The organism is Streptomyces sp. bgisy027 (assembly GCF_057710365.1).
Window position 1 is genome coordinate 1 of record NZ_JBYIVZ010000030.1, and the last position, 57,671, is coordinate 57,671.

Genomic DNA, 57,671 nt, shown 5'->3' on the forward strand with positions numbered 1-57,671 from the left:
TGGCCTCGAGCTGCTGGAGGAGGCCCGCCCGACCAACGACAAGGCGCTGCGCGAGGCCCTGGACGAGGCCGCGAAGAACCCCGAGCTCGTTCCACTGGTCCGGGTCATCGAGTCGCTCCCGGCGCCCGCATAGGGTGCGGACATGGGAGATCTTGAGATACGGCCCGCCGCCACCGACGACATCCCCGCGATCGTCGGCATGCTCGCGGACGATCCGCTCGGCGCCCGGCGCGAGTCGCTCGACGACCTGACGCCCTACCTCGCCGCGTTCGAGCGGCTCACCAGCGACCGGAACCAGCACCTGGTCGTCGCCGTACGCGAGGGCCGTGTCATCGGCACGCTCCAGCTCACGGTCATTCCCGGGCTGTCCCGGCGCGGAGCGACCAGGTCGATCATCGAAGCCGTACGCATCCACGCCGACGAGCGCGGCAGCGGTCTGGGCACGCGGCTCATCGAGTGGGCGATCGACGAATCCCGCCGTCAGGAATGCCAGTTGGTGCAGCTGACCTCCGACAAGAGCCGTACGGACGCCCACCGCTTCTACGAGCGGCTCGGCTTCACGGCCTCGCACGCGGGCTTCAAGCTCGAGCTGTGAAACGGCGAGGTGCTTGTTTCACGTGAAACAAGCACCTCGCCGGTCCCCGCACGGTGGCGGGGGCGCACTCTCGGCCGAAGGTCAGAGCCGGTCGATTCCCCGCCACCCCTCGGGATCCACTCCACCGGGCACAGCAGCCCCCTCGTCGTACGGCTGACGCGTGAACACGAACGACCCTAGGTCCAGATGATCCACGACCCCGTCAGGGCGCCGTACGGCCTTCAGGAGCTCTCCGGCGTAATAGCCCTCCAGTCCCTTCCAGGTGCCGTCACCGTTGGGCCGGAACCGCGATCCGCGGCCCTTGCCGGACAGCGGCTCCAGGGAGACCAGTCCGCCGGCCGTCAGCCGCAGCGCGAAGGCATGCGTGCCCCAGTACCACTGTCCGGCCAGCTCCAGGACCGCCGGATCGACGTCCCGCATCGGGCGCCACGGCTCGGGAATCCGCGGCTCGGCCTCGGCGACGATCCGCACGAGGTCGGCGGCGACCGTGAACAGCAGCGGTCCGGAGGTGCAGTTGGTCAGGACGACAGCGGCGAGATCGTCCTCCACACTGACGGTGAGACAGGCGAGGAAGCCCGGCAGCGAACCCGCGTGCCCGAGGAGGACCCTGCCGTCCTGGCGCCGGAGCTCCAAGCCCAGGCAGTAGGCATAGCCGCTCTCCACATCCGCGGCCTCCATCGGAGCCGCCGGCGTCCTCATCTCGCGCAACGACTCGGCGCCGAGCACCCGGTCGTCGCCCTGGATCAGAAAGGCCGCGAACCGTGCCAAGTCAGCTGTGGTTGACCAGAGTTGACCTGCGGACGCCATGCGGCCGAGGTCCTCGACCGGTTCGGGGAGCATGACGTCGGCCCAGGGATGCACGGCCCAGCCCCCGGCGTGCGGGGCCTGCGGTTGCACACTCGTGCGGCTCAGCCCCAGGGGTTCGAGCACTTCCCGCCGGAGCACTTCCTCCCACCGGGCTCCGCGCAGCTTCTCGACCAGAGCGCCCAGCAGCGTGTAGCCGGGGTTGGAGTAGTGGAACCGGCGGCCGGGCTGATGCAGGAAGGGCTGTTCGCCGAGGACGTCGGACAGCTCGGGCCGCAGGGATCCGGAGGTCCGCTCCCACCAGGGCGCCGGCGACTCGGCCGCCAGCCCGCTCGCATGCGCGAGCAGTTCGGCGATGGTCGCCTCCCCCGCACCCGTGCCCGGCAGATGCTTCTCCAGCGGGTCTCCGAGGGCGAGCAGGCCCTCGTCGCGCAGGCGCAGGACGAGAACGGCGGTGAAGGTCTTGGTGATCGAGCCGATGCGGTACTGCACATGCTCGTCCGGGCCGTGCCCGTCCATCGACGTACGCGAGCCGTGCCACACCGCCCGGCCGCCCCGCACGACCGCGGCCACCATCGAGGGCGCACGCCCTTCGGCCTGGGCCGTGGCGACGCGGTGCAGCAGCGCGCGGCGGGTGGTGGGAAGCAACTCGTCCTGAAAAGTCGTCATGCCCCCAGTCCACCCCGCCGTCAGCTCTGGAGTCGAGCGCATTCCGGCGGAGGCGCGGATCAGGTCTGCGCCATGTCCACGAACCGCGAGTAGTGACCCTGGAAGGCGACCGTGATCGTCGCCGTCGGACCGTTACGGTGCTTGCCGACGATGATGTCGGCCTCGCCGGCGCGCGGCGACTCCTTCTCGTAGGCGTCCTCGCGGTGCAGCAGGATCACCATGTCGGCGTCCTGCTCGATGGAGCCGGACTCACGCAGGTCGGACACCATCGGCTTCTTGTCCGTGCGCTGCTCGGGACCACGGTTCAGCTGCGACAGCGCGATCACCGGAACTTCCAGTTCCTTCGCCAGGAGCTTGAGGTTACGGGACATGTCCGAGACCTCCTGCTGACGGCTCTCGGAGCGCTTGGAACCACCGGCCTGCATCAGCTGGAGGTAGTCGATGATCACGAGCTTGATGTCGTTGCGCTGCTTCAGCCGGCGGCACTTCGCGCGGATCTCCATCATCGACAGGTTCGGGGAGTCGTCGATGTAGAGCGGTGCCGCCGAGACCTCGGGCATCCGTCGTGCCAGCCGGGTCCAGTCCTCGTCCGTCATGGTCCCGGAGCGCATGTGATGCAGGGCCACGCGCGCCTCGGCCGACAGCAGACGCATGGCGATCTCGTTGCGCCCCATTTCCAGGGAGAAGATGACGCTCGCCAGGTTGTGCTTGATCGACGCCGCGCGCGCGAAGTCGAGGGCGAGCGTGGACTTGCCCATGGCGGGGCGGGCCGCGATGACGATCATCTGGCCCGGGTGCAGACCGTTGGTGAGCGAGTCGAGGTCCGTGAACCCGGTGGGCACACCGGTCATCTCGCCTGAGCGCGAGCCGATGGCCTCGATCTCGTCGAGCGCGCCCTCCATGATGTCCCCGAGCGGGAGGTAGTCCTCGCTGGTGCGCTGTTCGGTGACCGCGTAGACCTCGGCCTGGGCGCGGTTGACGATCTCGTCGACGTCGTCGTCGGCCGCGTATCCCATCTGTGTGATGCGGGTGCCGGCCTCGACCAGGCGGCGCAGTACGGCCCGCTCGTGGACGATCTCCGCGTAGTACTCGGCGTTCGCGGCCGTCGGCACGGTCTGGACGAGGGTGTGCAGATACGAGGCGCCGCCGACCTTGTTGATCTCACCGCGCTTGGTGAGTTCGGCGGCGATCGTGATGGGGTCGGCCGGCTCGCCCTTGGCGTAGACGTCGAGGATCGCCTGGAAGATCGTCTCGTGCGCCGGCTTGTAGAAGTCGTGGCCCTTGATGACCTCGACCACGTCGGCGATGGCGTCCTTGGACAGGAGCATGCCGCCGAGGACGGACTGTTCGGCGTCGAGGTCCTGCGGCGGGACTCGCTCGAAGGTCGAACCGCCGCCGTCCCATTCGCCGTTGTCCCGGCCGCGATCGTGCTGTTCGTCGCGTCCTCGGCCGCCTTCGCCGCGTCGGCGGGAGGCGGGCAGACGATCACTGGGACCGCTGTCGGCCCACGGGTCGTCCAAGGGCTCGGAAATGCTCACCGAGCCACCTCCTCCCGTCCGCCGAGCGGACCTCGCCGTGCCTCTCTGTTCTACGGCACGCCACTGACAAATAAGAGGCCCAACTCCGGTTCAGGCACGTCGGTTTTGTGACGCTTTCACGGCCGAAGGACGGAGCGGGCGCCGGACCACGGTAGGCCCGCGGGCACCGTCAGCCAATCTGGTTATCCACAGGCCATGTGGACGACGGCCCCGATGCTGTGGAGAACTCCTCAAAACCTGTGCACGACCCGGTGGACAGGCCTGTGAACAAGCTCCGAGCGATTCTCCACAACCAGCTCTGACCTGCACGTTTACCATCCACCGGCTGTGCAGAAGAAAAACTTCCCCAGTCGGACCAAGATCGCTTCGAACGGTGCGCGAAAGCATACGACGAGAGAGGGCGAGTAAGAGTCACTACTCAATTGCATCTCTTACCTGTGGACGATTAGATTGGTGGCCATGACACAGGCCCCCGCGAGACCCAAGGCTGCCCGGCGACAGCACGATCGAGAGATCGTCGCACTGGCCGTCCCGGCCTTCGGCGCACTCGTCGCCGAGCCCCTCTTCGTCATGGCCGACAGCGCGATCGTCGGCCATCTCGGTACGTCCCAGCTCGCCGGACTCGGGGTCGCCTCGGCCCTCCTCATGACGGCCGTCAGTGTCTTCGTCTTCCTCGCCTACGCCACCACAGCAGCCGTCGCGCGACGCGTCGGCTCCGGCGACCTTCAGGCCGCGATACGCCAGGGCATGGACGGCATCTGGCTCGCCATCCTCCTGGGTGTCGCCGTCATCGCGGTCGTCCTGCCCACAGCACCGTTTCTAGTGGAACTCTTCGGCGCCTCGGACACCGCGGCTCCGTACGCCACCACCTATCTACGGATCTCGGCACTCGGCATACCGGCCATGCTCGTCGTCCTCGCCGCCACCGGCGTCCTGCGCGGACTCCAGGACACTCGGACTCCGCTGTACGTCGCCGTGGCGGGCTTCGTCGCCAACGCCGTCCTCAACGCGGGCCTCGTCTACGGCGTCGGCCTCGGCATCGCCGGCTCCGCGTGGGGCACGGTCATCGCCCAGTTCGGCATGGCCGCGATCTATCTGGTGGTCGTCGTCCGCGGAGCCCACAGGCACGGTGCCTCCCTGCGCCCCGACGCGGCCGGGATCAGGGCCTCCGCACAGGCCGGGGTGCCTCTGCTGGTCCGCACGCTCTCGCTGAGGGCGATCCTCATGATCGCGACGGCCGTCGCGGCCCGGCTCGGGGACGCCGACATCGCAGCCCACCAGATCATCCTCTCGCTGTGGAGCCTGCTCGCCTTCGCCCTGGACGCGATCGCCATCGCCGGACAGGCCATCATCGGCAGGTACCTCGGCGCCGGTGACGCCGAGGGTGCCAGAGCTGCGTGTCGCCGCATGGTGGAGTGGGGCATCGCAGCAGGCGTGGTCCTGGGCCTTCTCGTGGTGATCTCCCGGTCGCTCTTCCTGCCGTTGTTCACCAGCGATTCGGTCGTCAAGGACGCCGCCCTGCCCGCCCTTCTCGTGGTGGCGCTCTCCCAGCCGATCTGCGGCGTCGTCTTCGTCCTGGACGGCGTCCTAATGGGAGCGGGGGACGGCCCCTATCTAGCCTGGGCCATGGTGCTCACACTGGCCGTGTTTGCTCCGGTCGCACTGCTCGTCCCGGCGCTGGGCGGCGGCCTCACGGCGGTCTGGGCGGCCATGACGCTGATGATGACGGTCCGCATGCTGACGCTCTGGCTGCGCGCCCGCTCGGGTCGCTGGATCGTGACGGGCGCGACGCGCTGAGGCGCAGGATCGCCACGGGCTCGGCATGCCGAGGCGCAGGTCGCCACCGACGCCGCGCTGAATGTTTCACGTGAAACACGCTGTTTCACGTGAAACGGACGCGTCCCATGAAGGCCCGCCGCCCCTTCCCGAGACCCACGCCCAACTTCCTCCATAGTGAAGGGGCGCATTCTGCACAGTGAAGGGGCCGTACCTCAGCAGGTACGGCCCCTTCATTCAGCTGTTCAAGCCGAGCGCAGCGATCAGGCCGCGATGACCTCGATGTTGACCTTGGCGGCAACCTCGGGGTGCAGACGCACGGACGTCTCGTGGGCGCCCAGGGTCTTGATCGGGGAGCCCAGCTCGATGCGGCGCTTGTCGACCTCGGGGCCACCGGCAGCCTTGATCGCGGAAGCGATGTCGGCCGGCGTGACGGAACCGAAGAGACGACCGGCGTCGCCGGAGCGGACGGCCAGACGGACCTTCACACCCTCGAGCTGGGCCTTGACAGCGTTGGCCTGCTCGATGGTCTGGATCTCGTGGATCTTGCGAGCACGACGGATCTGCTCGACGTCCTTCTCGCCACCCTTGGTCCAGCGGATAGCGAACTTCCGCGGGATGAGGTAGTTGCGAGCGTAACCGTCCTTGACGTCGACGACGTCGCCCGCGGCGCCGAGGCCGGAGACCTCGTGGGTGAGGATGATCTTCATGTTTCGGTCACCCTTCCCTTATCGCGCGGTGGAGGTGTAGGGCAGCAGCGCCATCTCACGGCTGTTCTTGACGGCCGTGGCGACGTCACGCTGGTGCTGCGTGCAGTTGCCGGTCACGCGGCGGGCACGGATCTTGCCGCGGTCGGAAATGAACTTCCGCAGCATGTTCGTGTCCTTGTAGTCCACGTACGTGACCTTGTCCTTGCAGAAAGCGCAGACCTTCTTCTTCGGCTTGCGCACAGGCGGCTTCGCCATGGTGTTTCTCCTGTGTGATCAAGAAGTTTGGGTACGGCCCGCCCCGGACCCGAGGGTCTAGAAGGGGGGCTCGTCCGAGTAGCCGCCGCCGCTGCCGCCGGAGTTTCCACCCCAGCCGCCGCCACCGCCGCCGCCCTGGTTGCCACCGGCGGGAGCGCCGGTCGCCCACGGGTCGTCGGCAGGAGCACCGCCGCCGCCCTGCTGGCCGCCGCCGGAGTTACCACCCCAGCCGCCGCCACCCTGGCCGCCACCGCCGCCGTAACCGCCCTGGCCACCACGGGCGCCACCGGAGGTCTTGGTGACCTTCGCCGTGGCGTTCCGCAGGCTGGCGCCGACTTCCTCGACGTCCAGCTCGTAGACCGTGCGCTTGACGCCCTCACGGTCCTCGTAGGACCGCTGCTTCAGCCGGCCCTGCACGATGACGCGCATGCCTCGCTGGAGCGACTCGGCGACGTTCTCCGCCGCCTGACGCCAGACCGAGCAGGTCAGGAACAGGCTCTCGCCGTCCTTCCACTCGTTGGTCTGACGGTCGAAGGTGCGGGGGGTGGACGCGACACGGAACTTCGCGACCGCCGCACCGGAAGGGGTGAAGCGCAGCTCGGGGTCGTCGACAAGATTGCCGACGACCGTGATGACGGTCTCGCCTGCCATGGGGAACCTCTCGGCGGGTTTGCTGCTCTGGCTGCTTGGTTGCTGCTACTCGAATCCCGAGATCAGCTGAGCGGGAGAGCTCAGTGGGTCTCGGGGCGGAGGACCTTGGTCCGGAGGACCGACTCGTTCAGGTTCATCTGGCGGTCGAGCTCCTTGACGACCGCAGGCTCGGCCTGCAGGTCGATGACCGAGTAGATGCCCTCGGGCTTCTTCTTGATCTCGTACGAGAGACGACGACGGCCCCAGGTGTCGACCTTCTCGACCTTGCCGTTGCCCTCACGGACGACGGAGAGGAAGTTCTCGATCAGGGGGGCGACAGCGCGCTCCTCCAGATCGGGGTCGAGGATGACCATCACCTCGTAGTGACGCATGTGGAACCCACCTCCTTTGGACTCAGCGGCCACGGTCGTTCCGTGGCAGGAGGGTTGTGATGCGTACGCAACGGTATCGGCGGGCACTGACAATCGGGGTGACCTCGCGGTTTCCCCGAGCTGGCCCGGGCAGACATCGGTGCAGACGGTACACAGTACCCGCACACCTGCTTCCGGTTGAAATCCGGCCGCCGTCGCCCACAATCTGTACACATCGGGTGTGTATGGCGCTACGATGCGCCGCCTTCCGCAGGAGGTGCCCTATGGCACAGGCATTGCGACCCAACACCGTCGGAGGCCTCTTCGCCACGGACGGAAAGCCCCATCCCATCCAGGACACCCTGCTCGTGGTGACCCTGGTGCTCGGTATCACTTCGTTCATCACGGCACAGTTCGACTTCCTGCACCTGCTCAGCTCCTGGACGGGTCTGGTGGGCATCATCGCCGGGGCGTACGGTCAGTGGATCTCGGAGACGACGCGTGAGCGCTTCGGCCTGATCGTGGGTCTCGGCGCCTCCGGAGTCGGCTTCTTCCTCGGCATGGCGCACGGCGGGCTCTTCGGCGGCTTCTGACGTCGGGGGCAATGCCCTTCCCGCGCCGGCCGGGGAGACCCTCTCCCGAACACCGGTAGAACATCGCAGAGAACACTCTCGAACGCCTCGGCGACGCGGAAGCCGGGGCGAAGCTGCCGTACGCCCAGTCGGGGCGCTCCACAGGCGCAGTAGGCTTCGGCGCGAGAGCCGGAGCCCCTGTACCCATGGGGACACACCAGCCCGAGGAGCGCCCCGAATGAGCCTGACCCTGAGGACGATCAGTCGCGAGCAGCATCTGGCCTACATCCAGAGCCTGCCCGCGGCCAGCCACATGCAGGTCCCGGCCTGGGCTGACGTCAAGGCTGAGTGGCGTTCGGAGAGCCTCGGCTGGTTCGACAGGAGCGGCGAGCTGGTCGGCGCGGGCCTCGTCCTCTACCGCCAGCTGCCCAAGATCAAGCGCTACCTCGCCTATCTGCCCGAGGGCCCGGTCATCAACTGGTTCACGCCGAATCTGACCGAGTGGCTGGAACCGATGCTCGCGCACCTCAAGCAGCAGGGCGCCTTCTCCGTGAAGATGGGCCCGCCGGTGATCATCCGGCGCTGGGAGGCCACCTCCATCAAGGCGGGCATCCAGAACCCCGACGTGAAGCGGCTGCGCGACATCGAGGCCGACTTCATCGAGCCGCGCGCCTTCGAGGTCGCCGACAAGCTGCGTCGTATGGGCTGGCAGCAGGGCGAGGACGGCGGGGCCGGCTTCGGCGACGTGCAGCCCCGCTACGTCTACCAGGTGCCGCTGGCCAACCGGTCCCTGGAAGAGGTCCACAAGAACTTCAACCAGCTGTGGCGACGCAACATCAAGAAGGCCGAGAAGGCCGGCGTCGAGGTCGTCCAGGGCGGTTACCAGGACCTCGAGGAATGGCAGCGCCTGTACGAGATCACGGCCGTGCGCGACCACTTCCGGCCGCGTCCGCTGTCGTACTTCCAGCGCATGTGGACGGCCCTCAACACCGAGGACCCCAACCGCATGCGGCTGTACTTCGCCCGCCACAACGGTGTGAACCTGTCGGCGGCGACGATGCTGATCGTCGGCGGGCACGTCTGGTACTCCTACGGTGCCTCCGACAACATCGGCCGTGAGGTCCGGCCCTCGAACGCGATGCAGTGGCGGATGCTGCGCGACGCCTATGCCCTCGGCGCCACCGTCTACGACCTGCGCGGCATCTCCGACTCGCTGGACGAGACCGACCACCTCTTCGGCCTGATCCAGTTCAAGGTGGGCACGGGCGGCCAGGCCGCCGAGTACCTCGGCGAGTGGGACTTCCCGCTGAACAAGCTGCTTCACAAGGCGCTCGACATCTACATGTCGCGTCGCTGACCTTGAGTTCTCTGCTTCGATACCGTCAACAGCTGCACCGTCGATAGCTTCCATATCTCTGATACACCGCAGCCACCAGAAAGGTTCCAGGTCCGGCCATGGCGCTCACGCTCTACGTCGACACCGCGCGCTGGCGGGCGCACCACAAGCACGTGCAAGAGCAGTTCCCGGGTCTCGTCCCGGTCTGCAAGGGCAACGGCTACGGGTTCGGGCACGAGCGGCTGGCGGAGGAGGCCACACGGCTGGGCTCGGACATACTCGCCGTCGGCACGACGTACGAGGCCGCACGCATCAAGGACTACTTCGGCGGTGACCTGCTGGTGCTGACGCCGTACCGGCGCGGCGAGGAGCCCGTCCCGCTGCCGGACCGGGTCATCCGCTCGGTGTCCTCGGTGGACGGCGTGTACGGCCTGGTGGGCGCCCGCGTCGTCATCGAGGTAATGTCCTCGATGAAGCGGCACGGCGTGAACGAGCAAGACCTGCCGCAGTTGCACGCCGCCATAGAGAACGTCCGGCTGGAGGGCTTCGCCATCCACCTGCCGCTGGACCGCACCGACGGCTCCGACGCCGTCGAGGAGGTCATCGGCTGGATGGACCGGCTGCGCGCGGCCCGGCTGCCACTGCACACGATGTTCGTCAGCCACCTCAAGGCCGAGGAACTCGCCCGTCTCCAGCAGCAGTTCCCGCAGACCCGCTTCCGCGCCCGCATCGGCACCCGGCTGTGGCTGGGGGACCACGACGCCACCGAGTACCGCGGCGCCGTCCTGGACGTCACACGCGTCTCCAAGGGCGACCGCTTCGGTTACCGGCAGCAGAAGGCGGCTTCTGACGGCTTCCTGGTGGTCGTGGCGGGCGGTACGTCGCACGGGGTGGGTCTGGAGGCCCCGAAGGCCCTCCACGGCGTCATGCCGCGTGCCAAGGGCGTCGCACGCGCCGGCCTCGCCACGGTCAACCGGAACCTTGCTCCCTTCGTGTGGGGAGGCAAGCAGCGCTGGTTCGCCGAACCGCCGCACATGCAGGTCTCGATCCTGTTCGTCCCGTCGGACGCACCGGAGCCGAAGGTCGGTGACGAACTGGTCGCCCATCTGCGGCACACCACCACGCAGTTCGACCGCCTCGTCGACCGCTGATCCGGTGCCGCTCAGCGGCTGAACCACCGCCGGCCGCCAACGCCGCAGCCACGAAAGGCCGTACCCGGACTCCTCCGCGTACGGCCTTTTCGATGTCGGTCCCGCTCCGCGCAGGGCCTTTGGCGTGGCTCCACGAGCCCTGTTCGCTCAGAGCGAACTGCCGGTGGCCCCGCGGTTGCCCCACTCCACCTGAGGCCCCTCGAAGTGGACCGCATGCCGCGGTGGATGCGTCGCGGCGCCGAGCACGAACACGTCCTCCGCCCTGTCCAGGACGCCGCCCGAGGGGTCGTCCTCACCGCCACGGCGCACCGGATCGCGCTCGGGCATGAGGATGTCCCGGACGATGACGGCGCACAGGTACAGGGTGCCGAGCAGGTGGGCGCCGATGGCCCAGTGGTAGCCGTCCGGCGGCAGGCCCTTGTGAGCGTCTCCGCTGGTCGTGTACGCGAGGTACAGCCAGATCCCGAGGAAGTAGGCGACCTCGCAGGCCTGCCAGATGAGGATGTCGCGCCACCTCGGCCGGGCCAGGACGGCCAGCGGCACCAGCCAGAGGACGTACTGCGGCGAGTAGACCTTGTTGGTGAGGATGAACGCGGCGACGATCAGGAAGGCCAGTTGGGCGAAGCGCGGGCGCCTGGGCGCGGTGAGCGTGAGCACGGCGACGCCGGCGCAGCACAGCAGCATCAGCAGCGTGGCCAGCGTGTTGACGGACTCGGTGCTCAGCGGGTCGTCGGAGTTCTGGGCCAGGATGAGCCAGAAGGATCCGAAGTCGACGCCGCGCTCCTGGCTGAACCGGTAGAACTGCGACCACCCGTCCCAGGCGAGCAGCATCACCGGAAGGTTCACGACCAGCCAGGCGACCACGGTGCCGCCGAGCGCCTTGCCGAAGTCCCGCCACTTGCCCGCGCGCCAGCACAGGATGAACAACGGGCCCAGCAGGAAGACGGGATAGAGCTTCGCGGCCGTGGCGAGGCCCAGGAGGACCCCGAAGGCGAGGGAGCGGCCTCGGGACCACATCAGCATCGCCGCGGCTGTCAGAGCGACGGCCAGCAGGTCCCAGTTAATGGTCGCGGTCAGCGCGAAGGCGGGCGCCAGGGCGACCATCAGGCCGTCCCAGGGTCGCCGAGTGTGCGTGCGGCTCACGCAGACGGCGATGACAGCCGCGCATGCCATCAGCATCCCGGCGTTGACCATCCAGTACCACTGCTCCTGGTCCTGGATGCTGCCGCTGCCCGGCGTGAGCCAGGAGGCAACCTCCATGAAGACTCCGGTCAGCACCGGGTACTCCAGGTACTCCATGTCGCCGGGGAGCTTGTCGAAGTACGGCACGAGCCCGTCGGCGAAGCCGCGCCCCTGGTAGAGGTGCGGGATGTCCGAGTAGCAGGCGTGCGTGTACTGCGAGCTGGCGCCGAAGAACCAGGCGCCGTTGTAGCACGGCGCCTTCTGGACCAGCCCGAGGGCGAACATGCCGATCGCCAGGAGCGCGACGATCCGCACGGGAGTCCACCAGGACGTCCCGAGCAGGGCACGCCGTCCGATGGGGCCACCGATCAGCTCGCTCCCGTTCGCGGCGACCTCGTCTTCCTTGGTCGGCCGCACCACGGGGTCGGGCTCGTGCACGCTCGTGGGCGTCGTCTCTGCACTGGGCATGGGGGACATCCTGCCGTACCAGTCTGAGAACGGCGCGAGGGCCAAGACGGCGGGGCGGTCGAGTGTTTCACGTGAAACCGACGTTTCACGTGAAACAGCACGCCGGCCTACCGCCCACGAGGCCCCGCACGAGCGACAAAGGCCGGTGGCCGGCACCCACCTCATGGGTACCGGCCACCGGCCTTCTCGCGTCAGATGAGCCCTCGGTCAGCCTGACGACCCACCGAAGATGCCTCCGTTGCCGTTGCCATTACCCCCGCTGCTGTCCGTCGCTGTTTCCGTCGGAGTCGGTGACAAGGTCGTCCCCCCGTCCGAGCCGCCGTTCTGTCCACCGTTGCTGTTGCCGCACTGCCAGTCGAACTCGCTACAGGTGTCGGTGGGCGTCGGCGTCGGCGAAGTCTCCGTCTGCGTCGGCGTCGGCGTCGGTGTCGGGCTCTCCTCGACGGTCTCGGTGGGCGACGGCGCCACAGTGGGCGTGGGCGTCTCCTCGATGATCTCCCCGAGGGGCTCCGCCGGCGGGAACTCCTCGTAGTCCACGCCCTTCATGGCCTCGGCCATGTAGTCCTTCCAGACCTGCGCCGGAATGTCACCACCATGGATGGAGGGCACGCCGCCGGTGCCGTTCATGGACAGCAGCTTGCCCTTGTCAGGGTCCGTCCGGAACAGCGTGACGGCTGTGGACAGCTCCCTGGTGTAGCCGACGAACCACGCCGACTTGTTCTCGTCGGTGGTACCCGTCTTGCCGGCCACCGGGAACCCGATGTCCGCGACCTTCTTGCCGGTGCCGTTCTTGACCACGTTCTGCAGGACGTCCGTCACGTTGTTCGCGACGTTCTCGTCCATGGCGGTCGTGCCTTCCGGCTTCTCGAATCCTTCGAGCGGCCCGCCGTCCTTGAGGACCTTGGTGACCGAGTACGGCTCGAAGTGCTCGCCCGACGCGGCGAAGGAGCCGTACGCGTCGGCCATGCGGATGGCGCTGGGGGTCGAGGTACCGAGCGAGAAGGAGACGTTCCTGATGTTGCCCTTGTCGAAGAAGGCGGACGAGATACCCATCTTGTTCGCCATCTTCTGGGTGTTGGACAGGCCGACGTCGATACCCAGCTGAGCGAACGGGCTGTTGATCGACTGCTCCATGGCCTTCGTGAGGGTCACGTCACCCCAGGCCGTGGTGCCTTCGTTCTTCTGCCGGAACGGCTTGCCGTTGTTGCCCATGATCGGGTCGCCGTTCTGGTCCTTGATCACGAGAAGGTCGTCGCCGTTGTACTTCGTCAGCGGCGAGAGCGGCTCTCCGTCGGTCTCATAGGTCCCGTACTGCATGGCGGAAGCCAGCACGATGGGCTTCCAGGTCGAGCCGACCGGCACACCCAGAGTGTTGGCGTTGTTGGAGTAGTGCCCCTTGTCGTAGCCCGCGCCGCCGTACAGCGCGACGATCGCTCCGGTCTTGGGATCGACCGACGCCCCGCCGAACTGGACGTGCTTGTCCTTCTCCCGCTTCTTGGTGTTGAGGAAGCTCTTGCGCGTCTTCTCGACGGCCGCCGCCATCTGGTTGACCTTCTCCTTGTCGAAGGTCGTGTAGATCCGGTAGCCGCCCTTCTCCAGGTCCTCAGGGGAGAGACCCGCCTTCTTGGCGACGTACTCCTTGGCGATGTCGATCAGATAGCCGGATTGCCCGGAGAGGTTCGAGCTCTGCTTCTTCAGCGTGGGGAACTTGCCGACCTCGGCCCGGTCCGCCGGCGTCATACGGCCGACCTCGACCATGCGGTCCAGGATCCACGACCAGCGGTCCTTGGCCCGCTTGGTGTTCTTGTCCGAAGTAGCGTTCGCTCCCACACCACCGTCGGGGTTGTAGAAGTTCGGGCCCTTGAGGACGGAGGCCAGGAAGGCGCACTGCGTAGTGGTGAGCTTCGTGGCGTCCACGCCGAAGTAGGCCTGCGCCGCCGCCTGGATGCCGTAGGCGTTACGGCCGTAGTAGGCAGTGTTGAGATAGCCGGCAAGGATCTCGTCCTTGGAGAGCTTCTGGCCGACCTTGATGGAGATGAAGAGTTCCTTGAACTTACGGGTGAGCGTCTGCTCCTGGCTCAGATAGGTGTTCTTGACGAACTGCTGGGTGATCGTCGAACCACCCTGCGTCTCGCCGCCCTTCGCCATGTTGAGCAAGGCACGCCCGATACCCGCCGGGTCGATGCCCTTGTCGTCGTAGAAGGACGCGTTCTCGGCGGAGACCACCGCATCCTTCATCTCCCGCGGGATCTCGGCATCGCTCACGAGCTGGCGGTTCGTCTGACCGCCGGTCGCGGCCATCTGCTTGCCGTTGGACCAGTAGAAGACGTTGTTCTGCGCCAGGGCGGTGTCCTGGGCCTTCGGGATCCCGACCATGGCGTAGCCGATGCCCGCAGCGGCGATCAGGCCACCCATCAACGCGAGAAAGGCCCCCGTGACGAGCCGCCACGACGGCGTCCAGCGCGCGAGGCCGTCCTTGCCGGCGCGGGGATAGTCGATGAACCGCTTGTTGGGCGGCGGCGCGGCCCGTCCTCTGCCGCGCCCGGGCCCGCTCGGCCCACCGGGAGCGCCGCGGCGGCCGCCTCTGCCCGGTTCGGGCGCCTTGCGCCGGCCACCGGCGCTCCTCTGGGCCGCGCGTCGTGCTTCGGCGCGGCCGCCGTACTGACGTTCCTCGCTCACCGCACCGGTGGGACCCGACCCGTACGAGTCGGAGGGAGATCCGGTGGCGCCTCGCGGTGCCGCTCGGCGGCCGGCGGACGAGCCGGCCTGGCCGCGTCGGGCCGCGGCACGTCCGCCTCCCTGCGGCTGCGGCGGTTTGCGACGGTGCTCGCTCATCGAACGACTACTCCTTGGACAGGCGCACCCCTGGGCGCCTGGCAACGGCGGCGGTTTTCCGGTCCCCCCGGAGTACGGATGTGGCCGGTTCCTCATTCACCCGTACTGCACCAAGGATGACGACGCCCTCAGGTGTCACTCGGTTCCCGGTGCTGTGCATGGCGCACAGACTACGCACCGTCAAAGTCCTCCTAGCCCCGAACTTCACCCCAAATCAGGCAACTCGCTCCACATGAATCGTTGATGTGATCCCGTTCACCGTTCCCCCACTTGTCGTGCCCGGAAGGCCGTTCTATCGTCTTGATGTATCGAGTCGATACATCAGCGCGAGATAAGGACGAGGAGGCGAGGGGTGAGCCGACGTTCCGGGATCCTCGAGTTCGCCGTACTCGGACTACTTCGCGAGTCCCCGATGCACGGCTATGAGCTGCGCAAACGACTCAATACATCGCTGGGCGTGTTCCGTGCGTTCAGCTACGGCACGCTCTATCCCTGCCTCAAGACGCTGGTCGCCAACGGCTGGTTGATCGAGGAACCGGGGAACACCACGGAGGACGCGCTCGCCGCACCCCTCGCGGGCCGTCGCGCCAAGATCGTCTATCGATTGACGGCGGAAGGTAAGGAGCACTTCGAGGAGCTGCTCTCCCAGACCGGACCCGATGCGTACGAGGACGAGCACTTCGCTGCCCGATTTGCCTTCTTCGGACGCACACCCCAGGACGTGCGCATGCGCGTGCTGGAGGGCCGTCGCAGTCGGCTGGAGGAGCGCCTGGAAAAGATGAGCGCCTCTCTGGCGCGCACCCGGGAACGCCTCGACGACTACACGCTCGAGCTCCAGCGCCACGGGATGGAGTCCGTGGAGCGCGAAGTGCGCTGGCTGAACGAGCTCATCGAGAGCGAGCGGGCCGGACGGGACCTGAGGGGTTCCGCCTCCGGGGGGCCCGACTCGCAGGACAACACCACTGGAGCGCCGGGCGGCCTGCCCCGGCCGGGGGACGACCCCCGGCCGGATACGCCCGGCGACACCGCCACGTGAGATCCACTCAGGACCTCACTCGTACACACAGGGAGCAACCGGAATGGGTTCGGTTCGCGTAGCCATCGTCGGCGTGGGCAACTGTGCCGCGTCGCTGGTTCAGGGAGTCGAGTACTACAAGGACGCCGACGCGGCGTCGAAGGTCCCCGGCCTCATGCACGTGCAGTTCGGCGACTACCACGTCAGCGACGTCGAGTTCGTCGCCGCGTTCGATGTCGACGCGAAGAAGGTCGGCCTCGACCTCGCAGACGCCATCGGCGCGAGCGAGAACAACACGATCAAGATCTGCGACGTGCCCCGTTCCGGCGTGACCGTCCAGCGCGGTCACACCCTCGACGGTCTCGGCAAGTACTACCGCGAGACCATCGAGGAGTCCGCCGAGGCCCCGGTCGACGTCGTCCAGGTCCTCAAGGACAGGCAGGTCGACGTCCTCGTCTGCTACCTGCCCGTCGGTTCCGAGGACGCGGCGAAGTTCTACGCCCAGTGCGCCATCGACGCCAAGGTCGCCTTCGTCAACGCCCTGCCGGTCTTCATCGCCGGTACCAAGGAGTGGGCCGACAAGTTCACCGAGGCCGGCGTCCCGATCGTCGGCGACGACATCAAGTCCCAGGTCGGTGCCACCATCACGCACCGCGTCATGGCGAAGCTGTTCGAGGACCGGGGCGTGATCCTGGACCGCACGATGCAGCTGAACGTCGGCGGCAACATGGACTTCAAGAACATGCTCGAGCGCGACCGCCTCGAGTCCAAGAAGATCTCCAAGACGCAGGCCGTCACCTCGCAGATCCCCGACCGGGAGCTCGGCGAGAAGAACGTCCACATCGGCCCGTCCGACTACGTCGCCTGGCTCGACGACCGCAAGTGGGCCTACGTCCGCCTCGAGGGCCGTGCCTTCGGTGACGTCCCGCTGAACCTGGAGTACAAGCTGGAGGTCTGGGACTCCCCGAACTCCGCCGGCGTCATCATCGACGCGCTCCGCGCCGCGAAGATCGCCAAGGACCGCGGCATCGGCGGCCCGATCCTGTCGGCGTCCAGCTACTTCATGAAGTCCCCGCCGGTCCAGTACTTCGACGACGAGGCCCGCGAGAACGTCGAGAAGTTCATCAAGGGCGAGGTCGAGCGCTAAGCAGACGGAGCCGCACCAGAACGCTCCTGCCAGGGCTGTGGAGGGTCCCCGGGTTGTACCGCCCGGGGACCCTCCCGTATGTGAGGCTGTGCCCCATGTCCGTCGTACGCGATCTGCGGGTCCTGCTGCGCTTCCGCGACTTCCGGCGCCTGCTCGTCGTACGCCTGCTCTCACAGGGCGCCGACGGCGTCTACCAGACCGCGCTCGCCACGTACGTCGTCTTCTCCCCGGAGAAACAGACCTCGGCCACCGCGATCGCCTCCGCCATGGCGGTGCTGCTCCTGCCGTACTCCCTGGTGGGCCCGTTCTCCGGCGTCCTGCTGGACCGCTGGCGCCGCCGCCAGGTCCTGCTGTACGGCAGCCTGCTGCGCACCCTGCTGGCCTCGGCGACGGCCGCCCTGATCGTCACCGAGGTCCCGGACTGGCTGTTCTACGTCTCCGCGCTGTGTGTCACCGCCGTCAACCGATTCGTCCTGTCGGGTCTGTCCGCCGCGCTGCCACGCGTGGTCGACGAAGAACGGCTCGTGATCGCCAACTCCCTTTCCCCGACCGCCGGAACGCTCGCCGCGACCACGGGAGCGGGCCTGGCCTTCGTCGTACGGCTGGTGGTCTGGGACTCCGATGCCGCCGTGGTGCTGCTGGGAGCGGCGCTGTATCTGTGCGCCGGGCTGGCCGCGCTGCGCATGGCGCCGGAACTGCTCGGTCCCGATCGCGAGTTGGTGCGGCCACGTCTTGCGACGGCCCTCTCCGGCACCACACACGACCTGGCGGCAGCCGTACGTCACCTCTCCGCTCCGCCGCGCCGAGAGGCCGCCTGGGCGCTGTTCACGATGACGCTGATGCGCTTCTGCTATGGCGCTCTGCTCGTCATGGTGCTGATGCTGTGCCGGTACGCCTTCTCCTCCACCACCGATGACGGACTCGCCCTGCTGGGGCTGGCGTTGGCCCTCTCGGGCGCCGGCTTCTTCGCGGCGGCCGTGGTGACCCCCTGGGCCGCCGCGCGGCTCGGCCCCGGCTGCTGGATCGCCACGTGCGCAGGCGCCGCCGCCGTGCTGGTGTCCGCGCTCGGACTGCCCTTCGCCGCAACTCCCATGCTGGTCGCGGCATTCGTGCTGGGGCTGACGACACAGGGCGCGAAGATCTCGACGGACACGATCGTGCAGTCCTCGGTCGAGGACGGCTTCCGTGGCCGGACCTTTTCGGTCTACGACGTGCTGTTCAACGTCGCGTTCGTCGGAGCGGCCGGAGTTGCCGCGCTGATACTGCCGCCGGACGGCCGTTCCGCCGCTCTCGTGGTCACAGTCGCCGTTATCTACGCGGCAGTTGCGGTGGCTATGGCCCGCTTTGAGTACCGGTCTGTGTCACATCAATGACACAGAGCCATTCCTGAGTACTGAGTTGTCAGTGCGGCCCGGTAACTTACGTCCGTCTTATATCGCGCCATTGTTCGCGATCACGCACCCATGTTCTAGGGGGACCCCCAAGTGACAACTCCGCCGCCGCAGGGCAATCCATTCGCGCAGGGCCAGAACCCGTACGCCCAGGGCCAGCCGCCCCAGGGCCAGGCCCCGTACCCGCAGCAGCCGGGCCAGCCGGGCTTCCCGCAGGGCGGGGCGCCCTATGCGCCGGTCCCCCCGGAGCAGCCGCGCCGCAAGGTCAGCTTCAAGACGATCAAGAACGTGCTCATCGGCGTGGGTGTCGTGACGGCGATCGTCGTCGGCTACATAGCCAGCCTGGACGACGCGGACCAGGCGAAGGTGGGCGACTGCCTGAAGTCGGCCTCCTCCTCATCCTCGAGCGATGAGATGGAGGTCGTGGACTGCTCTTCCTCGGAGGCGGAAGCCAAGGTCCTCAAGAAGGTCGATGGCACCTTCACCTCCTTCACCGCCGAGACGGAGTGCCGCAAGGTCAGCGGCGCCACGAGCTTCTACGCCCAGACCGGCGACGGCGACAACTTCGTGCTGTGCCTCTCGGACGTCTGATCTGAGCTCTCTGCACGCCTAGGGGCGATGTTTCACGTGAAACATCGCCCCTAGGCGTATCCAGGCGGGCACGTTTCACGTGAAACATGCCCCGCTCCCAAAGCTCAGCCCTGCGCGGCCCACCACTCCTTGAGCGCCGCCACCGCATCGTCATGCTCCATCGGCCCATGCTCCAGCCGAAGCTCCAGCATGTGCTTGTACGCGTTGCCGATCACCGGCCCCGGGCCGACGCCGAGGATCTCCATGATCTGGTTACCGTCGAGGTCGGGGCGGATGGAGTCGAGTTCCTCCTGCTCCTGGAGTTGAGCGATGCGCTCCTCCAGGCCGTCGTAGGCGCGGGACAGCGCCGCCGCCTTGCGCTTGTTGCGGGTCGTGCAGTCCGAGCGTGTCAGCTTGTGCAGGCGGTCCAGAAGCGGGCCGGCGTCGCGGACGTAGCGGCGGACGGCGGAGTCCGTCCATTCACCGGTGCCGTAGCCGTGGAAGCGCAGGTGGAGCTCGACCAGACGTGAGACGTCCTTCACCAGCTCGTTGGAGTACTTGAGCGCCGTCATGCGCTTCTTCGTCATCTTCGCGCCGACCACCTCGTGGTGGTGGAACGAGACCCGACCGTCCTTCTCGAAGCGACGCGTGCGCGGCTTGCCGATGTCGTGCAGCAGGGCGGCCAGCCGGAGAGTCAGGTCGGGACCGTTCTCCTCCAGCGCCATCGCCTGCTCCAGGACGATCAGCGTGTGCTCGTAGACGTCCTTGTGACGGTGATGCTCGTCGCTCTCCAGCCGCAGCGCCGGCAGCTCCGGGAACACCCGCTCGGCGAGCCCGGTGTCGACCAGCAGTGTCAGGCCCTTGCGCGGGTGGGCGGAGAGGATCAGCTTGTTCAGCTCGTCCCGCACCCGCTCCGCCGAGACGATCTCGATCCGCTCGCTCATCTCCTTCATGGCCGTCACCACCTCGGGGTCCACCTCGAAGTCGAGCTGGGCCGCGAAGCGCGCAGCACGCATCATGCGCAGCGGGTCGTCAGAGAAGGAGGCCTCCGGCGTACCCGGGGTCCGCAGGACGCGCGCCGCGAGATCCTCCAGCCCGCCGTGCGGGTCGACGAACCCCTTCTCCGGCAGCGCGACCGCCATCGCGTTGACCGTGAAGTCACGCCGGACGAGGTCCTCCTCGATCGAGTCGCCGTACGACACCTCCGGCTTGCGGGACGTCCGGTCGTACGCCTCCGATCGGTAGGTCGTCACCTCGATCTGGTAGCCGTCCTTCTGCGCACCGACCGTGCCGAAGGCGATCCCGACCTCCCACACCGCGTCCGCCCAGGGCCGCACGATCTTCAGCACGTCCTGAGGACGGGCGTCGGTCGTGAAGTCCAGATCGTTGCCGAGCCGGCCGAGGAGCGCGTCCCTGACCGAGCCGCCGACCAGGGCGAGTGAGAACCCGGCGTCCTTGAAACGGCGGGCGAGGTCGTCGGCAACAGGCGCGACCCGCAGCAGTTCACTCACCGCGCGATGCTGCACCTGACTCAGGACACTGGACTTGTCTTCGTTGGCGTTCGGCACAACAGGAGAGGGTACGTGGCCACGGCGCGCCCGAGCGCCTCCATTAAACGTGCACGAGGCGCGCACAGACACCTCCGCGGATGTGCCCCGGCGTCTGCCGTCGCTACCTTTACGACTTGGTGACGGCCCTCCCTCTATAAACGCACATACGGGACAGGCCGACGCCTCGGACCGATCTTGTGGGGCGGTCCGCGGCACTTCCCCTCAGCGCACATCGTTACCATGCGTGGACGCACATTCCGACGACCACTGACGACGACGAGGGACGGGCGAGCGCGTGGCCGAGGCGGCAGACTTCCAGGGGATGAGTCCCTCACCTGCCCGCCGCTGGGTGCGGCGCACCGGAGCACTGATCGCCGGGGCACCACTGCTGGCCGGTCTGCTCACGCTGTCTGCCGCGGCGCCCTCGCACGCCGCCGCACAGGACTCCCTGAAGGCCGCTTCCGGCTCGGAAACCGTCGATGTCGCTGTGGACTCGCTCACTCCGACCGTTCCCGGCGAGGACGACACCATCACCGTGTCCGGCACGGTGACGAACAAGGGCAAGGAGGCCGTCACCGACGCACAGGTGGACCTGCGGCTCGGAGGCGTCCTGAACACCCGATCGGCCATCGACACGGTCGCCGGCCGCACCGACTACCAGCAGGGGCTCGACGGCTCCCCGGTCGGCGAGAAGTACGTCAAGGAGTTCGCGAAGCTCGCCCCGGGCATCTCCCAGAACTTCAGCATCTCGGTGCCGGTCGACAAGCTCGATCTCGGCGGCGAGGGCGTGTACCAGTTCTCCGTCTCCCTGTCCGGCGAGACGTCCTCGCAGGCCTGGAACCACGTGCTGGGCATCGAGCGGACGTTCCTGCCGTGGCAGCCGGACGGCGCCGACACGAAGACGAAGACGACGGTTCTGTGGCCGCTCATCTCCACGTCCCAAATGACGGCGCAGACGGGATCCGACGAGGCCCAGACGCCGGTCTTCCGTGACGACGACCTCGCCAAGGAGATCGCCCCGGGCGGCCGCCTCCAGCAGCTGGTGTCGCTCGGCAAGGATCTCGACGTCACCTGGGTGATCGACCCGGACCTGCTGGCCTCCGTGGACGCGATGACGGAGAGCTACCGCGTCCAGGGCGAAGGGGACACGACCACGGCGGGCACCCATCAGGGAGCCGCCAATCGGTGGCTGTCCGAGCTCCAGGACGCGGTGCAGGACAAGGAGATCGTCGCCCTGCCCTTCGCCGACCCGGACCTGGCCTCCCTCGCCCACAACGGCACGAACGTCACCGGCTCCCTGAGCCACCTCAAGGAGGCCACCGACGTCGCCGCGGACACCGTCGAGTCCGTGCTCCATGTCGTACCCGCCAGGGACTTCGCCTGGCCCGTGAACGGCGCCGTCGACCCGTCCATCGTCAAGGTCGCCACCTCCGCCGGCGCGGACAAGGTGATCGCCCGCAGCGACAGCCTGATCGAGACCGGCGGTCTGCCCTACACACCCTCCGCTTCCCGCCCCATCGGCGGCGGCACGACGGCGGTCGTCGCGGACGCCCGGATGTCGACGGTGTTCCAGGGCAACCTGACACGGGCGTCGAGTTCGACGCTCGCCGTGCAGCGGTTCCTCGCCCAGAGCCTGGCGCTGAACCTCCAGTCGGACCGGCAGCGCAGCATCGTCGTCGCCCCGCAGCGGATGCCGTCGGCGAGCCAGGCCCAGGCGATGGCCGCGGCCGTGACGGCGCTCCAGGGCGGCTCCTGGTCCCAGTCCCAGGAGCTCACGGCCGCGGCCACGGCCAAGCCGGACGCCGGAGCCACCACGAAGGTGCCGTCGGCGTCCCGGTACCCCTCCTCGCTGCGCAAGCAGGAGCTGCCGCGCGAGGCCTTCGAGCAGATCGCGTCCACGCGGAACAAGCTCGACAACTTCCAGGTCATCCTCAGCGACCCGTCCCGCGTGGTGACCCCCTTCGGCCGGGCCTTGAACCGCGAGATGTCCTCGTCGTGGCGCGGCCGCTCGGCGGAGGCGGCCGACTACCGCAACGGTGTCGAGGCGTACATCAACTCCCTGGCCGGCCAGGTCACGCTGATCGAGAAGTCCGAGACCAAGCTCTCCGGACGCAGCGCCACGATCCCGGTGACCGTGCAGAACAACCTGGTCCAGGGTGTCGAGCATCTGGTGCTGCGGCTCACCTCCACGAGCCCGAGGCGTCTGGAGATCGGCGGCGAGGCCTACTACGAGCAGCCCGTCTCGGTCTCCGGCGGACACAGCCAGACCGTGAAGTTCCCCACCTCGGCGCAGGCCAACGGCCAGGCCTCGGTGATCGCCCAGCTGTACACGGAGGACGGGCAGGCGTACGGCCAGCCCGTCAGGTTCGATGTGAAGGTCACCGAGTTCACGGCCACCGTGATGCTGGTCATCGGCGGCGGTTTCCTGCTGCTGGTCCTCGCCGGGTTCCGGATGTACACGCAGCGCAAGCGCGCCGCGGCCCGTGAAGCGGAGGAGGACGACTCCCGGAAGACGGGCGCGGAAGAAGGCGGTCCGGAGAACCCGGAAGGGCCCTCCGACCGTCTCACACCCGAGGATGTTCTCAAGGAGGAGTCCCGCCACGAGGACGGGGCAGACGCCCCGGAGCAGGCGAGTGACCCTTCACCGGACACCGCAGCGGAAAGCGCCGACCCGTCCGGCACGGGTGAGAGAGTGGACCGTTGAGCGAAGTCGTGGCCGGTGGGCCAGGGACGATGAGGTGGGGTAGCCATGAACGCGCCGTACGACGGTGACCGCGGCCAGGCCGCGGGCAGCTCGGGGCACCCCGAGGGCCCGCCGCCCGAGCCCGGCCAGGTGCCGCCGCAGCAGCCCGCGGACATGTACCTCCAGGACGCCTACGACCAGGACCCCTACCGGGGCCAGGAGCTCTCCGCCCAGGACCCGGTCGCCGAGGCGCTGTACGACCGTGCCGCGCACCCGCCGCCCCCGCCGGGCACGTACCAGCCTCAGCAGCCCCTCTACTCCCAGCCGCCCCAGTCGCCGTACGCCCCCGACCCCAATGTGTGGGCCCAGACCCCGGCGCCCGAGCCGGAGGGCCCCACCCAGTACCTGCCGTACGGTGACGACCCTCGTACGACCCAGTACGTGGGCGTCGACGACCTCGTCTCGCACTCCGCCGGGGAACAGCAGGAGCACGACGCCTTCGCGCACCTCTTCCGCGACCAGCAGCAGGGCGGCCACCCGCAGTACCAGGCACAGCCCACGGTCCCGGCACCGTCCCCCGCGCCCGCCGCGGGGGCCACGCCGCCCGCGGGAGCCGAGACGGCCCCGCCTGCACCCGCCCCTGCCCCCGCTCCCACCGGGAAGCAGGGCGGCCGGGCCGGCGGTCTGCTGAAGTCGAGCGCCGTGATGGCCGCGGGGACGATGGTCTCCCGGCTCACCGGGTTCGTCCGGTCCATGCTGATCGTCTCGGCACTGGGCCTCGGCCTGCTCGGCGACTCCTTCCAGGTCGCCTACCAGCTGCCGACGATGATCTACATCCTGACCGTCGGCGGCGGCCTCAACTCCGTCTTCGTGCCGCAGCTCGTGCGTGCCATGAAGGACGACGAGGACGGCGGCGAGGCCTACGCCAACCGTCTGCTGACGCTGGTGATGGTGGCGCTCGCTGCCCTGACCGCGCTCGCGATGTACGCCGCCCCGCTGCTCGTCAGCGCACTGTCCACCAAGGTCGCAGGGGATCCCGCCGCCAACGACGTCGCGGTCACCTTCACCCGTTACTTCCTGCCCTCGGTCTTCTTCATGGGCGTCCACGTGGTGATGGGCCAGATCCTCAACGCGCGCGGCCGCTTCGGCGCGATGATGTGGACCCCGGTCCTGAACAACATCGTCATCATCGTGACGCTCGGCATGTTCCTGTGGGTGTACGGCACCGCCGAGCACTCCGGCATGTCGGTCACGAGCATCCCGCCGGAGGGCCAGCGGCTCCTCGGCATCGGTGTCCTGCTCGGTCTGGTCGTCCAGTCCCTGGCGATGATCCCGTATCTGCGCGAGACCGGCTTCCGGCTGCGGCTGCGCTTCGACTGGCGCGGCCACGGCCTCGGCAAGGCCGCCGTGCTCGCCAAGTGGACCATCCTGTTCGTCCTCGCCAACCAGGCAGGCGCGCTCGTGGTCACCCAGCTGTCCACGGCCTCCGGAATCGCCTCCGGCGTCGTCGGCACCGGCTTCGCCGCCTACGCCAACGCACAGCTGATCTGGGGCCTGCCGCAGGCCATCATCACCGTGTCGCTGATGGCCGCCCTGCTGCCCCGTATCTCCCGCTCGGCCGCCGAGGACGACCCCGGCGCCGTACGCGACGACATCTCCCAGGGCCTGCGCACGACGGCCGTGGCGATCGTGCCGCTCGCCTTCGGGTTCGTGGCCCTCGGCATCCCGATGTGCACCCTGATGTTCGGCTCCTCGGGCACCAGCGCAGCCACCAACATGGGCTACATGCTGATGGCCTTCGGCCTCGGCCTGATCCCCTACTCGGTGCAGTACGTCGTGCTGCGCGCCTTCTACGCCTACGAGGACACCCGCACCCCCTTCTACAACACGGTCATCGTGGCCGCGGGCAACGCGGGTGCCTCGATGCTCTGCTTCCTCGTGCTGCCGGCCCGCTGGGCCGTGGTCGGCATGGCCGCCTCGTACGGCGTGGCCTACGCGATCGGCGTCGGTGTCGCCTGGAGCAGGCTGCGCAAGCGGCTCGGCGGCGACCTCGACGGCACCCGGGTGATGCGGACGTACACCAGGCTCTGCATCGCCTCGGTGCCGGCGGCGCTGCTGAGCGGCGTGGCCTGTTACGGAGTCACCCTGACGCTCGGCCAGGGCGCCCTCGGCTCTCTGGCCGCCCTGCTGGCCGGTGGAGCGGTACTGCTGGGCACCTTCTTCGTCGCCGCGCGCAGGATGCGCATCGACGAGCTCAACTCATTGGTCGGCATGGTTCGCGGGCGTCTGGGTCGCTGAACCGGGGTACGCGCACAACCATCGTCCGCCACCGTGTGTCGTGCATAGCGGCGGACTGTGGGCACAATTGGTTCGGCGTCGGACGGCGCGCACGGGGTCCAACGGCGCGCAATGGATGGGGAGGCAGGAACGACGGTGGCGGAACGGAGCACGGCTGCCGTCGACGTGGCAGACAACAGCGGCGACGAGCCGCTGACCGCTCAGGCGGACCAGTCCACGGCCGACGGGGTGGCCAAGAATCGGGAGCGGGTCACGGACATCGACGAGGCACAGGGGAGTGGCGGGACCGAGGGTCCCGGGAAGGCCTCACCGCCCGAACTGCACAGCGGCCACAAACTCGCCAGACGCTACCGCCTTGAGGAGTGCGTCACCCGTCTGGACGGTTTCAGCAGCTGGCGGGCGGTCGACGAGAAACTCCGTCGCGCGGTCGGCGTGCACATCCTGCCCGCGGACCACGCGCGGGCGCGTTCCGTTCTGGCCGCGGCCCGTTCCTCCGCATTGCTCGGCGACCCGCGCTTCGTCCAGGTCCTCGACGCCGTGGAGGAGAACGACGTCGTCTACGTCGTCCACGAATGGCTCCCCGACGCCACGGAACTGACGACCCTTCTCGCCTCCGGCCCGCTGGAGGTGTACGACGCCTACCAGATGGTCACCCAGGTGTCCGCGGCCATGGCTGCGGCCCACCGCGAGGGTCTGGCCCATCTGCGGCTCAACCCGAACGCCGTGTTGCGCACCTCCAGCGGGCAGTGGCGCATCCGCGGCCTCGCCGTGAACGCCGCGCTGCGGGGCATCAGCTCCGACACCCCGCAGCGCACCGACACGGAGGCCATCGGCGCCCTGCTGTACGCCGCGCTCACCCAGCGCTGGCCGTACGAGAGCGACGCCTACGGGCTGTCCGGGTTGCCGAAGGACGTCGGTCTGATCGCGCCCGACCAGGTGCGTGCCGGTGTCCACCGTGGGCTGTCCGAGCTCGCCATGCGCGCGCTGGCCAACGACGGCGCGACCGCCTCCCGGCACGAGTCCGCGTGCACCACGCCGGAGGAACTGGTGAAGGCGATCGGCGAGATGCCGCGCATCCGCCCGCCGGAGCCCTCGTTCACGGCCCCGCCGGACTATCAGCGCACCACGTACCAGCAGGGCACGTACGGCCGCCAGACGCGTCCCGGCGTAGCCCAGCAGATGCCGACTCCGCCGCCCCCGCTCCAGAGCCGCACGGGCAAGGCCCTGAAGTGGGCCGTCTCGGCCCTCCTCATCGCAGCTCTGGGCCTGGGCAGCTGGCAGTTGGCGGACGCGCTCATGGACCGGGGCGGCAAGTCCGAGGACTCCAACCAGACGCAGACGACCGAGGACAACGACAAGAGCCCGACGAAGCCGGCCAGCAAACCGATCGCCATCGAAGGCGTCCAGGACTTCGACCCGTTCGGCTCGGACCCCACGGAGAACCCGAGGGACATAAACAAGATCTACGACTCCGCGTCGGGCACGTATTGGCAGACGAACTACTACGCCAGCTCCGACTTCGGTCGGTTGAAGTCGGGCGTCGGAGTCATCCTGGATCTCGGCAAGGTCCAGCCCGTCGGCAAGGTCACCGTCAGCTTCATGGGCGACACCTCCGTCGAGCTCCGTGCCGCCTCGGGCGACCCCGGCGCCACACCGACGTCCTTCGACAGCTACCCCAAGGTGGCTTCCGGTTCCGGCACCACGGTGACGCTCAAGCCCGGCGACTCCCTCAAGTCCCGCTACCTTCTGGTCTGGCTGACCAATCTGCCGAAGCAGGTCGACGACGGCCAGTTCCGTGGCAGGGTCGTGGACGTCAAGGTGAGCAGCTGAGAAAGGGAGGGAGGTCCGATGGCGGATGGCGGCGCATTCGGTGACACAAGCGATCAGGACCTCCTCGCCCTGCATGTAGAGGGCGACCCCGACGCCTTCGGGGAGATCGTGCGGCGTCACCGTGACCGCCTCTGGGCGGTGGCGCTGCGGACGCTGGGCGACCGCGAGGAGGCCGCTGACGCCGTCCAGGACGCCCTCGTCTCCGCCTACCGGGCGGCTCACACCTTCAGGGGCCAGTCGGCCGTCACAACATGGCTGCACCGCATCACGGTGAACGCCTGCCTGGACCGTGCCCGCAAGGCGGCCTCCCGCAAGACCTCCCCGGTCGACGACACCGAGCGCCTGGAGCAGCTCCTGGAGCCGCACGAGTCCGCCTCGGCGCCCGCGGAGCGCAATGATCTCCATCGCCAGCTGCTGGAAGCGCTCGGCACTCTCCCGCCGGACCAGCGGGCGGCCCTCGTCCTCGTGGACATGCAGGGCTACCCCGTCGCGGAGGCCGCCCGGGTTCTCGATGTCCCGACGGGCACGATCAAGAGTCGGTGTGCACGCGGCAGAGCCAGACTCCTGCCGCTCCTCACCCATCTCCGCCCGGAAAGCGGCGGCGGCAAGGATCCCGGCGAAAGGCGGAACCGGACGCAGGGGGCATCCGTCCCACCGGCAGCGGGTCCGGAGGCCAGGAAGCCGAAGGAGACGGATCCGCGCGATACAGGGCCGAGTGATTCAGCCGCAGTGAAGGGCGGAGGTGGGCGAGCGTGACATCCACGACAGACACGGCCGGGCACCCGGACGTCGCCGAGATCTCCGACCTCGCCGAGGGCCTCCTCCCCCCGTCCAGGACCGCCGATCTACGCCGGCATCTGGACGAGTGCGAGCTGTGCGCGGACGTCCACGCCTCGCTGGAGGAGATCAGGGGACTGCTCGGCACCCTGCCCGGCCCGGCCCGGATGCCCTCCGATGTCGCGGAGCGCATCGATGCCGCGCTCGCCGCGGAGGCGCTGCTGAGCGCGACGGCACCACAGAACGCCGGCGCACCTACGCATACCGGCGGCGCCCATGCGGTCTCCGCTGCCGACGACGGCAGGTCCGCCGAGGACGACGGTGCTCATGTTTCACGTGAAACATCGACAGCATCGGACCGTCCGGCAGGTCACGCCCGCTCCTCCACCACCGGCCCCGGCCGCAAGGACCGCAAGAGGGCGGGGCGCCGCAAGGTCGCCGTCCTGGGTGCCGCCTTCACGGCCGCCGCCCTGGGCCTCGGCACCGTACTGCTGACCTCATTGATGGGCGGCGGAGGATCCGGTCCCACGGCCGAGGGCGGACAGACCACCACCGACACCTTCTCGGCGGCGAAGCTGGAGAAGCAGGTAGACCACCTCCTCGCCACGAGCGGCAGCAACATCGACAAGTCCCGCGGCCCGGACGAGAGCATGGGCGTGAGGGGCGGAGCCGACACCGAGAGCCCGAAGATCCTGCGCGAGATCACCGTGCCGGAGTGCATCCAGAAGGGCATCGGTCGCGATGAGGCCGCGCTCGCCGCTCAGGAAGGCACTTTCCAGGGCAAGGAAGTGCTGCTCGTCGTCCTCACCGACGCCTCTGACGCCGGCAAGGTCACCGCTTATCTCGTCGACGCGAGCTGTGTGACACACCCGTCGACCACCAGTGCCAAGGTCCTTCTGACGAAGTCCTACGCACGTAACTGAGAGCCCCGTGGTTCGTCTTCGTCAGGCGCGGCAACCCCTACGGTGAGGCCTCACCGTGTGCCCGGACACAGTGGGAATGCACGCCCCTTAGGATCCGTTGGGTGGGGTGAGAGTTCTGAAAGGGGCTCCACCGGTCCGACGACGTATTCCAGAGACGAGGAATCAAGCCGTGAGCGACGTCCGAAACGTGATCATCATCGGCTCCGGGCCCGCCGGCTACACGGCGGCGCTCTACACCGCGCGCGCGTCGCTGAAGCCGCTGGTGTTCGAAGGTGCCGTCACCGCCGGTGGTGCGCTCATGAACACGACCGACGTGGAGAACTTCCCGGGCTTCCAGGACGGCATCATGGGTCCCGAGCTCATGGACAACATGCGCTCCCAGGCCGAGCGCTTCGGCGCCGAGCTCGTCCCGGACGACATCGTCAACGTCGACCTGAGCGGTGAGATCAAGACTGTCACCGACACCGCGGGCACGGTCCACCGCGCGAAGGCCGTCATCGTCGCGACCGGCTCGCAGCACCGCAAGCTCGGTCTGCCGAACGAGGACGCCCTCTCCGGCCGTGGCGTCTCGTGGTGTGCCACCTGTGACGGCTTCTTCTTCAAGGACCAGGACATCGCCGTGATCGGCGGCGGCGACACCGCGATGGAGGAGGCGACCTTCCTCTCGCGCTTCGCCAAGTCCGTGACGATCGTCCACCGCCGGGACACCCTGCGCGCCTCGAAGGCGATGCAGGAGCGCGCCTTCGCCGACCCGAAGATCAAGTTCGTCTGGGACAGCGAGGTTGCGGAGGTCCAGGGCGAGCAGAAGCTCTCCGGGCTGAAGCTGCGCAACATCAAGACCGGCGAGTTCTCGGACCTGGCGGTCACCGGCCTGTTCATCGCGATCGGCCACGACCCGCGTACCGAGCTGTTCAAGGGGCAGCTGGAGCTGGACGAGGAGGGCTACCTCAAGGTCAGCGCTCCCTCGACCCGCACCAACCTCACTGGTGTCTTCGGTGCCGGCGATGTGGTTGACCACACCTACCGCCAGGCGATCACCGCGGCCGGTACCGGCTGTTCCGCCGCTCTCGACGCCGAGCGCTTCCTCTCCGCCCTCGCGGACGAGGAGAAGGCTGAGCCCGAGAAGACCTCTGTCTGACCCCCATCCTCCCCACGCACCGATCAGTTAAGGAGCCCGCCGTGGCCGGCACCCTGAAGAATGTGACCGACGATTCCTTCGACCAGGACGTCCTCAAGAACGACAAGCCCGTCCTGGTGGACTTCTGGGCCGCCTGGTGCGGTCCGTGCCGTCAGATTGCGCCGTCCCTCGAGGCAATCGCCGCCGAGCACGGCGACAAGATCGAGATCGTCAAGCTCAACATCGACGAGAACCCGGGTACGGCCGCCAAGTACGGCGTCATGTCCATCCCGACGCTGAACGTCTACCAGAACGGCGAGGTCGCCAAGACCATCGTCGGCGCGAAGCCGAAGGCCGCCATCCTCCGCGACCTCGAGGACTTCATCGCCGAGTGATGTTTCACGTGAAACACGAATGGGCCAACCCGAGGGGGTTGGCCCATTCGTTTTAGAGAGGTCGCAGCACCGGTTCCTTCTGGACCGCGCCCAGAAGCCGGTCGATCGCCATCTCCACGTCTTCCTTCCACGACAGCGTGGTCCGCAGCTCCAGCCGCAGGCGCGGGGAGGTGGGGTGCGGACGGACCGTCTTGAAGCCCACGGCCAGGAGATGGTCGGCGGGCAGAACACACGCCGGCTCTTTCCATCGAGCGTCCCCGAAAGCCTCGATCGCCTTGAACCCCCGGCGCAGGAGATCCTTGGCGACCGTCTGGACCATCACTCTGCCCAGCCCCTGCCCCTGATAGCCCGGCATGATGAAGGCGGTCATCAGCTGCACCGCGTCCGGTGAGACAGGGCTCGTGGGAAACGCCGTCGCGCGAGGAACGTAAGCCGGAGGCGCGTACAGCACAAAGCCGACCGGCACTTCATCGACGTACACGACCCGCCCGCAGGAGCCCCAGTCCAACAGGACGGCGGAGATCCAGGCTTCCTTCTCCAGTGCGGCGGTGCCGGCCTTTACCGCTGCCTCACCGCTGACCGGGTCCAACTCCCAGAAGACACACGAGCGGCAGCGCTTGGGAAGGTCCGGAAGGTTGTCCAGCGTGAGCGGTACGAGCCGACGCCCCATGAAGGCTGTTCCTCGCTTCCTTCGCCCGCGGCATCGCGAGCGGCTGTCAGGGCGCTTCGTTCCCTGAGCAGGCTGCCGACGAATCCGCCGACCGCGCCCAGCCCAAGACCCGCGCTCACCAGTCCGGTGCGGCTCACCGTTCGCATGGACCCCGCCTCCCCTAAGAGGTCTGCCAGGTGGATGCGCCATACCCGATCGCATCGTATCCACGATGCGATTCCATCGATACCGCCAGAAAGCAAAGTGCGGGCCGTGTTCCGGTACACACCGGACACGGCCCGCATGAACGAGTCGGACAGCCGACCCGGCCGGGCATCAGCCCTCGTTGTCCTCGTCGTCCTCAGCAAGCAGGCTCTTCTGCAGGGCGAGCTTCTCGCCCGGAGCAAAGGTGCTGAGGATCCGCTCGAGGTCCTCCGGGGAGGCGAACTCGACGGTGATCTTGCCCTTCTTCTGACCGAGTTCGACCTTCACGCGCGTCTCGAAGCGATCCGAGAGCCGCGTCGCGAGGTCGGACAGCGCCGGCGACGGAACCGAGCCGGCCCGGGGACCCCTGGACCGCGGAGTCTTCTGCGGACGGGAGCCCATCAAGGTCACGATCTCTTCGACGGACCGTACGGACAGCCCTTCGGCCACCACCCGGTAGGCCAGCCGCTCCTGCTCCTCCGCGTCCTCCACGGACAGGAGAGCCCGTGCATGGCCCGCGGAGAGCACTCCGGCCGCCACCCGGTTCTGAACCTTGGGCGAGAGCTTCAGCAGACGCAGGGTGTTGGAGACCTGGGGCCGGGAACGGCCGATGCGGTCAGCCAGCTGGTCATGCGTGCAGCTGAAGTCCTTCAGCAGCTGATCGTAGGCAGCCGCTTCTTCGATCGGGTTCAGCTGAGCGCGGTGCAGGTTCTCCAGCAGCGCGTCCAGGAGAAGCTTCTCGTCATCCGTGGCCCGCACGATCGCCGGGATCGCCTCAAGACCGGCCTCCCGGCAGGCCCGCCAGCGGCGCTCACCCATGATGAGTTCGTAGCGCGAGGGGGCGATCTGACGCACGACGATCGGCTGGAGGAGACCGACCTCCTGGATGGAGGTGACGAGCTCCTGGAGCGCGTCCTCGTCGAAGATCTCACGCGGCTGCCGCGGGTTCGGCGTGATCTCGTCGAGGGGAATCTCCGCGAAGTGAGCACCCATGGGAGCGGCGGGCGTCTCCACGGCGCCGTTCGACGACGGCTCCTCGGTTTCATGTGAAACAGGCGGCAGCGTAGCCACCTTGGCCGCGGCAACCCCACGGTCGGTCAGCGCCGGCATCGCGGCCGGGGAGGCGGAAGCAGCTCCCCCTACCGCAGCCGGGGGTACCGTCTTCTCCGTCGGTGCAGCAGGGATCAGTGCGCCGAGTCCACGACCCAAACCCCTCCGTCGCTCGCTCACTGGATCCCCTCCACCATGCTCGGGTTGCTCTGGGCGCCGAAGTGGCCGTTCGTCGGGTCGTAGCTGACACCGACGCCCTTCAGCGCGATTTCTCGTGCGGCCTCAAGGTAGGACAGGGCGCCGCTCGAACCTGGATCGTAAGTCAGAACCGTCTGCCCATAGCTCGGCGCCTCGGAGATACGGACCGAGCGGGGAATGCTCGTCCGCAGCACCTCGTCGCCGAAGTGGTTGCGTACCTCGTCCGCGACCTGGGACGCGAGCCGCGTCCGGCCGTCGTACATGGTGAGCAGGATCGTCGAGACGTGCAGAGCGGGGTTGAGGTGCCCCCGCACCAGGTCGACGTTGCGCAGCAGCTGCCCGAGGCCCTCCAGCGCGTAGTACTCGCACTGGATCGGGATCAGGACCTCCTGCCCGGCCACGAGCGCGTTGACCGTCAGCAGGCCGAGCGAGGGAGGGCAGTCGATGAGGACGTAGTCCAGCGGCTGTTCGTAAGCCTGGATCGCCCGCTCAAGCCGGCTCTCGCGTGCCACCAGAGACACCAGCTCGATCTCCGCACCGGCGAGATCGATCGTGGCGGGGGCACAGAAGAGACCCTCGACATCGGGGACCGGCTGGACGACTTCAGCGAGCGGCTTGCTCTCGACCAACACGTCATAGATCGAAGGAACTTCGGCGTGGTGGTCGATCCCCAGGGCTGTGGATGCGTTGCCCTGAGGGTCGAGGTCGATGACCAGTACACGGCCGCCATGCAGGGCGAGCGACGCGGCAAGGTTCACAGTCGTCGTCGTCTTGCCCACGCCCCCCTTCTGGTTGGCGACCACAATGACACGCGTCTGCTCGGGCCGTGGCAGGCCCTCACCGGCGCGGCCCAGAGCCTCGACCGCCAGTTGGGCAGCACGACCGATGGGAGTGTCGTCCATCGGGGGCGGTGTTTCACGTGAAACATCGTCCCCCATCGACTCGGTACGGGGACCGGGGACCGGATCGGTCATCGGTCCCGCGATGTTGGCGTCGGACCGCAAGGATTCACTCTCCTCGACTTCAGGCTCGCAATGAACAGAGCCTCCCATGTCTTCGGGGTCGTGAACCAGTGAGGCCTGTTGTTCTGTGGAGAAATCCACCTCTGTGGAAACCTCCGTGCCCCTCCAGGGGGACGGAGGTTCGTCGGAAGCACCCTCCTTGAGGGACCCGAGGGGCTTTCGGTCACGCGGTTCGGCAGCGCGGCCACGACTAATGATGCCGTGCAGCAGTGAGCGACGTTTCACGTGAAACACGATGCACAGCAGCTGCGGCCGAACTGTCGCGACACTCCGGCATGGGTGGGTTTGCCAGCTTGTGTGGAGTACGTCTCGTCGTCAGGACGGATCAGCGCCGTCGACGGACCCGTCCCGTCCTGGCCGCCTTCGCCCGCTTCGCGGCGAAGCGCACACCGCCCGGGCTCTCCCCGACCTCGACGCGCACAACCGTGGACATCGGGTCCACCACGCCCTCGCCCACATGGAGGATCGACGTCTCCACCGCGCCCAGCTTGCTCAGAGCCGTCGCCGCGCTCTTCAGCTCCTCCTCCGCGGTGTCGCCCTTGAGCGCCAGCATCTCGCCGTAGGGGCGCAGCAGCGGGATACCCCAGGTGGCCAGGCGGTCCAGCGGAGCCACAGCACGGGCGGTCACCACATGTACGGGCGGCAGCTTCCCCATGACCTCCTCGGCACGACCGCGCACGACCGTCACATGGTCGAGCCCGAGCAGCTCCACGACCTCCGTCAGGAAGTTCGTCCGCCGCAGCAAGGGCTCCAGGAGAGTGATCTTCAGGTCCTCCCGGACCAGCGCCAGAGGGATGCCCGGCAGGCCGGCCCCCGAGCCGACGTCGCACACCGTCACGCCCTCGGGAACGACCTCCGAGAGCACCGCGCAGTTCAGCAGATGGCGCTCCCACAGACGGGGCACCTCTCGTGGGCCGATCAGGCCGCGCTGCACACCCGCCTCGGCGAGCAGTTCGGCGTAGCGGACCGCATCAGCGTAGCGATCGCCGAACACCTCACGTGCCTGTTCGGGCACAGGGGGAAGCTCCGCTGCCTCCGTCACGGGGGGACCGTCCTTCCGTACCGCGCCGGCGCTTCGGGCGCCGACCACCAGAACCACCAGAACTAACAGGCTGACAAACTTCGGCCCCGCCTGCGCACAGACGGGGCCGGAGGAAACGTAGGGACCGATCAGGCGGGAAGGACGACGACGAACCGCTGCGGCTCCTCGCCCTCGGACTCGCTCCGCAGGCCCGCCGACTTCACCGCATCGTGCACGACCTTGCGCTCGAACGGCGTCATCGGCTTCATCTTCACGGGCTCGCCGGTGCTCTTGACCTCGGCGGCGGCCTTGGCGCCCAGCTCGGAGAGCTCGGCGCGCTTCTTGGCCCGGAAGCCCGCGATGTCCAGCATCAGCCGGCTGCGGTCCCCGGTCTCCCGGTGCACGGCCAGGCGCGTGAGCTCCTGAAGCGCCTCCAGCACCTCGCCCTCACGCCCGACCAGCTTTTGCAGGTCGCGGCTGCCCGCGTCGCTGATGATCGAGACAGCGGCGCGGTCGGCCTCGACGTCCATGTCGATGTCGCCGTCGAGATCGGCGATGTCGAGCAGACCCTCGAGGTAGTCCGCCGCGATCTCGCCCTCTTGCTCCAGGCGGCTCAGGGTGTCTGCACCCTCGGCAGCGGCGGAGGTGGTGCCTTCCGTCACGGGATGGGCTCCTTCTTACTTCTTGGACGGGGACTTGGGGCGCTGCGGACCGCCCTTGCGCTGCCCGGACTGGGCCTTGCTGCGGCCGCCACTGCTGGGCTTGGGCGCGTCCTTCTTGGCGGCTTCGGGCTTGGCGTCCTCAGACTCGGACTTCTCGAGCGAGGTCGGCTCACCGGCCTGCTTCGGGTGGCCGGACTGACGCTGGGCCTTGCTCTGCCGCTTCGGCTGCTGACGCTTGGGCGTCGCCGTGGTGGTCGGCGTACCGTCCTCGGCGATGGTCGCGACGGCGCCCTCGCTCTTCACCACGGTGCCGTCGGCCTGCGCCGCGAGACCGGCCTTGGTCAGGCCGTTGATGAACTTGCGCTCGAACTCGTTGCGGTCGCGGCCCTTGGCGACGATGGCCTTGACGATGGCGCGCTCGCCCCGGCGGCGGGTCTTGCCGTGGCTCGTGACGTGCTTGGTCAGGCGCTCCAGGTAGGCGGCCTGGGCCTTGGATCCCGGGGTCGGGTTGTTGTGGATGACGTACATCTGCTGGCCCATGGTCCACACGTTGGTGGTCAGCCAGTAGACGAGGACACCGACCGGGAAGTTGATGCCGAAGACGGCGAACATGACCGGGAAGACGTACATCAGCATCTTCTGCTGCTGCATGAACGGCGTCTTCACCGTGGTGTCGACGTTCTTCGTCATCAGCTGGCGCTGCGTGTAGAACTGCGACGCCGACATCAGGACGATCATGATCGCGGTGACGATGCGAACCGTGGTGATCGAGGCGTCCAGCGCGGCGGCGTCGGAGGCGCTGTCGGTGAACTTCGCGGCCAGCGGGGCCCCGAAGATGTGCGCCTGCTGCGCGCTCTTCAGCAGGCTCTCGTTGATGACACCGATGGTGTCGTTGTTCGCGATGCTGTTGAGCACGTGGTACAGGGCGAAGAAGAACGGCGACTGCGCCAGGATGGGAAGGCACGAGGAGAGCGGGTTGGTGCCCGTCTCCTTGTACAGCTTCATCATCTCTTCGGACTGACGCTGTTTGTCGTTCTTGTAGCGCTCCTGGATCTTCTTCATCTCGGGCTGCAGCGTCTGCATGGCCCGGGTCGCCTTGATCTGCTTCACGAAGAGCGGGATCAGGCAGATGCGGATCAGAATCACCAGGGACACGATGGACAGGCCCCAGGCCCATCCGGTGTCAGGGCCGAAGATGGCGCCGTACACCGAGTGGAACTGGACGATGACCCAGGAAACGGGTGTCGTGATGAAGCTGAAGAGGCTGGCAATCGTGTCCACTAATCATGCTCCTTGGACATGGGACGGGGTCTCTGCGGCCGGGCTCGAAGGAACATCACCTTCGATGGCCGTTTCGGCGGCGGAGGGCCCGCCCTTCCGTGCGCGCCACGCGTTGCGCACCATTTCGTGCCACCGTGGGCGCTTGCGCGGCGGGACATGATCCACACCGCCCAATGACCACGGGTTGCACCGCAGGATGCGCCAGGCGGTGAGCGCCGTGCCCTTGATCGCACCGTGCCGGTCGATGGCCGTGTACCCGTAGTGGGAGCACGACGGGTAGTACTTGCACACCGGCCCGAGCAGCGGACTGATCGTCCACTGGTACAGCTTGATCAGAGCGAGCAGTGGGTACTTCATCGCGCGCCCCCTCCCAGCAGCCGCTGCAGAGCGGCATCCAGGTCTCGGGCCAGCTGTGCATGGTCGGCATCACCCGAACCGGGCAACGCTCGTACGACTACCAGGCTACCGGGGGGCAGCTGGTCGACTCTGTCGCGCATCAGATGGCGAAGCCTGCGCTTCACCTTGTTCCGTACGACCGCGCCGCCCACAGCCTTGCTCACGACGAAACCCGCACGCGTCGGGGGAGCGCTCTCCCCAGGCGCGTGCGGGTCCGTGGCACCGCTACGAAGGTGGACGACGAGTGTCGGGCGGCCTGCCCGACGACCTCGTCGTACCGCGGTCGCGAAGTCCTCGCGCCGCCTCAGCCGGTTCTCGGTGGGCAGCACGACGTCATGACCTGATCAGGATCAGGCGGACAGGCTGGCGCGACCCTTGGCACGACGGTTCGCGAGAATCGCGCGGCCGGCGCGGGTGCGCATCCGCAGGCGGAAGCCGTGGGTCTTCGCGCGACGACGGTTGTTCGGCTGGAAGGTGCGCTTGCTCACTCGGGGGCTCCAGAGATAAATCGGTGTTTGGCGGGTGCCGTCCTGGCTGTCACCGTGCGCCCACGAGTAGCTCGCAGTTACGCCCGATTGCACCGCTTCCCGATCACCTGACGTGATCTGTGCCCATCGGAGGCAGGCGGCAGCAGCCATCGACAACTCGACCTGGTTACGGTACGCGCGGCTACGCCATCCGGTCAAACCAGAGGTCACGGGGAGACACTATCCACAGGCTGGGGACAACAACTTGAACCGCACCCGCCGCCCTGACTACCGTGACTGGACTCCGATTCGTTCCCTTGTCCCCCTGATTCTGGCTCCACCCGTTTGAATCCCGACCCGTCCCACAATCACACGTTCGTGGGACCTGTGAGAGAGCGTGCCCTGTGGCTGACGTACCTGCCGATCTTGCCGCAGTGTGGCCACGAGTACTGGAGCAACTTCTCGGTGAGGGGCGAGGGCAGGGCGTCGAGGGCAAGGACGAGCACTGGATCCGGCGCTGCCAGCCCCTCGCGCTGGTCGCGGACACCGCCCTCCTCGCCGTACCGAACGAATTTGCGAAGGGCGTACTGGAAGGCCGTCTGGCCCCGATCGTGAGCGACACGCTGAGCCGCGAGTGCGGCCGCCCGATCCGCATCGCGATCACCGTCGACGACTCCGCCGGCGAGCCCCCGGCCCCACCGGTACCCCAGCCCGCGCAGCAGCCCCGCTACGAGGAGCCCGAGCTCCCCTCCTACGAGAGCTACGGCCGCCACCGCGCCGACGACCAGCGGACCGGCAGCCCCGACCCGCTGCCCACCGCGCGCCCGGCCTACCCCGGCGAGTACCAGCGCCCGGAGCACACCCCCGGCAGCTGGCCGCGCCCCACGCAGGATGACTACGGCTGGCAGCAGCAGCGCCTCGGCTTCCCCGAGCGCGACCCTTACGCGTCCCCGTCCCAGGACCCGTATCAGCAGGACCCGTACCAGCAGGACTCCTATCAGCAGGACTCCTACGGCGGTCCCTCCCAGGACTACCGCCCGCAGCCGATGGAACGGCCGTCCTACGACGGGCACCGCTCGGAGTACGAGCAGCACCGCTCCGAATATGAGCCGCAGCGGCCCGACTACGACCGCGACGCCCGCCGTGAGCTGCCCGAGCCGCCCGTCGGCTCCGGTCATGTGCACCGCGGAGGCCCCGTCGGCCCCGGTCTGCCGGCCACCGGTGCCCCCGGCCCGCTGGCCGCGCAGCCCGCGCCGGCGCCCGGTCCCGGCGAGCCGACCGCGCGTCTGAACCCGAAGTACCTCTTCGACACGTTCGTCATCGGCGCCTCCAACCGCTTCGCGCACGCGGCCGCGGTCGCCGTCGCCGAGGCACCCGCGAAGGCCTACAACCCCCTGTTCATCTACGGGGAGTCCGGCCTCGGAAAGACGCACCTGCTGCACGCGATCGGGCACTACGCGCGCAGCCTCTACCCGGGCACGCGCGTGCGGTACGTGAGCTCGGAGGAGTTCACCAACGAGTTCATCAACTCCATCCGCGACGGCAAGGGCGACAGCTTCCGCAAGCGGTACCGCGAGATGGACATCCTGCTCGTCGACGACATCCAGTTCCTCGCGGACAAGGAGTCGACGCAGGAGGAGTTCTTCCACACCTTCAACACCCTCCACAACGCCAACAAGCAGATCGTGCTCTCCAGCGACCGGCCGCCCAAGCAGCTGGTCACCCTGGAGGACCGGCTGCGGAACCGGTTCGAGTGGGGTCTGATCACCGACGTCCAGCCGCCCGAGCTGGAGACGCGTATCGCGATCCTGCGCAAGAAGGCGGTCCAGGAGCAGCTCAACGCCCCGCCGGAGGTACTGGAGTTCATCGCCTCCCGCATCTCGCGCAACATCCGTGAGCTGGAGGGCGCACTGATCCGGGTGACGGCGTTCGCCTCGCTCAACCGGCAGCCGGTGGACCTGGGTCTGACGGAGATCGTCCTCAAGGACCTGATCCCGGGCGGCGACGACGCGACGCCGGAGATCACCTCCACGGCCATCATGAGCGCCACCGCCGACTACTTCGGCCTCACCGTGGAGGACCTGTGCGGCAGCTCGCGCGGCCGCCAGCTGGTCACCGCCCGCCAGATCGCCATGTACCTGTGCCGTGAGCTGACGGACCTGTCGCTGCCCAAGATCGGCGCACTGTTCGGCGGCCGCGACCACACCACGGTGATGCACGCCGACCGCAAGATCCGCAATCTGATGGCCGAGCGGCGCTCCATCTACAACCAGGTCACCGAGCTCACCAACCGCATCAAGAACGGCTGACGGAGCCGGCCGGCGCAGGGCCGCGAGGCCCGCTCGTACGTCACTGAGGGCGCTTCGGGACGAGATCCCGGGGCGCCCTTCGTCATGCCGCGGACGGCGGCTGTTCGAATACCTGCCGGGTTACGGCCACTCTCCACAGATTCGGTGACTTTCTGGCGTCCACACCCTGGGGACCGGGAAGTTGTCCAGACTGTGTCCACAGCTGCCCCTGTTGAAGGACGATCGGACCAGGTCAACTGCATGTGGATTCGTGGACGAACGATCTCCACAGACTGTGGACAGCGAGAAGATCCACAGGCTGTGCACAAAGTTGTCCACCGACAACCCACAGGCTGGGGGCAGTTGTCCCCAGCAATCCCCAGCTTCTCCACACCGCTGTCCACTGTTCGGCAACGCGACGCGCCTCCTCACCGGTTCGAGTGAAAGGCGTCACACAAAGGTGCCGGGTTGGCCTGTGGGAAAGGTGGGTAAAGCTGGGGACGGCGCTGGGGAGAAGTCGGCCCAGGCTGTGCATGGGGTGTGCAGAACTTTCCGTTCTCCACAGAAACACCCGGTTGTCCACTGCCGTCGCCCACAGGACCCGTGGACAAAATCTCTGCTCTGAGCTGGGAAAACGTGGTTATCCACGGTATCCACAGGCCCTACTACTACTCCCAACTAGAGAGAGCTGGGAATCCGTTTCGAAGAGGGTCCTGTGCACAACTCTCTGTCCGGCTCCCGGCTGCCCCTCGTCACGACTTGACCCCGAGAGGCACCTACTGTCAGTGGGGTGCGTCAGACTGTTCCCGGTGTCCTTCCCCTCACTGGGGCCGACGACACCGAGACAGACGACGAAGCCAGGCAGGCCGAGAAGCGCCGGCAACAGCAGGAGGCGGCAAGAGTGAAGATCCGGGTGGAACGCGACGTACTCGCGGAGGCCGTGGCCTGGGCGGCGCGCAGCCTCCCGGCCCGTCCGCCGGCGCCTGTCCTCGCCGGCCTCCTGCTGAAGGCCGACGACGGTCAGCTGAGCCTGTCGAGCTTCGACTACGAGGTCTCCGCTCGCGTCAGCGTCGACGCCGAGGTCGAGGAGGAGGGCACGGTCCTCGTCTCCGGCCGCCTGCTCGCCGACATCTGCCGCGCTCTGCCCAACCGCCCGGTGGAGATCTCCACAGACGGTGTACGGGCGACCGTGGTCTGCGGCTCCTCGCGATTCACACTCCACACCCTGCCTGTGGAGGAGTACCCGGCCCTGCCGCAGATGCCGACCGCCACGGGCACCGTTCCCGGCGAGGTCTTCGCCTCCGCGGCCTCCCAGGTCGCCATCGCCGCCGGCCGTGACGACACGCTGCCCGTCCTGACCGGTGTGCGCATCGAGATCGAGGGCGACACCGTCACCCTGGCCTCCACCGACCGCTACCGCTTCGCGGTCCGCGAGTTCCTGTGGAAGCCGGAGAACCCGGAGGCCTCCGCGGTCGCCCTGGTCCCGGCCAAGACGCTCCTGGACACCGCCAAGGCGCTGACCAGCGGCGACAGTGTCACGCTGGCGCTCTCGGGCTCCGGTGCCGGTGAGGGTCTGATCGGTTTCGAGGGCGCGGGCCGCCGGACGACGACCCGACTGCTGGAGGGCGACCTCCCGAAGTACCGCACGCTGTTCCCGACCGAGTTCAACTCCGTCGCCGTGATCGAGACCGCCCCCTTCGTGGAGGCCGTCAAGCGTGTCGCCCTGGTCGCCGAGCGGAACACCCCGGTGCGGCTCAGCTTCGAGCAGGGCGTGCTGATCCTGGAGGCCGGCTCCAGTGACGACGCACAGGCTGTGGAAAGGGTCGACGCCCAGCTGGAGGGCGACGACATCTCGATCGCCTTCAACCCGACGTTCCTGCTGGACGGCCTGAGCGCCATCGACTCCCCGGTGGCCCAGCTGTCGTTCACCACGTCCACCAAGCCCGCGCTGCTCAGCGGCAAGCCCGCGCTGGACGCCGAGGCGGACGAGGCCTACAAGTACCTGATCATGCCGGTGCGCCTGAGCGGCTGAGCGGCTGAGCGGCCGACAGTTGTCCACAGGCCGGTGGAGAAGTGACCCCGGCCTGTGGGAGAACCCGCAGGTGAGGGTGTACGTATGAGCGCGTATGCCCACGGATGTGCGCGTGCGTCCGGGTTTAGGCTCTGGCGTGGGCACGCAGGTGCCTCACACGCCACAGCAACCTAAGGAACAACTGATGGAGCTCGGTCTCGTCGGCCTCGGCAAGATGGGCGGCAACATGCGCGAGCGGATACGCCGCGCCGGCCACACCGTCATCGGCTACGACCGCAACCAGGACCTCGCGGATGTCCACAGCCTGGAAGAGCTTGTGGGCAAGCTCCCCGGCCCGCGTGTGGTCTGGGTGATGGTCCCGGCCGGTGCCGCGACCCAGTCGACGATCGACGGGCTCGCCGAGCTCCTCGAGCCCGGTGACGTCGTGGTCGACGGCGGGAACTCCCGCTGGACGGACGACGAGCGGCACGCCGAGGAGCTGGCGGCCAAGGGCATCGGCTTCGTCGACTGCGGCGTCTCCGGCGGTGTCTGGGGCCTGGAGAACGGCTACGCGCTGATGTACGGCGGTGACGCGGAGAACGTCGCCAAGGTCCAGCCCTTCTTCAACGCCCTGAAGCCGGAGGGCGACTTCGGCGCCGTGCACGCCGGCAAGGTGGGCGCGGGCCACTTCGCGAAGATGGTCCACAACGGCATCGAGTACGCGATGATGCAGGCCTACGCCGAGGGCTGGGAGCTGCTGGAGAAGGCCGACTCCGTGACCGACGTCCGGGAGGTCTTCCGCTCCTGGCAGGAGGGCACGGTCATCCGCTCCTGGCTGCTGGACCTCGCGGTGAACGCCCTCGACGAGGACGAGCACCTCGACAGGCTCAGGGGTTTTGCACAGGACTCCGGTGAGGGACGCTGGACTGTGGAAGCCGCCATCGACCACGCGGTGCCGCTGCCGGCGATCACCGCGTCGCTGTTCGCGCGGTTCGCGTCCCGCCAGGACGACTCGCCGCAGATGAAGATGATCGCGGCGCTGCGGAACCAGTTCGGCGGCCACGCGGTGGAGAAGAAGTAGCCCGCTCGGCGCGGCAGGACCGAGCACGACAGGACCGAGAAACGAGAACGAGTAATCCACACCCTGGGGACGCCGACCTGGCACCCTCGGGGAGTGGCCCGGTTGTCCACAACTGGGGACGGTTCAACCACACGTTGGGGGAGGTCGGCGAACGACCATGCACGTCACGCATCTGTCGCTGGCCGACTTCCGCTCGTACACCCGGGTCGAGGTCCCGCTCGACGCGGGCGTCACCGCCTTCGTCGGCCCCAACGGCCAGGGCAAGACCAACCTCGTCGAAGCCGTCGGCTATCTCGCCACCCTCGGCAGCCACCGCGTCGCCTCCGACGCCCCCCTCGTCCGCATGGGCGCCGACCGGGCGGTCATCCGGGCACAGGTGCGCCAGGGCGACCGGCAGCAGCTGGTCGAGCTGGAGCTGAACCCGGGCAAGGCCAACCGGGCCAGGATCAACAGGTCCTCGCAGGTCAGACCCCGTGATGTGCTCGGCATCGTACGGACCGTGCTGTTCGCGCCGGAGGACCTCGCCCTGGTCAAGGGCGACCCCGGCGAGCGGCGCCGCTTCCTCGACGAGCTGATCACCGCCCGCTCCCCGCGCATGGCGGGCGTGCGCTCCGACTACGAACGCGTCCTCAAGCAGCGCAACACCCTGCTGAAGTCGGCCGCATTGGCCCGCCGCCACGGCGGGCGCAGGGGGGGACCTACCACGCGAGCGGATTCGAGCGTGGGGGCGGACCTGTCCACCCTCGACGTCTGGGACCAGCACCTCGCGCGGGCCGGCGCCGAGTTGCTCGCCCAGCGCCTGGACCTGATCGCGACGATCCAGCCGCTGGCCGACAAGGCGTACGAGCAGCTGGCCCCCGGCGGCGGCCCCGTCGCCCTGGACTACAAGCCGTCGGCTCCCGGCGAGGCGCACACGCGCGAGGACCTCTACGAGCAGCTGATGGCGGCGCTCGCCGAGGCCCGCAAGCAGGAGATCGAGCGCGGGGTCACCCTCGTGGGCCCGCACCGGGACGATCTGCTGCTCAGACTCGGTCAGTTGCCGGCCAAGGGCTACGCCTCGCACGGCGAGTCCTGGTCCTACGCACTGGCGCTGCGCCTCGCGTCCTACGACCTGCTCAGGGCCGAAGGCAATGAACCGGTGCTGGTCCTGGACGACGTGTTCGCCGAGCTGGACGCCCGGCGCCGCGAGCGGCTGGCCGAGCTGGTCGCGCCCGGCGAGCAGGTCCTGGTGACGGCAGCGGTCGACGACGACGTCCCGCACGTACTGACGGGGGCGCGCTACTCGGTGTCCGAGGGCACGGTGGAGCGCGTATGAGCGAGAACCCCTCCGAGAACGCCCCCGACGCCCCCAGGAAGGCCCCCGAGCCCTCCGGTGTCGACCTCGCGCGCGTGGCGCTCAGGGCGGCCAAGGAACAGGCACGCGCGCGTGGGGACGCGGCGCAGCAGAAGAAGCAGGCGCGCCGCGGGGGCCTGCGCTCCGGTGCGCGCGCCGACGGCCGCGACCCCATGGCGCTCGGCTCCGCCATCAACCGCTTGATCAGCGAGCGGGGCTGGGAGACCCCGGCCGCGGTGGGCGGTGTGATGGGCCGCTGGCCGCAGATCGTCGGCGACGACGTCGCCAAGCACTGCGTGCCGGAGAAGTACGACGAGGACGAGCGGGTCCTGGTCGTGCGCTGCGACTCGACGGCCTGGGCGACGAACCTGCGGCTGCTCGCCCCGACCCTCGTCGCCCGCCTCAACGAGGACCTCGGCCATGGCGCGGTACGGCACATCAAGGTCAACGGCCCCGGCGGCCCGGCCCGCCGCTACGGCCCACTGCGCGCCCCCGGCAGCACGGGGCCCGGCGACACCTACGGATGAGCGGGCCGGCCGAGGGCGCCTGACCGGCCTTCTCCGTGCGTGCGGAACCCCCGCCGACGGCCCTGGAATCCCCGTAACAGCAGCCCCGAGAGCACCGTCGGCCACGAGTGACCGACATCACATCAGTAGTCGTCGGCGGTCACGAAACGACGCCGGTGAGCCCCTCCTCGCACGACCGCACGCGGTGGCGAATCGCGACCTGACTCCTAAGTAGCAAAGGGTTGACGGCCGGAAGCGCTGAGTGGCTCTGTGAGCCTCTTGGAGCCCCCATCCGCATATCGGGAGTCGGAAGAGGCAGGTTCAGGGCGGCACATGCGGACTCAGGTACCGGCAAACCCCCATCACTGTCGGCGCTACCGGTAGACTGGAGCCCAATCCCGCCCCAATCGTGGGGACCGTCCGGGACAAGCTGAGCAACGCTGATCAAGGCTTACCAACGCAACATGCCGCAGCCGCTCCGGCAACCCGCCGACGAGCCTGGCTCGTGCTGTGCCAGAAAGGGCGCTTCGTGGCCGATTCCGGCAACCCCAACGAGAACATCCCGTCCACTGACGCCGTCGTCGCCGAGGCCATCGCCACGGCCTACGACGCCAGCGCCATCACCGTCCTCGAGGGTCTGGACGCGGTTCGCAAGCGACCCGGTATGTACATCGGTTCGACCGGCGAGCGCGGTCTGCACCACCTCGTGTACGAGGTGGTGGACAACTCCGTCGACGAGGCGCTGGCCGGTCACGCGGACACCATCGAGGTCACGATCCTCGCCGACGGCGGCGTGCGCGTCGTCGACAACGGCCGCGGCATCCCGGTGGGCATCGTCCCCTCCGAGAACAAGCCGGCGCTGGAGGTCGTGCTGACCGTGCTGCACGCGGGCGGCAAGTTCGGCGGCGGCGGCTACGCGGTCTCCGGTGGTCTGCACGGCGTGGGTGTCTCCGTCGTGAACGCGCTGTCCTCCAAGGTCGCGGTCGAGGTCAGGACCGACGGTCACCGCTGGACGCAGGACTACAAGATGGGCGTCCCCACGGCCCCGCTCGCCCAGCACGAGGCGACCGAGGAGACGGGCACGTCGGTCACCTTCTGGGCCGACGCCGACATCTTCGAGACCACCGACTACTCCTTCGAGACGCTCTCGCGGCGCTTCCAGGAGATGGCGTTCCTCAACAAGGGTTTGACGATCAAACTCACTGACGAGCGCGAGTCGGCGAAGGCCACGTCCGGCGCGGACGAGGCCGGTGCGGACGAGACCGCCGAGGTCAAGAAGGTCACGTACCACTACGAAGGCGGCATCGTCGACTTCGTGAAGTACCTCAACTCCCGCAAGGGCGACGTGGTGCACCCGTCGGTGATCGACCTCGAGGCCGAGGACAAGGACAAGGCACTCTCCCTCGAAGTCGCCATGCAGTGGAACAGCGGCTACAGCGAGGGCGTGTACTCCTTCGCCAACATCATCCACACGCACGAGGGCGGTACCCACGAAGAGGGCTTCCGCGCGGCGCTCACCAACCTGATCAACAAGTACGCGCGCGACAAGAAGCTGCTGCGCGAGAAGGACGACAACCTCACGGGCGACGACATCCGCGAGGGTCTGACGGCGATCATCTCGGTGAAGCTGAGCGAGCCGCAGTTCGAGGGCCAGACGAAGACCAAGCTGGGCAACACGGAGGCCAAGACCTTCGTGCAGAAGGCGGTCTACGAGCACCTCAACGACTGGCTGGACCGCAACCCGAACGAGGCGGCGGACATCATCCGCAAGGGCATCCAGGCGGCCACCGCGCGCGTGGCGGCCCGCAAGGCCCGCGACCTGACGCGTCGTAAGGGACTGCTGGAGAGCGCCTCGCTCCCCGGCAAGCTCTCCGACTGCCAGTCGAACGACCCCACCAAGTGCGAGATCTTCATCGTCGAGGGTGACTCCGCCGGCGGCTCGGCCAAGTCCGGCCGCAACCCGCAGTACCAGGCGATCCTCCCGATCCGAGGCAAGATCCTCAACGTCGAGAAGGCGCGGATCGACAAGATCCTGCAGAACCAGGAGATCCAGGCGCTGATCTCGGCCTTCGGCACGGGTGTGCACGAGGACTTCGACATCGAGAAGCTCCGCTATCACAAGATCATCCTGATGGCGGACGCCGACGTCGACGGCCAGCACATCAACACCCTGCTGCTGACCTTCCTGTTCCGCTTCATGCGGCCGCTGGTCGAGGCCGGGCACGTGTTCCTGTCCCGTCCCCCGCTGTACAAGATCAAGTGGGGCCGGGACGAGGTCGAGTACGCGTACTCCGACCGCGAGCGCGACGCGCTCCTGGAGATGGGCCGTCAGCGCGGCAAGCGTGTCCGCGAGGACTCGATCCAGCGCTTCAAGGGTCTCGGCGAGATGAACGCCGAGGAACTGCGCATCACGACCATGGACCAGGAGCACCGGGTTCTCGGCCAGGTCACCCTCGACGACGCCGCCCAGGCCGACGACCTGTTCTCGGTCCTGATGGGAGAGGACGTCGAGGCGCGCCGCCAGTTCATCCAGCGCAACGCCAAGGACGTCCGCTTCCTCGACATCTGAGTCGGTCTCAGCTGACCGCACCAGGAAGGATCTTCACCAGCAATGACCGACGAGAACACTCCCGTCACTCCTGACGAGGGACAGATCCTGCGTGTCGAGCCCGTCGGGCTCGAGACGGAGATGCAGCGCTCGTACCTCGACTACGCGATGTCCGTCATCGTCTCGCGTGCGCTCCCGGACGTCCGTGACGGCCTCAAGCCCGTCCACCGCCGTGTCCTGTACGCCATGTACGACGGCGGCTACCGCCCCGAGCGCGGCTTCTACAAGTGCGCGCGCGTGGTCGGCGACGTCATGGGCAACTACCACCCCCACGGCGACTCCTCGATCTACGACGCCCTGGTGCGCCTCGCCCAGCCGTGGTCGATGCGCATGCCGCTCGTCGACTCCAACGGCAACTTCGGCTCGCCGGGCAACGACCCGGCGGCGGCCATGCGCTACACCGAGTGCAAGATGGCGCCGCTGTCGATGGAGATGGTCCGTGACATCGACGAGGAGACCGTCGACTTCACGGACAACTACGACGGCCGCTCCCAGGAGCCGACCGTCCTGCCGGCCCGCTTCCCGAACCTGCTGATCAACGGCTCGGCCGGTATCGCGGTCGGTATGGCCACCAACATCCCGCCGCACAACCTGCGCGAGGTCGCGGCCGGTGCCCAGTGGTACCTGGAGAACCCCGAGGCCTCCCACGAGGAGCTCCTTGATGCGCTCATCGAGCGCATCAAGGGCCCCGACTTCCCGACCGGCGCGCTCGTCGTCGGCCGCAAGGGCATCGAGGAGGCGTACCGCACCGGCCGCGGCTCCATCACGATGCGCGCGGTCGTCGAGGTCGAGGAGATCCAGAACCGCCAGTGCCTGGTGGTCACGGAGCTGCCGTACCAGGTCAACCCGGACAACCTCGCGCAGAAGATCGCCGACCTGGTGAAGGACGGCAAGATCGGCGGCATCGCGGACGTCCGTGACGAGACGTCGTCGCGCACCGGTCAGCGCCTGGTCATCGTCCTGAAGCGGGACGCGGTCGCCAAGGTCGTGCTGAACAACCTCTACAAGCACACGGACCTGCAGACGAACTTCGGCGCCAACATGCTGGCGCTCGTCGACGGCGTCCCGCGCACCCTCTCGCTCGACGCGTTCATCCGCCACTGGGTGACGCACCAGATCGAGGTCATCGTCCGCCGTACGCGCTTCAGGCTGCGCAAGGCCGAGGAGCGCGCGCACATCCTGCGCGGCCTGCTGAAGGCCCTGGACGCCATCGACGAGGTCATCGCCCTGATCCGGGCCAGCGACACCGTCGAGATCGCGCGTACGGGCCTGATGGACCTCCTGGAGATCGACGAGATCCAGGCCAACGCCATCCTCGAGATGCAGCTGCGCCGACTGGCCGCCCTGGAGCGCCAGAAGATCATCCAGGAGCACGACGAGCTCCAGGCGAAGATCACCGAGTACAACGAGATCCTCGCCTCGCCGGTCCGCCAGCGCGGCATCGTCAGCGCGGAGCTGGCGGCGATCGTCGAGAAGTACGGCGACGACCGCAAGACCATGCTGGTGCCCTACGACGGCGACATGTCCATCGAGGACCTCATCGCCGAAGAGGACATCGTGGTCACCGTCACTCGCGGTGGCTACGTCAAGCGCACCAAGACCGTCGACTACCGGGCGCAGAAGCGCGGCGGCAAGGGTGTACGCGGCACGAAGCTGAAGGAAGACGACATCGTCGACCACTTCTTCGTCTCGACCACCCACCACTGGCTGCTGTTCTTCACCAACAAGGGCCGGGTGTACCGGGCGAAGGCGTACGAGCTTCCGGACGCCGGCCGTGACGCGCGCGGGCAGCACGTCGCCAACCTGCTGGCCTTCCAGCCGGACGAGGCGATCGCCGAGATCCTCGCGATCCGCGACTACGAGGCGACCCCGTACCTCGTACTCGCCACCAAGGCCGGTCTGGTGAAGAAGACGCCTCTGAAGGATTACGATTCGCCGCGCTCCGGCGGTGTCATCGCGATCAACCTCCGTGAGATGGAGGACGGTTCGGATGACGAACTGATCGGTGCCGAGCTCGTTTCGCCCGACGACGATCTGCTTCTGATCAGCAAGAAGGCGCAGTCGATCAGGTTCACCGCCACGGACGAGTCGCTGCGCCCGATGGGCCGCGCGACCTCGGGTGTCAAGGGCATGAGCTTCCGCGAGGGGGACGAGCTGCTCTCGATGAATGTTGTTCGACCCGGTACGTTCGTGTTCACTGCCACCGACGGCGGGTACGCGAAGCGGACCGCGGTCGACGAGTACCGCGTCCAGGGTCGCGGCGGCCTCGGTATCAAGGCCGCCAAGATCGTCGAGGACCGCGGCTCTCTCGTCGGTGCGCTGGTGGTCGAGGAGACCGATGAGATCCTTGCCATCACGCTGGGCGGCGGTGTGATTCGTACGCGAGTCAACGAGATCAGGGAGACGGGTCGTGACACCATGGGCGTCCAACTGATCAACCTGGGCAAGCGCGATGCCGTCGTAGGCGTCGCACGCAACGCCGAGGCGGGACGCGAGGCGGAGGAAGTCGACGGCGACGTGGTCGTCGACGAGACCGCCGAGGGGGCCGCGACCGCCGGCACGGACGAGGACGCACCCTCGGCCGAGTAGCACGAGGAGAGAGTCATCGTGAGCGGAGCCACGGGCGCCGGATCGTCCGGTACCTCGACCGGTTCTACGGCCGGTACGGAAACGGGCGGCGGCCGTGGCTCCGCCGCGCCTGCGACCGACACGCACACCACGCAGCTGAAAGCGATCAAGTCGCCGGCGAAGGGCGCTCCGGCGCCCGACGCACCCGGATCGCAGGGGGGAACCGTGACGGACACGCGAGGCCCGCAGGCCCAGCAGTACGCGGCCGGGGCGGCTCCGGGCGCCCAGCCGCAGCCCGCGGGAGCGCAGCAGGCGGCCCCCGCGCCGGGCTCGCCGCTGCCCGGGGAACGGCAGTCGCAGCAGGCCGCCGGGCCCTACCACCCGCCGCAGGCCTACCAGACGGGCGCTCCGGCGGGCGCGGTGCGCCGGCCCCGCACGGGCGCGCGTACGACGCCGCGCACGCGCAAGGCGCGGCTGCGGGTGGCCAAGGCCGACCCGTGGTCGGTGATGAAGGTCAGCTTCCTGCTCTCCATCGCGCTGGGCATCTGCACGATCGTCGCGTCCGCGGTGCTGTGGATGGTCATGGACGCGATGGGTGTCTTCTCGACGGTCGGCGGCACGATCTCCGAGGCCACCGGCTCGAACGAGTCGAACGGCTTCGACCTCCAGTCGTTCCTGTCGCTGCCGCACGTCCTGATGTTCACGTCGATCATCGCGGTCATCGACGTCGTCCTGGCGACGGCGCTGGCGACGCTCGGCGCGTTCATCTACAACCTGTCCGCCGGCTTCGTGGGCGGCGTCGAGCTGACACTCGCCGAGGACGAGTGAGGTTCGCCGAGGCCGGTCGACGGTTGCCGTCGGGAGGCGGTTCCAAACCTCTCCTGACGGTCCCCCGACAACCGATTTTGGGACTGCCCACGTCGTGCGCTAATCTTCAGGAGTCAGCGCGCGGGACACACACCGCAGAGCGCGGCGGGGCTATAGCTCAGTTGGTTAGAGCGCATCCCTGATAAGGATGAGGCCACAGGTTCAAATCCTGTTAGCCCCACATCGAGAGGACCCCCAGTCGATCCCGACTGGGGGTCCTCGGTATTCAGCGACCTGTTTCCGGAACCCCGGCAGATCTAAGCTCTGCGGATGACCTTGGAATGGGAACAGGTAATCGTGCACTCGGCGGATCCGGCGGCTCTGGGCCAGTGGTGGGCCGAGGCTCTGGGCTGGGTCGTGGTCCACTCCTCCGACGACGAGTTCGAGATCCGCCCGGCGTCGGATCGCATGCCGGGACTGGACTTCGTACGGCTCGACGAGGCCAAGCAGAGCAAGAGCCGACTGCATCTCGACTTCCGGCCCGACGACCAGGCCGCCGAGGTGGCGCGCCTGGAGGCGCACGGCGCGAAGCGTGTCGACATCGGCCAGGGCGACCAGCCCTGGGTCGTCATGGCGGACCCCGAGGGCAACGAGTTCTGCATCCTCGGCCGGCGGCGGCAGTAGGGCCCCTGACGGCGCGTGTGCCTGGTTGTCAGTGCCGGGTGAGAGCCTTTCGGCATGATCGTCGAACGGGCATACGCGCATGTCGCCGAGGACGAGCGGGAGGAAGGCGACGGCTGGCCCTGGTCGGTGCCCTGTGTGCGGCAGCTGCTGGACGAAGGCCTGAGATTCGCCGCACCGGTCACGTTCCTGGTGGGGGAGAACGGCTCGGGGAAGTCGACCCTCGTCGAGGCGCTGGCGGAGGGCTTCGGCCTGGACTCCTGGGGCGGCTCCGCGGGCTACAAGTACGCGACCTGGCGCGAGCCGTCGGCCCTGGGCGGCCGGATGAAGTTCGAGGCGACGGCAGCCGGTCGCCGCATGCTGCGCGGGCCTCGGACGCGCCGCAGAGGTTTCTTCCTGCGGGCGGAGACGGCGCTGGACGCGCTGGACCGTGAGCAGAGGACGGGAAGGCTGTCCGGGGCCGCGGACGAGATGAGCCACGGCGAGGGCTTTCTGATGGCCTTCCGCGAGCGGTTTCAGGAGCCTGGGCTGTACGTCCTGGACGAGCCGGAGGCTGCGCTGTCCTTCGCTTCCTGTCTTCAACTCGTGGGGCTGCTGCACGAACTGGGGCGTTCCGGCGCACAGATCATCTGCGCGACGCACTCACCCGTGCTCACGGCGCTCCCTGGCGCCGAGATCATCGAGGTGGGTGACCACGGAATGCGTCCCGCCGGCTGGCGGGATCTGGAACTCGTCGATCATTGGCGGCGGTACCTCAACGACCCGTGGTCCTACCTCCGGCACATCGTCGATACGCGATGAGACGGGGTCGTGGACGGGCGAAGCGGTTCGCCGTGGTGTTGCGGGGTTTCGAGCAGGTGGTGTTGCGAGGTTCAAGCAGAGGGTCACAGCTCGGGTCGAGCCGGGGGTTCAGCGCTGGTGCGGGACCAGTGGCTGCGCCGGTGGCGCGGTGTGGGCGCATTCTCGGGTGGTCGAGGCCGTCGTGGCCGCTTCCGTCTCGCTGAGCGGGCGGTGTCGGCAGCTGGGGGTCTTTCCGTGTGCCTCGGCTCGGATGCGCTGCTTCATCGTGGGGGGCAGTGCTCTGGCGTAGGACCAGGCCCATTGGGGCATCGCCGGCACCGGCACCGGCACCGGCAGCTCGGCGCTGCGCTTGTTGTCGTCGCCGTTGCTCCGGCGGCTCGTCTCGGTGTGCGGTACGGCCGCGGCGGCGGTGTTGGTGACGAATCCGAGCGCGGTGCACAGCGCGAGGAAGGCGGTGACGATGGCCGTCCACAGGTTCATGACCTTGTTCCTGGTCATGGCCCCTCACTTTCGGGTTGGGCGATTTGCGTACTTTCCCAATGATGTGTATGGGGGCTCGGAAGTCATGGACCGACGCCCGTGGCGCGTCGATCTTCAGATGAACAGCACTCGAATGGGCGCATGGCACTCGAAGAGTGAGCGAAGATGGAGGAAAGGGGCCAAAGGTCACCGTCCGTCGGGGTGTGATCACCCTCCGATCGGAGCGGCGGCATCCGCTTCTACTGGGCTGCAGCGGCGGGCAGTTGAGCCCGGACTCAGGTCACCGATTGATATCGACCGGTGTGTATAGTCGGGCGCCAGAGGTCCCCTACGTCAAGGAAAGACGAGGTCGCGCGGTGAAGAAGCTTCTCCTGGTCGCACTGGCCGCCATCGGCGGGCTCCTCGTGTACCGCCAGATCCAGGCGGATCGCGCCGAGCAGGATCTGTGGACGGAGGCGACTGACTCCGTGCCCACGGGTTCGTGAGCCACGACATCGGATTGCACACAGACCCCGGTCGCCCGAGCGGCCGGGGTTTTGTGTGCCCGCCGCAGCGCACGGCGTCGCCGCCTCGAGTTGCGCGAGCGGACCGGAGGCCGTAGAGCCGGGCTTTTCGGACGGCCGTACGGATTGTGAGGGTGGCGCGCGGCCGGGCTGGGCAGGATGGGCGAGTCCGAGGTCCGGTCGTGGTGACGAGGGGTGGCGCGTGATGAGGCGGCGTACGACGCGGTGGCGTCCCGCGAGGATGTGGCGCGGTTCCTCGCCGGCACACGCGCGTGCTGCGGCTGTGGTCGCGCTGCTGTGCGCGACGGCCGCCCTGCCGGTCGGGCCCGCCCTCGCCGCCGGAACACCCGCCCCCTACACCTTCGCGCCGGACGCCCGGCCCGTCAGCGGCGGCGCGAGCACCGCGGACGCCGGCCCTCTCACGCCAGGCGTGACCTACAAGAGCTCCCTCCCCGGCGCCGGAGAGACCCACTACCGCGTCGAACTCGACGGCACCTCGGACGCGTACGTCTCCGTGACCGCCGTCCCCGCCTCCGGCAGCGCGATCCACGCGGGCGACGGCATCAAGGTGTCCCTACGGGACGCCGAGGGCCGCTCCTGCTCCCAGGACACCGAGACCTTCGGCGTCGTCCGCAGCCCGCGTCCGATCGCGGTATGGGGCATGCGTGAGATCTCGGCCGGCCGGCCGCACTGTGACGAGGCCGGTGCCTACGACGTGATCGTCGAGCGCGTCACCACGGCCGAGTCGGTGCCGGACACCTGGGACCTGGAGCTCTTCGCCGCCACCGAGCCGCCCCGGGAGCAGGCCGGCGGGACGAGCGCCCCCGAGACCTGGGACTCCGCCTCACCCGACCCCCTCACCGGCGACGGCGAGCGACGCGAGGGCGGCCCCGGGTTCGCCTCGGCGGTGCCGGTCGGAGAGGGCAACTGGACCTCCGTCATCGAGCCGGGGCGGACGCTCTTCTACAAGGTGCCGCTCGACTGGGGCCGCCAGCTGCACGCCACCGCCGAGCTCGGCGCAGCGGACGGCGGCGACGGCTACGCGGTGGGCGCCCTGAACCTCGCCCTCTACAACCCCGTGCGCGGGTTCGTCGACGACGCGAGCGCCAGCTACAACGGCAGAGAGAAGGCGGCCGAACTCGACCCCCTGCCGCCGGTCGTCTACGAGAACCGCTACGCCGGCCCGGACCGGCTCGGCGCCATGCGGTTCGCGGGCTCCTACTACCTCGTGGTGCATCTGTCGGCCGCGGTGGCCGAAAGGTACGGCGACGGACCGTTCGAGCTGACGCTGCGCGTGCGGGAGTCGGGCGAGGCGAAGTCCGGTCCCGGTTATGCGGGGGAGTCAGTGCCGGGGGACGTGTTCCAGCTCTCCGCGGGCGACCGGGAGGCGGCCGCGGCGGACGGAGCCGGCAGCGGGGCCGGGGGCATCGAGAGCGCCGCGATGACCGTGCTCGCGGTGAGCGGCATCGGGGCCGGGACCTTGGTGTTGGTGGTGCTGGGGGTTTGGACGGTGGTCGCTCGGCGGCGGGGCGGGGCCCTTTAGGCGCAAGGGTCGGGGTCTTCGGGGTCTTCGGGGTCTTCGGGGGCGCTCGGCGGGCTCACGAGAAGCCGGTGAGCCTGTTCTCTTCCTGGACCCGTGGGTCGGTCGCTCGGCGCTGGGACCGTGGACCGGTCGCTCAGCGCTGGACCCGTGAGCCTGTACTCAGCGCTGGACCCGTGAGCCTGTACTCGGCGCTGGGACCGTGGGTCGGTCGCTCAGAGCTGGGCCAGCGCCCAGAACCCCACGGCGTAGCAGGCCAGCGCCAGCAGCAGGAGCGGTACCGCCACCTTGGCGGGTGGGCCGGGGCGGCGCGCGGGGCCGCGGGCCCCTCGGCGGACGGCTCTGTGACCGCCGCGGCGGCGTTGCTGCGGAACTGGGGGCGCCGAAGGCGGAACCTGCGGGCTCTGAGCGGTGTACGAAGCAGTAGAGGCATCGACGCGCTGGTGCTGTGGCGGCGTCGTCGGAGGCTGAGGCGGGTACTGCGGCGTGCGCGGTTGAGGGGAGGACAGGACGTGAGTGGTGTCGTAAGGGGAGTTGTTGGCCGTGGGGTTGCCGGTCTCGGGGGCGGCGGCCGGCTGCTGCTGCACGCCCTCGTGGCTGTGGCTTTCGCTGCCTGTCCGTACCTGGCCCCGTGCCGGCCCCTGAGCCGGATCTTGCGCCGCGTAGGGCTGTGGCGAGGGCGTTTGTGCCTGCGGGGAGGAGCCCGTGGGCTGCGGGAGCGGCAGATGGAAGCTGCCGGTGTCCGACATGTTGACGGAGCTGCCGCTGCCGCTCGGCGGCGGGGAGGCGGGAGGCTCCGCCGGCGTATGACCAGGATCGCCGGATACGGATGCAGAGTCGGTGCCGGCTGCGCCGCGACCGGTGCCGCCCGCCCCGGCCCCTGCGCCGACCCCCGCGCCGCTCGGCATCGAGCCCAAGCTTCTCGGATCGGGTCCGACCCCGTTCGCCGAGTTCGGCGTCCCCGTCGAGCCCTCACCGAGCGGGAACTGCCCGGAGCCGGTCCGCTCCCCTTCGATCCCCGGAGCCCGTTTGAGCGGCCCCTCCGGTGCGAACCCCGGTGGCAGTGGACCGAGTTGGTCGAAGATCTCGATGATCTCGTCGTCGGGGCCTGGTTCCGGCAGAAGCTCGACGGCCGCGGCGAGGGCCTTGCGCGCCCCCGTCGCCGTGCGGAACCGCGCGTGCGGATCGGGTTGCAGCAGCGAGGCCACGACCTGCCACAGCGGTTCCGGAATGCCTTTGGGAGCACCCGGCGTCCCGTGGCTGGTGAAGTACTGGACGAGTGCCTTGGAGTCCGGCTTGGCGCCCTCCAGGAGATACACCGCGACCAGCCCCACGGCGAACAGATCGGCGGGGAAGTCCGGTTCCGCGCCCATGAGTTGCTCGGGAGCGAGATAACCGGGCGTTCCCACGACGAGGTTGGTCTCGGTCAGGCGGGGCTCACCGAGCCGCATGGCGATGCCGAAGTCGGAGAGCCGGAGCCGCGGGCGACCCGTGCCGGTGGCTTCGAGGAGCAGGTTGGCGGGCTTGATGTCCCGGTGTACGACGCCTTCCGAGTGCACCGCGGCGAGCCCGGCGAGGAGCTGGTCGAGAAGGGTGCAGACGAACGAGGGCGGCAAGGGGCCGTAGTCCCCTATGAGATGGACCAGCGAGCCACCGGCCACCAGGTCCATGGTGAACAGGACCTTGTCGTCGTCGGCGGCCCAGCTGGCAGGCGCGAGCACATGGGGGTGATCGATCCGCAGCGCCTGTTCGCGGACGAACCGCAGCAGCGAGTGCGCGTCGCTCTGCTGCAGCACCTTGGCGGCCACATAGCGTCGGCGGCGATGGTCGAAGGCACGCCAGACGGCGCCGACGCCCCCGCGTCCGATCGGGTCGACCAGTTCGTAGCGCCCGGCGAAGACCTCACCCATGGCTGTGCGTCGCTCCTCCCCCTCCGGTTACCCCCCTTGCTTCCCCCACGACGAGCGATACGACTCCCCCTCGCTGACCGTCCTTCGCGGACTCCCCCGCACGACCCCCTCGTGCCCGCTCAGGACGCACACCGTCGGCCCGGCTGCCGATACCCCCTCGGCGACCGGGCCAGGGGGTCAGTTCTGGTGGGACTGGTAGTGCGCGACCGCGTCGGAGGTGCGGCCGGCGCCGTACACCCGGAGGAACTCTGCCAGTTCCGGGTGGGTGGGGGCGAGGGTCTCAGCGGCCTCGATGATGTCGCCCGCGGCGGCGACCGAGCGCAGCAACGACTGGATCTCGCGCACGACCCGCTTGACCGTGGGCGCGCCCGAACTGTTAGTCGTGTGCGTGGTGTTGCTGAGCACCGAGCCCCCCTGCGACTTCTTGATCTCCTCCATGCGCTCGGTGGCCTCGGCCGCGCTCACGCTGCCGTCCGCGACCTGCCCCGCCAAGTCCTGCAGCAGCTGCACCCGCTGGACCACGGCGGGATTGCCGATCTTTGCCCGCTGTCCGCTCATCAGCTGCGACAGCATCGGTGCTGACAGTCCCAGTACCCCCGCGAGACGAGCCTGGTTGAGACCAAGATCGTCGATGAGCTTACGGAAGAGCGTCCCCAGCGGCTCCCCGTACCAGTTCCGCTGCAGATCCCGCGCTCTTGCGGTGGCTTCCTGCTGTGCGGCGTCCATTGCGTCTCCCCATCGCTTCCCCAAAACCGCGGTTCGCTGTCGCGAACCACGCCGAGCATCCTACGGAGAGTGGTCGTTTACCGGGACCCCCAATCCTTTTGCGGGATCCGGGGGGCGACCGGGTACTCTGGTCTGGGCGCCCGCCGGTATGGGGTTTTCCTCCGGCCGGACGTTCCTTTTTGAGGGGCCTTAGCTCAGTTGGTAGAGCGCTGTCTTTGCATGGCAGATGTCAGGGGTTCGACTCCCCTAGGCTCCACGCATCAAGCCCCCTGACCTACGGAAACGCAGGT

At 68.4% G+C, this 57,671-nt stretch carries 49 protein-coding genes, 2 tRNA genes and 1 pseudogene; 31 read left to right on the forward strand and 21 right to left on the reverse strand.

Features of this window, described 5'->3' with window-relative positions:
- Both AC3ETA_RS28045 and AC3ETA_RS28050 read left to right on the forward strand, forming a co-directional pair.
- Positions 1-133, forward strand: a pseudogene (locus tag AC3ETA_RS28045) (MarR family transcriptional regulator); the annotation flags it as partial.
- A 9-nt stretch (positions 134-142) separates the two neighbouring features.
- Positions 143-595, forward strand: coding sequence for a GNAT family N-acetyltransferase (locus tag AC3ETA_RS28050; protein ID WP_432195685.1), 453 nt, complete (start codon positions 143-145; stop codon positions 593-595).
- An 81-nt stretch (positions 596-676) separates the two neighbouring features.
- On the opposite strand, the gene AC3ETA_RS28055 is transcribed toward AC3ETA_RS28050, so the two are convergent.
- Positions 677-2,068 (reverse strand): serine hydrolase domain-containing protein, encoded by a 1,392-nt coding sequence (locus AC3ETA_RS28055; RefSeq protein WP_432195686.1) that lies wholly within the window; start codon positions 2,066-2,068, stop codon positions 677-679.
- Between the two features lie 59 nt (positions 2,069-2,127).
- Positions 2,128-3,606, reverse strand: a complete 1,479-nt coding sequence (gene dnaB / locus AC3ETA_RS28060; protein WP_107904989.1) for a replicative DNA helicase — start codon at positions 3,604-3,606, stop codon at positions 2,128-2,130.
- 459 nt (positions 3,607-4,065) lie between these two features.
- Here dnaB and AC3ETA_RS28065 point away from each other — a divergent pair, with 459 nt between their 5' ends.
- On the forward strand, positions 4,066-5,403 hold the full coding sequence (locus tag AC3ETA_RS28065) for an MATE family efflux transporter (protein ID WP_432195687.1): 1,338 nt from the start codon (positions 4,066-4,068) through the stop codon (positions 5,401-5,403).
- Positions 5,404-5,645: 242 nt separating this feature from the next.
- On the opposite strand, the gene rplI is transcribed toward AC3ETA_RS28065, so the two are convergent.
- From rplI to rpsF, 4 genes are all read right to left on the reverse strand, one after another.
- Positions 5,646-6,092, reverse strand: a complete 447-nt coding sequence (gene rplI / locus AC3ETA_RS28070; protein ID WP_380849707.1) for a 50S ribosomal protein L9 — start codon at positions 6,090-6,092, stop codon at positions 5,646-5,648.
- An 18-nt stretch (positions 6,093-6,110) separates the two neighbouring features.
- Complete coding sequence (rpsR, locus tag AC3ETA_RS28075; RefSeq protein ID WP_003949403.1) at positions 6,111-6,347, reverse strand: 30S ribosomal protein S18; 237 nt, start codon at positions 6,345-6,347, stop codon at positions 6,111-6,113.
- Positions 6,348-6,404: 57 nt separating this feature from the next.
- Positions 6,405-6,998 (reverse strand): single-stranded DNA-binding protein, encoded by a 594-nt coding sequence (locus tag AC3ETA_RS28080; RefSeq protein WP_432195688.1) that lies wholly within the window; start codon positions 6,996-6,998, stop codon positions 6,405-6,407.
- Positions 6,999-7,078: 80 nt separating this feature from the next.
- On the reverse strand, positions 7,079-7,369 hold the full coding sequence (rpsF, locus tag AC3ETA_RS28085) for a 30S ribosomal protein S6 (RefSeq protein WP_005482942.1): 291 nt from the start codon (positions 7,367-7,369) through the stop codon (positions 7,079-7,081).
- Positions 7,370-7,632: 263 nt separating this feature from the next.
- On the opposite strand from rpsF, the gene AC3ETA_RS28090 reads away from it, so the two are divergent.
- The 3 genes from AC3ETA_RS28090 (at position 7,633) to AC3ETA_RS28100 (ending at position 10,407) form a co-directional block, all read left to right on the forward strand.
- Positions 7,633-7,941: a hypothetical protein gene (locus AC3ETA_RS28090; RefSeq protein ID WP_432195689.1), complete on the forward strand. Its 309-nt coding sequence runs from the start codon at positions 7,633-7,635 to the stop codon at positions 7,939-7,941.
- A gap of 217 nt (positions 7,942-8,158) precedes the next feature.
- On the forward strand, positions 8,159-9,277 hold the full coding sequence (femX, locus tag AC3ETA_RS28095; protein WP_030951926.1) for a peptidoglycan bridge formation glycyltransferase FemX: 1,119 nt from the start codon (positions 8,159-8,161) through the stop codon (positions 9,275-9,277).
- A 98-nt stretch (positions 9,278-9,375) separates the two neighbouring features.
- On the forward strand, positions 9,376-10,407 hold the full coding sequence (locus tag AC3ETA_RS28100) for an alanine racemase (protein WP_432195690.1): 1,032 nt from the start codon (positions 9,376-9,378) through the stop codon (positions 10,405-10,407).
- Positions 10,408-10,554: 147 nt separating this feature from the next.
- On the opposite strand, the gene AC3ETA_RS28105 is transcribed toward AC3ETA_RS28100, so the two are convergent.
- Both AC3ETA_RS28105 and AC3ETA_RS28110 read right to left on the reverse strand, forming a co-directional pair.
- Positions 10,555-12,057 carry a glycosyltransferase family 87 protein gene (locus AC3ETA_RS28105; protein ID WP_432195691.1) on the reverse strand — a complete coding sequence of 501 codons (1,503 nt, stop codon included), beginning with the start codon at positions 12,055-12,057 and terminating at the stop codon, positions 10,555-10,557.
- Positions 12,058-12,264: 207 nt separating this feature from the next.
- The gene (locus AC3ETA_RS28110) at positions 12,265-14,892 is read right to left on the reverse strand and encodes a transglycosylase domain-containing protein (RefSeq protein ID WP_432195692.1); all 2,628 of its coding nucleotides are present in this window, start codon (positions 14,890-14,892) and stop codon (positions 12,265-12,267) included.
- 352 nt (positions 14,893-15,244) lie between these two features.
- Between AC3ETA_RS28110 and AC3ETA_RS28115 the strand changes: the two genes are divergently transcribed.
- The 4 genes from AC3ETA_RS28115 (at position 15,245) to AC3ETA_RS28130 (ending at position 19,036) form a co-directional block, all read left to right on the forward strand.
- Positions 15,245-15,928: a PadR family transcriptional regulator gene (locus tag AC3ETA_RS28115; protein WP_330355165.1), complete on the forward strand. Its 684-nt coding sequence runs from the start codon at positions 15,245-15,247 to the stop codon at positions 15,926-15,928.
- Positions 15,929-15,971: 43 nt separating this feature from the next.
- A complete protein-coding gene (locus AC3ETA_RS28120; RefSeq protein ID WP_432195693.1) occupies positions 15,972-17,054 on the forward strand; it encodes an inositol-3-phosphate synthase in 1,083 nt (360 codons plus the stop codon).
- Between the two features lie 95 nt (positions 17,055-17,149).
- Positions 17,150-18,427, forward strand: coding sequence for an MFS transporter (locus AC3ETA_RS28125; protein WP_432195694.1), 1,278 nt, complete (start codon positions 17,150-17,152; stop codon positions 18,425-18,427).
- 111 nt (positions 18,428-18,538) lie between these two features.
- Positions 18,539-19,036 (forward strand): LppU/SCO3897 family protein, encoded by a 498-nt coding sequence (locus tag AC3ETA_RS28130; RefSeq protein WP_432195695.1) that lies wholly within the window; start codon positions 18,539-18,541, stop codon positions 19,034-19,036.
- Positions 19,037-19,140: 104 nt separating this feature from the next.
- On the opposite strand, the gene AC3ETA_RS28135 is transcribed toward AC3ETA_RS28130, so the two are convergent.
- Entirely contained in the window at positions 19,141-20,583 is a 1,443-nt protein-coding gene (locus AC3ETA_RS28135; RefSeq protein ID WP_432195696.1) for a CCA tRNA nucleotidyltransferase, read from the reverse strand.
- Between the two features lie 277 nt (positions 20,584-20,860).
- On the opposite strand from AC3ETA_RS28135, the gene AC3ETA_RS28140 reads away from it, so the two are divergent.
- The 7 genes from AC3ETA_RS28140 (at position 20,861) to trxA (ending at position 30,588) form a co-directional block, all read left to right on the forward strand.
- The gene (locus tag AC3ETA_RS28140; RefSeq protein ID WP_432195697.1) at positions 20,861-23,269 is read left to right on the forward strand and encodes a DUF6049 family protein; all 2,409 of its coding nucleotides are present in this window, start codon (positions 20,861-20,863) and stop codon (positions 23,267-23,269) included.
- A 45-nt stretch (positions 23,270-23,314) separates the two neighbouring features.
- Entirely contained in the window at positions 23,315-25,546 is a 2,232-nt protein-coding gene (gene murJ, locus AC3ETA_RS28145) for a murein biosynthesis integral membrane protein MurJ (protein ID WP_432195698.1), read from the forward strand.
- Positions 25,547-25,681: 135 nt separating this feature from the next.
- Entirely contained in the window at positions 25,682-27,376 is a 1,695-nt protein-coding gene (locus tag AC3ETA_RS28150; RefSeq protein ID WP_432195699.1) for a protein kinase family protein, read from the forward strand.
- An 18-nt stretch (positions 27,377-27,394) separates the two neighbouring features.
- Entirely contained in the window at positions 27,395-28,132 is a 738-nt protein-coding gene (gene sigM, locus AC3ETA_RS28155) for an RNA polymerase sigma factor SigM (protein ID WP_432195700.1), read from the forward strand.
- Positions 28,129-29,076 (forward strand): anti-sigma factor family protein, encoded by a 948-nt coding sequence (locus AC3ETA_RS28160; RefSeq protein WP_432195701.1) that lies wholly within the window; start codon positions 28,129-28,131, stop codon positions 29,074-29,076. The genes sigM and AC3ETA_RS28160 overlap by 4 nt, the downstream gene beginning before the upstream one ends.
- Positions 29,077-29,245: 169 nt before the next feature.
- Positions 29,246-30,214, forward strand: coding sequence for a thioredoxin-disulfide reductase (gene trxB, locus AC3ETA_RS28165; RefSeq protein ID WP_432195702.1), 969 nt, complete (start codon positions 29,246-29,248; stop codon positions 30,212-30,214).
- Positions 30,215-30,255: 41 nt separating this feature from the next.
- Positions 30,256-30,588: a thioredoxin gene (gene trxA / locus AC3ETA_RS28170; RefSeq protein WP_432195703.1), complete on the forward strand. Its 333-nt coding sequence runs from the start codon at positions 30,256-30,258 to the stop codon at positions 30,586-30,588.
- Between the two features lie 52 nt (positions 30,589-30,640).
- Here the strand turns inward: trxA and AC3ETA_RS28175 are convergent, their stop codons facing one another.
- The 9 genes from AC3ETA_RS28175 to rpmH all read right to left on the reverse strand — a co-directional run bounded on the left by AC3ETA_RS28175 (position 30,641) and on the right by rpmH (position 37,559).
- Positions 30,641-31,258, reverse strand: a complete 618-nt coding sequence (locus AC3ETA_RS28175) for a GNAT family N-acetyltransferase (protein ID WP_432195704.1) — start codon at positions 31,256-31,258, stop codon at positions 30,641-30,643.
- 315 nt (positions 31,259-31,573) lie between these two features.
- Positions 31,574-32,671 (reverse strand): ParB/RepB/Spo0J family partition protein, encoded by a 1,098-nt coding sequence (locus AC3ETA_RS28180; RefSeq protein ID WP_432195705.1) that lies wholly within the window; start codon positions 32,669-32,671, stop codon positions 31,574-31,576.
- Complete coding sequence (locus AC3ETA_RS28185; protein WP_432195775.1) at positions 32,668-33,741, reverse strand: ParA family protein; 1,074 nt, start codon at positions 33,739-33,741, stop codon at positions 32,668-32,670. Before AC3ETA_RS28185 ends, AC3ETA_RS28180 begins: the two co-directional genes overlap by 4 nt.
- A 295-nt stretch (positions 33,742-34,036) precedes the next feature.
- A complete protein-coding gene (gene rsmG, locus AC3ETA_RS28190; protein ID WP_432195706.1) occupies positions 34,037-34,753 on the reverse strand; it encodes a 16S rRNA (guanine(527)-N(7))-methyltransferase RsmG in 717 nt (238 codons plus the stop codon).
- Between the two features lie 128 nt (positions 34,754-34,881).
- Entirely contained in the window at positions 34,882-35,394 is a 513-nt protein-coding gene (locus tag AC3ETA_RS28195; RefSeq protein WP_432195707.1) for a Jag family protein, read from the reverse strand.
- A gap of 15 nt (positions 35,395-35,409) precedes the next feature.
- Positions 35,410-36,675, reverse strand: coding sequence for a membrane protein insertase YidC (yidC, locus tag AC3ETA_RS28200; protein ID WP_432195708.1), 1,266 nt, complete (start codon positions 36,673-36,675; stop codon positions 35,410-35,412).
- 3 nt (positions 36,676-36,678) lie between these two features.
- Positions 36,679-37,032, reverse strand: coding sequence for a membrane protein insertion efficiency factor YidD (yidD, locus tag AC3ETA_RS28205; RefSeq protein WP_030947151.1), 354 nt, complete (start codon positions 37,030-37,032; stop codon positions 36,679-36,681).
- A complete protein-coding gene (gene rnpA / locus AC3ETA_RS28210; RefSeq protein WP_093746624.1) occupies positions 37,029-37,400 on the reverse strand; it encodes a ribonuclease P protein component in 372 nt (123 codons plus the stop codon). The genes yidD and rnpA overlap by 4 nt, the downstream gene beginning before the upstream one ends.
- 21 nt (positions 37,401-37,421) lie before the next feature.
- On the reverse strand, positions 37,422-37,559 hold the full coding sequence (gene rpmH, locus AC3ETA_RS28215; RefSeq protein WP_015659252.1) for a 50S ribosomal protein L34: 138 nt from the start codon (positions 37,557-37,559) through the stop codon (positions 37,422-37,424).
- 383 nt (positions 37,560-37,942) lie between these two features.
- Here rpmH and dnaA point away from each other — a divergent pair, with 383 nt between their 5' ends.
- From dnaA to AC3ETA_RS28270, 11 genes are all read left to right on the forward strand, one after another.
- The gene (gene dnaA / locus AC3ETA_RS28220; RefSeq protein ID WP_432195709.1) at positions 37,943-39,847 is read left to right on the forward strand and encodes a chromosomal replication initiator protein DnaA; all 1,905 of its coding nucleotides are present in this window, start codon (positions 37,943-37,945) and stop codon (positions 39,845-39,847) included.
- A gap of 880 nt (positions 39,848-40,727) precedes the next feature.
- Positions 40,728-41,858 (forward strand): DNA polymerase III subunit beta, encoded by a 1,131-nt coding sequence (dnaN, locus tag AC3ETA_RS28225; protein ID WP_432195776.1) that lies wholly within the window; start codon positions 40,728-40,730, stop codon positions 41,856-41,858.
- A gap of 184 nt (positions 41,859-42,042) precedes the next feature.
- Positions 42,043-42,918 carry a phosphogluconate dehydrogenase (NAD(+)-dependent, decarboxylating) gene (gnd, locus tag AC3ETA_RS28230; protein WP_432195710.1) on the forward strand — a complete coding sequence of 292 codons (876 nt, stop codon included), beginning with the start codon at positions 42,043-42,045 and terminating at the stop codon, positions 42,916-42,918.
- A gap of 157 nt (positions 42,919-43,075) precedes the next feature.
- Positions 43,076-44,233, forward strand: coding sequence for a DNA replication/repair protein RecF (recF, locus tag AC3ETA_RS28235; protein ID WP_432195711.1), 1,158 nt, complete (start codon positions 43,076-43,078; stop codon positions 44,231-44,233).
- Positions 44,230-44,778 (forward strand): DciA family protein, encoded by a 549-nt coding sequence (locus AC3ETA_RS28240; RefSeq protein ID WP_432195712.1) that lies wholly within the window; start codon positions 44,230-44,232, stop codon positions 44,776-44,778. The genes recF and AC3ETA_RS28240 overlap by 4 nt, the downstream gene beginning before the upstream one ends.
- A 484-nt stretch (positions 44,779-45,262) precedes the next feature.
- A complete protein-coding gene (gyrB, locus tag AC3ETA_RS28245) occupies positions 45,263-47,326 on the forward strand; it encodes a DNA topoisomerase (ATP-hydrolyzing) subunit B (protein ID WP_432195713.1) in 2,064 nt (687 codons plus the stop codon).
- Between the two features lie 42 nt (positions 47,327-47,368).
- Positions 47,369-49,954 (forward strand): DNA gyrase subunit A, encoded by a 2,586-nt coding sequence (gene gyrA, locus AC3ETA_RS28250; protein ID WP_432195714.1) that lies wholly within the window; start codon positions 47,369-47,371, stop codon positions 49,952-49,954.
- Between the two features lie 18 nt (positions 49,955-49,972).
- Complete coding sequence (locus AC3ETA_RS28255) at positions 49,973-50,761, forward strand: DUF3566 domain-containing protein (RefSeq protein ID WP_432195715.1); 789 nt, start codon at positions 49,973-49,975, stop codon at positions 50,759-50,761.
- A 146-nt stretch (positions 50,762-50,907) separates the two neighbouring features.
- Positions 50,908-50,981 (forward strand) — tRNA-Ile (locus tag AC3ETA_RS28260).
- Positions 50,982-51,070: 89 nt separating this feature from the next.
- Entirely contained in the window at positions 51,071-51,424 is a 354-nt protein-coding gene (locus AC3ETA_RS28265; RefSeq protein WP_432195716.1) for a VOC family protein, read from the forward strand.
- 54 nt (positions 51,425-51,478) lie between these two features.
- On the forward strand, positions 51,479-52,222 hold the full coding sequence (locus AC3ETA_RS28270; RefSeq protein ID WP_432195717.1) for an AAA family ATPase: 744 nt from the start codon (positions 51,479-51,481) through the stop codon (positions 52,220-52,222).
- Positions 52,223-52,330: 108 nt separating this feature from the next.
- Here AC3ETA_RS28270 and AC3ETA_RS28275 read toward each other — a convergent pair whose 3' ends face one another.
- The gene (locus AC3ETA_RS28275) at positions 52,331-52,720 is read right to left on the reverse strand and encodes a DUF6344 domain-containing protein (protein ID WP_432195718.1); all 390 of its coding nucleotides are present in this window, start codon (positions 52,718-52,720) and stop codon (positions 52,331-52,333) included.
- Positions 52,721-53,058: 338 nt separating this feature from the next.
- Here AC3ETA_RS28275 and AC3ETA_RS28280 point away from each other — a divergent pair, with 338 nt between their 5' ends.
- Entirely contained in the window at positions 53,059-53,187 is a 129-nt protein-coding gene (locus AC3ETA_RS28280; protein ID WP_003999697.1) for a DLW-39 family protein, read from the forward strand.
- A 301-nt stretch (positions 53,188-53,488) separates the two neighbouring features.
- Positions 53,489-54,748: a hypothetical protein gene (locus tag AC3ETA_RS28285; RefSeq protein WP_432195719.1), complete on the forward strand. Its 1,260-nt coding sequence runs from the start codon at positions 53,489-53,491 to the stop codon at positions 54,746-54,748.
- A 212-nt stretch (positions 54,749-54,960) separates the two neighbouring features.
- Here AC3ETA_RS28285 and AC3ETA_RS28290 read toward each other — a convergent pair whose 3' ends face one another.
- Complete coding sequence (locus AC3ETA_RS28290) at positions 54,961-56,655, reverse strand: serine/threonine-protein kinase (protein WP_432195720.1); 1,695 nt, start codon at positions 56,653-56,655, stop codon at positions 54,961-54,963.
- 177 nt (positions 56,656-56,832) lie between these two features.
- A complete protein-coding gene (locus AC3ETA_RS28295; protein ID WP_030945501.1) occupies positions 56,833-57,381 on the reverse strand; it encodes a helix-turn-helix domain-containing protein in 549 nt (182 codons plus the stop codon).
- Between the two features lie 183 nt (positions 57,382-57,564).
- On the opposite strand from AC3ETA_RS28295, the gene AC3ETA_RS28300 reads away from it, so the two are divergent.
- Positions 57,565-57,637 (forward strand) — tRNA-Ala (locus AC3ETA_RS28300).
- Positions 57,638-57,671: the final 34 nt, after the last annotated feature.

Excerpts from the sequence above, each read along its gene's own strand:
- AC3ETA_RS28050 (WP_432195685.1), top strand. The coding sequence starts at position 143 with ATGGGAGATCTTGAGATACGGCCCGCCGCCACCGACGACATCCCCGCG.
- AC3ETA_RS28055 (WP_432195686.1), bottom strand. The coding sequence starts at position 2,068 with ATGACGACTTTTCAGGACGAGTTGCTTCCCACCACCCGCCGCGCGCTG.
- AC3ETA_RS28065 (WP_432195687.1), top strand. The coding sequence starts at position 4,066 with ATGACACAGGCCCCCGCGAGACCCAAGGCTGCCCGGCGACAGCACGAT.
- rplI (WP_380849707.1), bottom strand. The coding sequence starts at position 6,092 with ATGAAGATCATCCTCACCCACGAGGTCTCCGGCCTCGGCGCCGCGGGC.
- rpsR (WP_003949403.1), bottom strand. The coding sequence starts at position 6,347 with ATGGCGAAGCCGCCTGTGCGCAAGCCGAAGAAGAAGGTCTGCGCTTTC.
- AC3ETA_RS28080 (WP_432195688.1), bottom strand. The coding sequence starts at position 6,998 with ATGGCAGGCGAGACCGTCATCACGGTCGTCGGCAATCTTGTCGACGAC.
- rpsF (WP_005482942.1), bottom strand. The coding sequence starts at position 7,369 with ATGCGTCACTACGAGGTGATGGTCATCCTCGACCCCGATCTGGAGGAG.
- AC3ETA_RS28090 (WP_432195689.1), top strand. The coding sequence starts at position 7,633 with ATGGCACAGGCATTGCGACCCAACACCGTCGGAGGCCTCTTCGCCACG.
- femX (WP_030951926.1), top strand. The coding sequence starts at position 8,159 with ATGAGCCTGACCCTGAGGACGATCAGTCGCGAGCAGCATCTGGCCTAC.
- AC3ETA_RS28100 (WP_432195690.1), top strand. The coding sequence starts at position 9,376 with ATGGCGCTCACGCTCTACGTCGACACCGCGCGCTGGCGGGCGCACCAC.
- AC3ETA_RS28105 (WP_432195691.1), bottom strand. The coding sequence starts at position 12,057 with ATGCCCAGTGCAGAGACGACGCCCACGAGCGTGCACGAGCCCGACCCC.
- AC3ETA_RS28110 (WP_432195692.1), bottom strand. The coding sequence starts at position 14,892 with ATGAGCGAGCACCGTCGCAAACCGCCGCAGCCGCAGGGAGGCGGACGT.
- AC3ETA_RS28120 (WP_432195693.1), top strand. The coding sequence starts at position 15,972 with ATGGGTTCGGTTCGCGTAGCCATCGTCGGCGTGGGCAACTGTGCCGCG.
- AC3ETA_RS28125 (WP_432195694.1), top strand. The coding sequence starts at position 17,150 with ATGTCCGTCGTACGCGATCTGCGGGTCCTGCTGCGCTTCCGCGACTTC.
- murJ (WP_432195698.1), top strand. The coding sequence starts at position 23,315 with ATGAACGCGCCGTACGACGGTGACCGCGGCCAGGCCGCGGGCAGCTCG.
- sigM (WP_432195700.1), top strand. The coding sequence starts at position 27,395 with ATGGCGGATGGCGGCGCATTCGGTGACACAAGCGATCAGGACCTCCTC.
- AC3ETA_RS28175 (WP_432195704.1), bottom strand. The coding sequence starts at position 31,258 with ATGGGGCGTCGGCTCGTACCGCTCACGCTGGACAACCTTCCGGACCTT.
- AC3ETA_RS28185 (WP_432195775.1), bottom strand. The coding sequence starts at position 33,741 with ATGGGAGGCTCTGTTCATTGCGAGCCTGAAGTCGAGGAGAGTGAATCC.
- yidD (WP_030947151.1), bottom strand. The coding sequence starts at position 37,032 with ATGAAGTACCCACTGCTCGCTCTGATCAAGCTGTACCAGTGGACGATC.
- gnd (WP_432195710.1), top strand. The coding sequence starts at position 42,043 with ATGGAGCTCGGTCTCGTCGGCCTCGGCAAGATGGGCGGCAACATGCGC.
- recF (WP_432195711.1), top strand. The coding sequence starts at position 43,076 with ATGCACGTCACGCATCTGTCGCTGGCCGACTTCCGCTCGTACACCCGG.
- AC3ETA_RS28240 (WP_432195712.1), top strand. The coding sequence starts at position 44,230 with ATGAGCGAGAACCCCTCCGAGAACGCCCCCGACGCCCCCAGGAAGGCC.
- gyrA (WP_432195714.1), top strand. The coding sequence starts at position 47,369 with ATGACCGACGAGAACACTCCCGTCACTCCTGACGAGGGACAGATCCTG.
- AC3ETA_RS28265 (WP_432195716.1), top strand. The coding sequence starts at position 51,071 with ATGACCTTGGAATGGGAACAGGTAATCGTGCACTCGGCGGATCCGGCG.
- AC3ETA_RS28270 (WP_432195717.1), top strand. The coding sequence starts at position 51,479 with ATGATCGTCGAACGGGCATACGCGCATGTCGCCGAGGACGAGCGGGAG.
- AC3ETA_RS28275 (WP_432195718.1), bottom strand. The coding sequence starts at position 52,720 with ATGACCAGGAACAAGGTCATGAACCTGTGGACGGCCATCGTCACCGCC.
- AC3ETA_RS28290 (WP_432195720.1), bottom strand. The coding sequence starts at position 56,655 with ATGGGTGAGGTCTTCGCCGGGCGCTACGAACTGGTCGACCCGATCGGA.
- AC3ETA_RS28295 (WP_030945501.1), bottom strand. The coding sequence starts at position 57,381 with ATGGACGCCGCACAGCAGGAAGCCACCGCAAGAGCGCGGGATCTGCAG.